Annotated in this window: 36 protein-coding genes (2 of these 36 cut by a window edge); 9 read left to right on the top strand and 27 right to left on the bottom strand. The window is 40.9% G+C overall.

The window, feature by feature from the left end; genetic code table 11:
* The 6 genes in view from INE92_RS05705 to INE92_RS05680 are tightly spaced (at most 55 nt apart) and all read right to left on the bottom strand, a layout consistent with a single transcriptional unit that may run on beyond the window.
* Positions 1 to 882 carry the start of a DUF4906 domain-containing protein gene (locus INE92_RS05705; RefSeq protein ID WP_195436442.1) on the bottom strand. 1,416 nt of this gene lie to the left of the window's left edge, so only the first 882 of its 2,298 coding nucleotides appear in the window; the start codon lies at positions 880 to 882; its stop codon lies beyond the left edge, outside the window.
* A gap of 38 nt (positions 883 to 920) precedes the next feature.
* Positions 921 to 3,401, bottom strand: a complete 2,481-nt coding sequence (locus INE92_RS05700; protein ID WP_195436441.1) for a fimbrial protein — start codon at positions 3,399 to 3,401, stop codon at positions 921 to 923.
* Between the two features lie 21 nt (positions 3,402 to 3,422).
* Positions 3,423 to 4,394, bottom strand: a complete 972-nt coding sequence (locus INE92_RS05695; RefSeq protein ID WP_117808879.1) for a FimB/Mfa2 family fimbrial subunit — start codon at positions 4,392 to 4,394, stop codon at positions 3,423 to 3,425.
* 3 nt (positions 4,395 to 4,397) lie between these two features.
* A complete protein-coding gene (locus INE92_RS05690; protein WP_008640323.1) occupies positions 4,398 to 5,990 on the bottom strand; it encodes an Mfa1 family fimbria major subunit in 1,593 nt (530 codons plus the stop codon).
* Between the two features lie 55 nt (positions 5,991 to 6,045).
* Positions 6,046 to 7,587: a DUF3868 domain-containing protein gene (locus tag INE92_RS05685; RefSeq protein WP_117610549.1), complete on the bottom strand. Its 1,542-nt coding sequence runs from the start codon at positions 7,585 to 7,587 to the stop codon at positions 6,046 to 6,048.
* A 7-nt stretch (positions 7,588 to 7,594) separates the two neighbouring features.
* Entirely contained in the window at positions 7,595 to 8,182 is a 588-nt protein-coding gene (locus tag INE92_RS05680) for a DUF3575 domain-containing protein (protein ID WP_004314797.1), read from the bottom strand.
* Between the two features lie 619 nt (positions 8,183 to 8,801).
* Between INE92_RS05680 and INE92_RS05675 the strand changes: the two genes are divergently transcribed.
* The 5 genes from INE92_RS05675 to INE92_RS05655 all read left to right on the top strand — a co-directional run bounded on the left by INE92_RS05675 (position 8,802) and on the right by INE92_RS05655 (position 12,470).
* The gene (locus INE92_RS05675) at positions 8,802 to 9,320 is read left to right on the top strand and encodes a hypothetical protein (RefSeq protein ID WP_008775715.1); all 519 of its coding nucleotides are present in this window, start codon (positions 8,802 to 8,804) and stop codon (positions 9,318 to 9,320) included.
* 145 nt (positions 9,321 to 9,465) lie between these two features.
* Positions 9,466 to 9,747, top strand: a complete 282-nt coding sequence (locus INE92_RS05670; protein ID WP_008775716.1) for a DUF3791 domain-containing protein — start codon at positions 9,466 to 9,468, stop codon at positions 9,745 to 9,747.
* Positions 9,741 to 10,469, top strand: a complete 729-nt coding sequence (locus INE92_RS05665; protein WP_117808881.1) for a DUF3990 domain-containing protein — start codon at positions 9,741 to 9,743, stop codon at positions 10,467 to 10,469. The genes INE92_RS05670 and INE92_RS05665 overlap by 7 nt, the downstream gene beginning before the upstream one ends.
* 281 nt (positions 10,470 to 10,750) lie before the next feature.
* Complete coding sequence (locus INE92_RS05660) at positions 10,751 to 11,962, top strand: AAA family ATPase (protein ID WP_229096936.1); 1,212 nt, start codon at positions 10,751 to 10,753, stop codon at positions 11,960 to 11,962.
* The gene (locus tag INE92_RS05655; protein WP_049702863.1) at positions 11,952 to 12,470 is read left to right on the top strand and encodes a hypothetical protein; all 519 of its coding nucleotides are present in this window, start codon (positions 11,952 to 11,954) and stop codon (positions 12,468 to 12,470) included. Before INE92_RS05660 ends, INE92_RS05655 begins: the two co-directional genes overlap by 11 nt.
* Here the strand turns inward: INE92_RS05655 and INE92_RS05650 are convergent.
* The 6 genes from INE92_RS05650 to INE92_RS05625 form a co-directional block, all read right to left on the bottom strand.
* On the bottom strand, positions 12,463 to 13,977 hold the full coding sequence (locus INE92_RS05650) for a TlpA family protein disulfide reductase (protein ID WP_195436294.1): 1,515 nt from the start codon (positions 13,975 to 13,977) through the stop codon (positions 12,463 to 12,465). The two genes, INE92_RS05655 and INE92_RS05650, sit on opposite strands and share 8 nt — an antisense overlap.
* A 162-nt stretch (positions 13,978 to 14,139) precedes the next feature.
* Positions 14,140 to 16,791 carry a magnesium-translocating P-type ATPase gene (gene mgtA / locus INE92_RS05645; RefSeq protein ID WP_195436295.1) on the bottom strand — a complete coding sequence of 884 codons (2,652 nt, stop codon included), beginning with the start codon at positions 16,789 to 16,791 and terminating at the stop codon, positions 14,140 to 14,142.
* A 121-nt stretch (positions 16,792 to 16,912) separates the two neighbouring features.
* On the bottom strand, positions 16,913 to 18,280 hold the full coding sequence (locus tag INE92_RS05640; RefSeq protein WP_195436296.1) for a HAMP domain-containing sensor histidine kinase: 1,368 nt from the start codon (positions 18,278 to 18,280) through the stop codon (positions 16,913 to 16,915).
* The gene (locus INE92_RS05635; protein ID WP_195436297.1) at positions 18,277 to 18,963 is read right to left on the bottom strand and encodes a response regulator transcription factor; all 687 of its coding nucleotides are present in this window, start codon (positions 18,961 to 18,963) and stop codon (positions 18,277 to 18,279) included. The genes INE92_RS05640 and INE92_RS05635 overlap by 4 nt, the downstream gene beginning before the upstream one ends.
* Positions 18,964 to 19,108: 145 nt before the next feature.
* A complete protein-coding gene (locus INE92_RS05630) occupies positions 19,109 to 21,958 on the bottom strand; it encodes a glycoside hydrolase family 2 TIM barrel-domain containing protein (RefSeq protein ID WP_195436298.1) in 2,850 nt (949 codons plus the stop codon).
* 36 nt (positions 21,959 to 21,994) lie between these two features.
* Positions 21,995 to 25,231, bottom strand: coding sequence for a glycoside hydrolase family 2 TIM barrel-domain containing protein (locus INE92_RS05625; protein ID WP_212701981.1), 3,237 nt, complete (start codon positions 25,229 to 25,231; stop codon positions 21,995 to 21,997).
* A 144-nt stretch (positions 25,232 to 25,375) separates the two neighbouring features.
* Between INE92_RS05625 and INE92_RS05620 the strand changes: the two genes are divergently transcribed.
* Both INE92_RS05620 and INE92_RS05615 read left to right on the top strand, forming a co-directional pair.
* On the top strand, positions 25,376 to 26,902 hold the full coding sequence (locus INE92_RS05620; RefSeq protein WP_195436300.1) for a TlpA disulfide reductase family protein: 1,527 nt from the start codon (positions 25,376 to 25,378) through the stop codon (positions 26,900 to 26,902).
* 242 nt (positions 26,903 to 27,144) lie between these two features.
* A complete protein-coding gene (locus INE92_RS05615; RefSeq protein ID WP_004314671.1) occupies positions 27,145 to 28,644 on the top strand; it encodes a sensor histidine kinase in 1,500 nt (499 codons plus the stop codon).
* Here INE92_RS05615 and INE92_RS05610 read toward each other — a convergent pair.
* From INE92_RS05610 to INE92_RS05600, 3 genes are all read right to left on the bottom strand, one after another.
* On the bottom strand, positions 28,641 to 29,486 hold the full coding sequence (locus INE92_RS05610) for an AraC family transcriptional regulator (protein WP_004314666.1): 846 nt from the start codon (positions 29,484 to 29,486) through the stop codon (positions 28,641 to 28,643). The two genes, INE92_RS05615 and INE92_RS05610, sit on opposite strands and share 4 nt — an antisense overlap.
* Before the next feature lie 199 nt (positions 29,487 to 29,685).
* Positions 29,686 to 33,897 (bottom strand): beta-d-glucuronidase/beta-L-arabinofuranosidase, encoded by a 4,212-nt coding sequence (locus INE92_RS05605; RefSeq protein ID WP_195436301.1) that lies wholly within the window; start codon positions 33,895 to 33,897, stop codon positions 29,686 to 29,688.
* Positions 33,898 to 34,228: 331 nt separating this feature from the next.
* Positions 34,229 to 36,928 carry an alpha-d-galacturonidase gene (locus INE92_RS05600; protein ID WP_195436302.1) on the bottom strand — a complete coding sequence of 900 codons (2,700 nt, stop codon included), beginning with the start codon at positions 36,926 to 36,928 and terminating at the stop codon, positions 34,229 to 34,231.
* 219 nt (positions 36,929 to 37,147) lie between these two features.
* On the opposite strand from INE92_RS05600, the gene INE92_RS05595 reads away from it, so the two are divergent.
* Positions 37,148 to 39,580 carry a sensor histidine kinase gene (locus tag INE92_RS05595; RefSeq protein WP_195436303.1) on the top strand — a complete coding sequence of 811 codons (2,433 nt, stop codon included), beginning with the start codon at positions 37,148 to 37,150 and terminating at the stop codon, positions 39,578 to 39,580.
* Between the two features lie 114 nt (positions 39,581 to 39,694).
* Positions 39,695 to 40,225 (top strand): GNAT family N-acetyltransferase, encoded by a 531-nt coding sequence (locus tag INE92_RS05590; protein WP_004296057.1) that lies wholly within the window; start codon positions 39,695 to 39,697, stop codon positions 40,223 to 40,225.
* A 443-nt stretch (positions 40,226 to 40,668) separates the two neighbouring features.
* Here INE92_RS05590 and INE92_RS05585 read toward each other — a convergent pair whose 3' ends face one another.
* The 12 genes from INE92_RS05585 to INE92_RS05530 form a co-directional block, all read right to left on the bottom strand.
* Positions 40,669 to 41,904 (bottom strand): MFS transporter, encoded by a 1,236-nt coding sequence (locus INE92_RS05585; protein ID WP_134985609.1) that lies wholly within the window; start codon positions 41,902 to 41,904, stop codon positions 40,669 to 40,671.
* Positions 41,905 to 41,940: 36 nt separating this feature from the next.
* Positions 41,941 to 42,387, bottom strand: a complete 447-nt coding sequence (locus tag INE92_RS05580; RefSeq protein WP_004296059.1) for a YhcH/YjgK/YiaL family protein — start codon at positions 42,385 to 42,387, stop codon at positions 41,941 to 41,943.
* Positions 42,384 to 43,586, bottom strand: a complete 1,203-nt coding sequence (locus INE92_RS05575; RefSeq protein ID WP_008640339.1) for an AGE family epimerase/isomerase — start codon at positions 43,584 to 43,586, stop codon at positions 42,384 to 42,386. The genes INE92_RS05580 and INE92_RS05575 overlap by 4 nt, the downstream gene beginning before the upstream one ends.
* A gap of 11 nt (positions 43,587 to 43,597) precedes the next feature.
* Positions 43,598 to 44,515 carry a dihydrodipicolinate synthase family protein gene (locus tag INE92_RS05570; RefSeq protein WP_008640340.1) on the bottom strand — a complete coding sequence of 306 codons (918 nt, stop codon included), beginning with the start codon at positions 44,513 to 44,515 and terminating at the stop codon, positions 43,598 to 43,600.
* 31 nt (positions 44,516 to 44,546) lie between these two features.
* Positions 44,547 to 46,100 (bottom strand): hypothetical protein, encoded by a 1,554-nt coding sequence (locus INE92_RS05565; RefSeq protein ID WP_015531070.1) that lies wholly within the window; start codon positions 46,098 to 46,100, stop codon positions 44,547 to 44,549.
* A 22-nt stretch (positions 46,101 to 46,122) separates the two neighbouring features.
* Positions 46,123 to 47,694 (bottom strand): outer membrane protein assembly factor BamB family protein, encoded by a 1,572-nt coding sequence (locus INE92_RS05560; RefSeq protein WP_373259899.1) that lies wholly within the window; start codon positions 47,692 to 47,694, stop codon positions 46,123 to 46,125.
* A gap of 3 nt (positions 47,695 to 47,697) precedes the next feature.
* Positions 47,698 to 49,410, bottom strand: coding sequence for a glycoside hydrolase family protein (locus INE92_RS05555; protein WP_195436305.1), 1,713 nt, complete (start codon positions 49,408 to 49,410; stop codon positions 47,698 to 47,700).
* A gap of 13 nt (positions 49,411 to 49,423) precedes the next feature.
* A complete protein-coding gene (locus INE92_RS05550; protein ID WP_195436306.1) occupies positions 49,424 to 51,106 on the bottom strand; it encodes a hypothetical protein in 1,683 nt (560 codons plus the stop codon).
* A gap of 16 nt (positions 51,107 to 51,122) precedes the next feature.
* A complete protein-coding gene (locus tag INE92_RS05545; protein WP_008640433.1) occupies positions 51,123 to 52,871 on the bottom strand; it encodes a RagB/SusD family nutrient uptake outer membrane protein in 1,749 nt (582 codons plus the stop codon).
* A gap of 20 nt (positions 52,872 to 52,891) precedes the next feature.
* Positions 52,892 to 56,140, bottom strand: a complete 3,249-nt coding sequence (locus tag INE92_RS05540; protein ID WP_195436307.1) for a TonB-dependent receptor — start codon at positions 56,138 to 56,140, stop codon at positions 52,892 to 52,894.
* 373 nt (positions 56,141 to 56,513) lie between these two features.
* A complete protein-coding gene (locus INE92_RS05535) occupies positions 56,514 to 57,269 on the bottom strand; it encodes a creatininase family protein (RefSeq protein WP_195436308.1) in 756 nt (251 codons plus the stop codon).
* Between the two features lie 27 nt (positions 57,270 to 57,296).
* Positions 57,297 to 57,671: the final stretch of a FecR family protein gene (locus INE92_RS05530; protein ID WP_008640446.1), read on the bottom strand. 618 nt of this gene lie beyond the right edge of the window; only the last 375 of its 993 coding nucleotides appear in the window; the start codon falls outside the window, past its right edge; its stop codon occupies positions 57,297 to 57,299.

Raw genomic sequence — 57,671 nt, 5'->3', positions numbered from 1 at the left:
GAAACCATTGGGATCGGGGGTATCAAATTTATCTATCTCAAACGTGACATAAGTATCCGTACCGGTATTCTTCTCGGGATTGGTGAGCCGCACTTTGCTGTTGACATTCAGTAATTTAAGACCCTGCAATTTGTAATTTTCCACTTCGAGTTTATAACGGAACGTAATGCGTGCCATCAACTTCTTTATTGCAATACCTCCCACAAAGCCGGCCGGTTTGTTATATTCTACCAAACCATGGTCACCTCCGTCGATGTCCATAACAGTGATACCCGACACTTCTCCGGCAAGCGGCACTTCATCATCTGCGGTGATAAGTGATTGGGTATGCCCTTCTACATTAATTAGATAATCAAAGCTCCATTTTTTGAGTTCATCAAGAGTTCTCACTCCACTCATGTCATAGTCAAGTTTGGGGCCTAAGACTAATAGGTATAAGGTTTGATTCTCTGCTACTACAAGGGGGACATCTATTGTCAACATATCATTTATAGCAGTCGCCGTATCACTCAACTTATGGGGATTACCATTCATGGAACCATCCTCATTAAACTGGAAAAGCCAGAGATTGTGTAATTTTGTCGTGCCATCGGAAACTCTGGTAGTTGCCGCACGTTGTTCTCGCTCCAATACGACTGTGAAGGATGAATCAGAGCTGTTTTCATTTCTCAAGAATGGCTTAACAGTAGTATATTCACTTGTCGATGTTGGTTCTTCGATAGGCGGAAGACTGACATTCAAACTAACCATAACCACTTTTCCTGTAGCATTTCCCGGACCGAACTCATTCAGGCCGTCTTTTGTACACCCTGTAAATGCCAGTGAAAACAAAACAATGCAAACTGCCCGAAAATACGTCTTATCATTGTTTTTTATTCTCATATTATATCTGCTTATCATCATATTTTTCATCCTTTTTCTTATTTGGTACCTTTCTGATCAATAGACAGACTGCTAATGGCAATACCTACTCCGGTCTCTCTCTCTAAAACGATATAAACCGTAATGCCGATAAGACTCGGATTTTTGTTTGCCGGGATTGTTATTGAGACAGGATAGCTATATGTATTCGATGCAGTCTCTACTTTATCACTGACACTTATTTGTTCGCCACTGTAAACAACTTGTACATACAAATTTCCCGCAGGTATGGGGACATCTGTAGGAGTAAGCTTGATATTTAGATTATAAGTGCCTCCCTCTTGAGGTAAAACGCCCAAAGTGCTTAATTCGGAACTGGCACGTAACTGATACCCGGCTTGTGAAATTGTGAGTAGTGTACTCTTTGTCTGTCCGTCCAATCCGATACCTTCCACCCTTACCCTAAACGAACGGGATGAAGTACTTTCTTTGCGTTTGACATATATAGGGATATTTTGGGTATTGCTGCCGTGTGTCGTATGTACGGCATCATTTCCGGATTCAAACGAGAAATCATCGGTAGTTGCCGTTCCCACATCCGTTCCTGAAGTGACAAGTGTAGCCGTCCAGTAAGGAATATTCGAATCAATACCAAAATAAGCTGTTTTACCGCTTTCCGTTCCCTGATAATCAGGGCTGATGATAATGCCTACTCGCATATAGCTTTCCGGTATTTCGTTGCGGACGCAACGAACCATATATCCGTTTCGTCTGTCCTTATCGGCTCGGAGGTTTGCAGTCACCGTCGGAGTACCTGAAAAATCAAAGATAGAGGCGTTGTTGCTCCAGTAACATCCGGTAGTACCGTCTCCACGTGACGCACCGGATTCATCCCTGTATCGGTTGTGAGGGAATAACAGCCAATGGTACGAAAGGTATCCGTACGAACTTACTTCATTATTTGATGCCGCTATAATATGATTATATTCTTCAGGTGTAGCCATATGCCACTGCCCGTTGTCTACGATTCCCATATCCCTGATTTGGGTTTCGGAAAGACCGGCGAGTTTGCATGGATCTCCCAAGCCCTGTTTGACTTGTTCAGGGGTGTTGCCTGCGGAGATTTCACCGCCAGCCAGGTAAGGGACATTACTCCATCCTGTAATAGTTAAGGGATCGTATGAACTGGGATACCAAAGTACATCGTTCAATGCTTCGGCAGTGGTAGGTGGAACGAAATTTGTGCCATCTTCAGTATCAGGGTCACTGTGCACGGCTATCAGGCTGCCGTATTTGAACAAGACATCCTTATATCCCGTCTCTGAATGATATGCTTTCAGTATACCCGAATAAACACTAAAATCATTCCATATATTCACATTTCTGGATGTATCGGCAACCGCGTCATAATCTGCCGCCTTGTCACTCACAATGACCAGCCCGTCGATAGGTTTCCAGTTGATGGTAATATCATGTTCCTCCATTGCCACTATTTCCGCATATAATCCCATTGCACCCATACCGGTAATGGTGGCGTATATCTGATAATGGTTGTTTCGTGTCAGATTATGGTTCTTAGGGGGATTCTGACCGATATTCAGCAGATAGATACAGTTCAATACTTGCGCACTTCCGTTTTTAAGCACGCATTGCGCGTCGATTTTAAGATAGGTTGCGTGTGATGCATTTTGAGGGTCGGACAATATATGTTCGGGAATATAGGTAGCGGGAGTTGTTATAAAATCTATCCCGTCTTGTATGGTGTAGTTATCTCCATTTATTGTATATGTACCATTATTATTGAGTTCGCCTGTTCCCGGGATAGTAAGGCCATCCGACCAAATATCTTCCGTATATGCCTGCCCTTCTCCTATAGGAGTGGCGACCGGCATACGACATACTTTAACAGTGAGCTTGGTTACTTTGAAATCCTCATCCGGATTAGTTATATTTTTAATAGCTGTAAAGCTGATGCGGGATACCATGCGGGTTACGCTAACAGGCAATTCCGTCATTTTAATATTATTAATTGTTACTGTGGCATTTTTTCCGTCGCTACGGGATTCCACATAGGCACGTATCACATTTCCATACATGGGCGGAGGAGCAATGATACCTACGGCAGAGAATGTCACTTTTTCTATTTTATTTTCCAGTGTAATAGCAGAGAGCTTTTCGGTAAGCTCCGATGTTTCATTGCAGATGATATAAATGTTGTTATATCCCCGTGCCGCTCTTATAGAAGCGGTGTATGTGCCATCGACATTTATGGAAGCATCAGAAACGTCGTTGTATACCAGCTCGTTCTTGTCATTAAATACAATTGCACGTACGGAATTTATGACTTCATCTTTGTCGGTGGTATCATTGCGCGTCCCCATTTTAATACTCATCGGTATCTTTTCTCCTTCGTAAATACGTGCGCCTGTTATTTCGTTCTCTTTTGTACAAGAGTAAGTAAACAGGGCAAACATTGTCAAAAGCAGGACATTTGCCGAAAATTTTATGTTGATAGTTATATTCATCCTTAATCGTGCCATAATTCCGTTTCAAAAAACGATTTACATATCTGTTGGTTGGAACCAGTAGGTCCAATTATTGATGGTTATACTCAATGCAATGTAGCCATTCTCTTCCTTATCTCCGATTCGAATGTTGATATCCCATTCGTATCTGCGGTCGAGGTATTCTTGATCGCCCATCATTTCCGGTTTGCTCATCAACAGGTAGTCAATAAGGTTTATAGTTGTTTTTCCTCCGATATCTATTGTTTTTCCTGACGCTTTTTCGGTGATAGAAAAAGTCATGTCAGCATCCTTAATAAATCTAAGAGTATGGAGGTGGGGTTGTAGGGCGGTCTTACTGTCTTTCTCTTCAACTGAACAAGGATGGTAAATTATATTCTTGCTGCTCTCACCTACATTATTTTTATAGTCATAAGAATTGTTTGCAGTTATTAGTTGTATGTCATATTTTGAAGCATCCACCGGATTATTTCCTCGTATAATGCCTATCGTTATATCATTAGTATTGCGCACCAAGCTGACGTTTTCCGTATTACTGATATTTTCCGAAGAAAACATTAATAGAGGACCGCTATGCCATAATGCATCAAGATGGTTGTTACTTATGTTGTTTTCCGGCTCATATTTCAGCGTTAATTTATTTATTGGATCACCTGTATCCATTGTCGGAAGCTGATAGAATTTATCCGTTTTTCCAGCCCATACAACAGCTGTACAGCCTTTCAAATGATAGGGTATCAGCATACAATAGTCCGGACTTTTTAGCGAATGGCCATTATCAGTAAGTGTCTGTATATATTTTCCTTGCGTATCGAACACGAAAACCTTTACTTCTTCCACCTGTTCGGCGAACCAGTCTTTATTTGCCATGTTATAGTCATATCGGAATTTTAGAAAGAGGTCACATTGATCAAGGTCGTCATGAAGGACATCGCAACCGGTAATCCCTGCCACTATAAAAGCGGCAAGGATTATTTTGTATTTCTTTATGTGTCTTTTAATTCCCATTTATCAATGCAAATCAACACCTTGTGTCCAGTAAGTCCATGGATTGATAGTGATTTTTACAGAAAGGTAAGCATCTGATTCGTCATCATCAGTTCCCGGAGGTGTAGGATTAGTGGGATCAGGGTCAGACGGATCGGGAATCCACGGTGTTCCGGGACCGCTCACGCTCTGAAGGTCAAGGTGATACCAGTTATTGCGCACTACTCCGTATCGGCCTAAAGCCATCTTTTCGGTTACATTCTGATCGTGACGGATCAGGACATCGTAATAGCAAACAGATTCATGATAGTAACGCACGGCACAAAAACGTCCGATGATACCAGTTTTCGCAGTAAGTCCGTTCGCTTGAAGGTTTGTAATAAAATTGTCTATAGTGCTTTGATCGGCATCTCCAGCCACGAGCTTTGCTTTCTTTAAGAATATAGGTAAGTCTGTTTTTAGTCCGCCACTAGGAGTGTTTTTATATTCAGTTTTAAGCTGTTCTAATGTATAATAGTTTCCTTTCCAAGAAAAATAGCTACTATTTTCAGTCAAACTATTAGGAGTGTACTGTGCCTTTACTACCACCTTGGTAGTGAATCCTAATTGTTGTGCCTTAGCTTCCATTGTATTTTCAAGACAATACAGACTTGTTCCCTTACTCTGTGCAACAGCAGGCATCTCCTCACTTTCGCTATCTATATTTTTTAGATAATTGAAAGCTGCATCCATATTAGTTTCCATAGTACTATTATCACTAATATCAGGTTGTTCGCTCTTTAAATAGTTCTTATCCCGACGATAAACCGCTCCAGGCGTGGCATTATCGTAAGTGATAAGTTCGCTATACAGTTTCACACTTTTATTGGTAACGCTTAATTCCCAACCGCCAAAAGTAAATTTGGCACCGTCAGGTTTTGTAGAAAAAGGATCCTTAACCGCAAGTTCTACTTTTGCACTCAATCGATCCACAGAGATTTCTGCAGGATGGTCTTTTGCTTCTTTTTTTGCTGCATCTATTTTGTCTTGGGTATATCCATCCGGCTTATGCACCGTTACTCCCATCAATGCTCCTTCTATGCCAGCTCCTTCGCCTGCACTCGCCATCATGAAATTATCATTGGTAGCGATGTTGGCAATAACTGCTTCAATAGCAGTGTTAATTGCAGACCAAGGTTTACCTTTTACAGCATCCGTAGTTAAATTCCACCCTTTGCTCCCGTCGGTGTAAGGATTGATAACCACAAATACTTTTTTTGTTTTCTCTGGTACTAATTTTGCATCGCTAGCTACAGCTTCCGGGGTCCCTGTTCCACCGGATTCTCCTCCGCTATTCCCAACGGTCAAACCATCAAAATCAGCCACATCAAGGCACACATCATCCTCGTCAAATAATAAAACTTTGACGGCCCCTGCTTTACTTTCCCCAGAACTTCCCGGTTTTTCTTCTACATTCACTGCTCTTGAAGTAGCTGTGTGACTTTGCAGCGAAAGCGACAGATACGCTTTGCCATCCAGTTCACCACCCGGAATATTCCCTTCCCGGGCATCTTCACTACTACAGCCGGCAAATATAAAAACTGCCAATGTAGATAATAGAAAACTTCTTGTTTTCATCATTGTTAAATGTTTAAATGTTGTAAATAAAAAGATAATTATAATATATAAAAAATCAATAATCTAGTTTACTCATCAATTCGATATTCTCTTCTTTTTTGGCTAATTCCTCCAGATTGAGATTTGCTTGTTTCAATCCGGATTCAGCAGCCTTATTTAGATGTAACTTTGCTTGTTCATAGTCACCTCTTAGCAGATGTAATACTCCCACGGCATTTTCGTATTCCGGTGTGGAAGTCTCTGCTCTCTTTAAGTATTTTTCTGCCAAAAGAGTGTCTTTACGTGAAAGTGCAGCCGAAGCGGCATTCAGATTGGCAATCTTATCATCAGGAAAGACGCTAACGGCTGTTTCAAATAATTCGATAAACTCTGGTGAACCATTTTTGTAAGTTAGAGCAACCAAATAAATTTCATTCAGACTCAAATTTTGTGGCCGACTATGAATCAGCACTTTTGCTTGTTCTATATTAAAATTCTGAACATCGTACTCTATTTTACAGATTGCTTTACGCAGATGTGGGTAATACTCACGCAACATAAACCGATAAGGATTGCCATGTTTATATAACATCAACGATTTCTTGCGACTGGTATTCGTTCGGTAGTTTATTTCAACTGGTATGTGATCTATAATATGGAGAATTCCATCCTTTTCTGCCATGTCAGACCTTGCAACCATTTTACGTAGTCCTTCCCAGTTTTCGCCACCATATTCCACCTTGTATAATTCTTTAGAGAAAGGGAAACGAGGGAGAAGGTAATTAACAAGTGCCTTTGCACGTCCTTCGGAAAGCTGTTTGTTAAAAAGGACAGAACCCTCCGGTGAAGCATAACCAATGACTGATATTCCACGAATGGTAATGGCTGTATCATTTTTCACTTCGGCAAGCATGGAGGATATCTTTTTTAGTTCAATCGGATTATTCATATAGTCCGGTTTAATGTCGGTTTTTGATACGACAAAGTCCAGAAATGCTTCACATGACATCTCACGACTTTTGACTGGTTCAACTTTTGGCTGTACGTAACTAATATGTGGAGTGATTTGATAAGGGACGGGAAGTTTCTCCAAAGTAACAGCACCAAAAAGAGGAATAGCTGATAGTAACCTGCCTGGCCTGCAACAGCCCATCACTTCTTTCCTTACATTCAAATATGCATCCTTCATCCATGGCTCGAATGGAATTATCAACGAGTACCGAATCTGTTCTTTTCCAGTCATTCCATACCCTTTTAATATGGAGTATGGAGCTTCTGACTGGTAAAAAGCACGTTCCTGCGTATTCATCAAAGCAAGTTTACGTTTCAGATTCTGATAGTTCTTACGACCTTTAATGGATATTTCCGGCAATTCCATCTGATGGTTTGCAGCAATCAATACTGGTATCAGTTCTATAGAATGATTGGAGCTGACTTGTATATTATCAAAGTTGTAAAGTATTTGAATATGTAATGAATCTCCCGCTTGCTGTAGTTCAAGAGCTGTTGGCTGTATAATTCCTGTATACCATTTCTTGGGATTTTCTTCTCCGTATGATAAAGAAGAAATGGTCAGGAATATGATTAACAGGTATAGGAATGATCTTAATTTTGTCATGGTTGTATTATTTTATAAGAAATATAAGTGAGATTGCAGCTTTAGTTGGTCCAAAATAATTGCGGTTTTCTGTTCCGACCTTTTCACCACAAGTCTTACACCGGAACTTGTCATAATGTAGCCGCACATATCCTGCACCTATATTTGCTTCAAGGCTCCAACGATTACTAAGAAGGAAGTGATAACCATACGAGATGCCTCCTCCTGCTCCCCATCCTTCATATCGGTAATGGCTGGAATTATCCCCGAATAAAAGTGGCAAGTGATGACCGGCTATGTTATATTGTGTTCCTATTATGTGTATCCCCCAAAAATGTCCGCTAAATCTTTCACATGTCCAATAACGATATTCCATTGTACCGAGCCAGTGCACCAGTTTTTTATTTGAAGATGCTTTATTGGGTGTAAACCAGTTAAGTCCGGCGCCAAGTTCTATTGTAGTGCGTGGAGAAAGTCCCCACTCTACTCCCAAGTTAGGAGTACCTGAATATGCACCGTAGAACAGGTTTGTTTTTACTGCTACCTTTTGGGCCGAACATTTTAAAATGCTTCCCCAACATATCAAAAGTAGAATTGCTATATATTGTATTTTCATCAGATGCGTATATTGAATATTTTGCTTTTGCTTGCGTTAATAAATAATTATCGGATGCGAAATTACAAAATAAATATATATTAAAGTAAAACGTTCTGAAATTGCACATTGATTCCGAAGTTTCGTCCAAAATAGTTCTATAAATCACTAAAATGAGGGTTAGATAACTATAAAAAGGACTTATCGGATAAACATTGTTAAATTATTATCCAACTTATTCAATTATCTTTTGTGACATACTAAACGTTTATACACGCGCAAAACAAACGATGTGTAAGGGTGGTTATTTATATTTACATATTACTTGTGGTATTTCAACTATGCGTTTTGAAAGATCAGAATATTACAGCTAGTTTTGTTCCCGGATTTTAAGGAACCATCCGTTTCTTTAAAAGGAACAAGGCGTTCCTCGGTGAGAAACAGGTCGTTCCTTTAAAAGGAACGGCTCCTTGGTTTTAAACCAAAAAACAGTATCTATAATACACTGTATATCAATTTATTATAAAAAGAAGAATTCCGTCCCGATAACCATGGGAATATTCTCAATAAACCAAACGGAATTCACAGTCTAAGGGGCTGTATATACATACTTTTTTATTACAAACTTAAAAAAAATCCCATGGTTACAGTTACAATTAATATCAAGCCATATTTGGCTGGATATATGTATGTCCGATATCGACAAAGTTTAGAACCCGATCCAGAGAACCAGTCTCATTCCTCCTCTCCTTCTTCTTCCAAACGACTTATCCCTATCCATCTCTCCCACATTACTCCAGTTTATCACTTCCTTCATCAACTATCTGTCCCTCATCCGCAAAATACTTCATGGAAAGAAATTGGAAATATTTGCTTTGTACTGCCCAAACCGCGTAATGGGAAGAATCCGGAAGTCTATAACTATATCGGAAACGATAGTGCATTGATTATAGAAAAGGAAATAGAAACGGAGATGAAAGCGGAATTATACTCCTTTCTATTGGAAAATAAGTTCAATAAAGGAGTGATGTTTAAAAAGTCAATAGAACAATTCGTAGAGCACTACGAAATGGTAGGACTGGTACAGGAAGAAACGCTGATGAGGGCATTTCAAAGATGGAGGAAATTGGTGAAAGAAGAAAAAGCTATAAAACTATAATGAAAGTATATTGATTTTGATTTAATATTCCATAAGGAAACGTGATATACTATACTAATTAATTGGAAGAAAGAAGGAACTTTTCTATCTTTGCTAATATTAATCTTTTTCGCTAATGGATTAAGATAAGAAAGGAGAAAATAATATGACCCTCAAAGAAAAACAATTAGAGTTTATTATCTATTGTATAGAGAATACAGCTGAACGGTTAGGACGCTATAGTGCGGATGTATATAATAAACTAAAAGAATTAGGTGCTATAGACGGCTATATAAATGCTTTTTATGATACTTTGCATACCCAAGGCAAAGCCTACATAGTAGATTCTTTATTAGAATATATCTATCATCGTGATCCACAATGGTTACCGAAAGATTATCGTCCTTTTCAAGTTTCGACACAGCAAAAAGGAGATAAGTCATGTTAACTGTTTATCATGGTTCTACTTACCGTGTAGAACAACCATTAGCTGGAGTATGCCGACCAAATCTTGATTTCGGAGTGGGCTTTTATCTTACTGATTTAAAGGATCAGGCTATTCGTTGGGCTCTTCGCACAGCTGATATTCGCCATGAAAAAAGTGTATGGCTCAATATTTATTCATTGGATATAGATGCCTGCCGTAACTCTTCTTTTCATTATTTGCACTTTACCACTTACGATGCACATTGGCTGGATTTTGTTGTAGCATGTCGACAAGGGAATGTTATATGGCAGGATTATGACATAATAGAAGGCGGTATAGCAGATGACCGTGTGATACGTACTATTGACCTTTATATGCGTGGTGATTACACTCGTGAAGAAGCGTTGTCACGTTTGATTCATCAAGAGCCTAACAATCAAATTTGTATTACGAACCAAAAAGTAATTGATGAACACTTACATTTTGTGGATGCTATACTTTTGCCTTTCCCATCTCTCTCAAAAGAAATCCCCAATGCTGATATTGTAATGCAAGGCAAATATTACAGCATTGTAGAACTTCTTGCTACCCGTCTGCATATTTCCAGTCTACAGGCACTTGATATATTTTATAATAGCGAAAGCTACCAGCGCATTGTCCACCGACTTGGAGATCTATATCTCATGAGCGATGCATATATTGTAGATGAATTGATGAGAGAGCTACAAAAAAGACAAGGTTGATATTAGCCTTGTCTTTTATCCCTATTGTTAAGCTGTTCGAGAAGTCTTCTTCCGATGAAGTAGTTAGGCCATCCGGATCGGTGACAGTACTCATATTGTGAATGGCAAAGAAGACATTAAGAAGTTAGCGAAAATTTATAATATGAGTGAACATCTACTAACTTTTTCTTGTTTTTTTCTATAAAAAAGAACTACTTTAGGTATTATACCAGTATTAATGACTACATTTGCCAATAGTTATTCTTTTATATGAGGGATATAACTTAAATTTTTTAATGAGCATGGCACATTTAATTGTAACAGATTTTGGGGCTATAAAATCCGCAAATATAGAAATAAAGAAATATAATTTCTTTATTGGACATACTTCTAGTGGAAAAAGTACTATTGCAAAACTTCTTGCAATATTTAACAATTCGATTTTTTGGACTATTAAAGAAGGAGATTTCAATAGTTTCTTAAGGTTATTGGATAAATATAATATTAATTTTGAATTTACGTCTACAACCATTATTTGTTATAGCAATGAAAAATACTATTGGGAAATAGGCTTAAATAAATTTCACAGTAACTACGAGGATGCTGATTTGATGGAAATGGCTAATACTTCAAAGTCATATGATTTTATTTTAAAATTTATAGAACGAAAAGAAAATAACTTTGCATACAAAGAATTTATCAAAAGTCTTAAAAACCTCTTAGATTTAAAAGATAGCGCAATGGTAGAGTTAATAAAACCTGCCTTAGTTGGACTCCTTTATGAAGAATGTATACCAGTATATATTCCAGCTGAAAGATTGTTGATTTCAACATTTTCTAATAGCATATTTTCTTTACTTCAAGCAGGAGCTAGTATTCCCGATTGCATAAAGGATTTTGGTAGCTTATACGAAAAAGCAAGAATTCAGTATAAGAATATTGATATAAACATTCTTGACATTAAAGTGTCATTCAATAACAATGGTGACACAGTATATCTAATGAATGAAAACAAAGAAGTAAAACTATCTCAAACTTCTAGTGGAATTCAATCAATTATTCCGTTGTGGATTGTATTTAACCAATATGTTGAAAGCAAGAAAAAACAGATATTAGTAATAGAAGAACCTGAATTAAATTTATTTCCTTCTACTCAACACTTCCTTATTGATTGGATCATGAGAAAGATGAGAAGATCAAATGGAAGTATTGTAATTACGACACATAGTCCATATGTGTTATCAGTAGTAGATAATTTAATTTTAGCACAAGAAATATTAAAGAAAAGCAATAAAAAGAAGTTGGTGCTATCTAAAATTAAAGAACTCATTCCATCAATGGCGCTAATTGATTTTGATGATGTATCATCCTACTTTTTTCATTCAGATGGAACTGTTAAAGATATAAGAGATACTGACATAAAATCTTTGGGAGCTGAATACATAGATACGGCTTCTGACAAATTAGGATATATTTTTGACGAACTATGCAATATTGAAAGAAATGAGTTGTAAATGTTTTAATAGAAGATTCGTATTCAAGAATACAGATTCTTTTGATCATAAATATGTTAATTCAAAGTGTAAATGCACTTCTCGTTTTACGATTTGTGAAAATAAAAGTAAGTTCACTATTGCATCTAAAGATATTTCCGAAGTTGATAAAATAAAAATTGATGGTTATTTTGATAGTTCATCAGAGCATAGAAAGTGTGATTACTTATTTGTATACACATCACCCCTTAATTGTGTTTATATTTTTGTAGAACTAAAAGGAACGGATATTGCACACGCTATAACACAAATCGGCAATACAGTGAACTTATTCTACAATCAAGGATATCTAAAAGATAAAAAAGTTATAGGAGCTATTGTTAGTTCACGACATCCATCCAATGACGGTACGTATCGTAAAGCAAAACAAACCCTAGAAAAATCACTTTCATCAAAAATAAAAAGCTTTCGTATAGAAAAGAAGAATAAAGAAATGACATACGATCCTATTAATGATAAAGTTATTTAAGGGCATCGTCAATTCGAGATACAAATTGCGGATTGCTGGGACGTGCCGTAGTTCCGAAATCTACAATTTGCCCTTTTCTATTAATCAACAGATAATAGGGCATTCTATCTATTTTCCATTGTTTGCGAATTTTCTGTAAGTTCTCTTTTCCAAAATAATCAGATGCATAAATACATTCAATTCCCCGGTTTTTCAATGAATACTCATTCAGGCACTCTTCCCATTCCTCCTTGGGTTCACTTACACATATGGAGTATATGACCAGGTCTTTGGTGGAATACTTACTCCGCAATTGTTTCAAAGGTTCCATTTCTGCCAGGCATGGTGGACACCACCTAGCCCAAAAATCGAAATAGATCACTTTCCCGTGATTCTTCTCAAGTATATTATAGACGGGTTCCATGTAAGGCATAGATGTTTTTAGCTTTGAGTTTTCGTGAAACTCACCATATAATAAATTATTGGAAACTGGTTGCGGATTTTCCAGGTAAGATTTAGTCTGATTATATATCTGCATCACTTGTGCACGCAAATGCGGCATTTTTACGATCGAATCAAACTGTGTATGCCTCGTTGTTAAAGCAAGTGTATCATTTGCATTCAAAGAGCCAACTGCCATTTTAGTATATATATACTGGTTCAGTTCATTCTCTCCTACTGCCGACATAATCTCTTCTACAGATGGATTTTTTTTATCTTTGTATGTTATCCCATAAGCTATATAACGTTCTACCTCATCGGCAATATCATATAAACGTGCCGAAAGAATCCCTTTATTATAAAGTTTATTGATCGCAGGCAGAAGTTTATGATACCGATCCATTTCTTTTCTCGTTTTAAACTGGCATTGGCTGCCATAGAATAACAAAGCGTAATAATAGTCCTGTTTCAGTAACTCTTCAGTAAATAACGTAACATCTTCCATTGGTTTATACTTTGTCAGATACTCGTTTCTTCGCTCCAAACGAAAGTCATATTCCTTCTTTAATTCAGCCTCAAAATCCTTAATATTCAAATTCGGGTTTATACTATAATTCTGTATGTAATAGTAGGCGCTTTCTGTAAATGCCAGTATTTCTTGATTCAACTTTTCTGCATCACCTGTTACTTTGGGATGAAAAAGATCTTTGAAGTCTATTTCCACGTGTATGCTATCTCCCGGGTGGATATACAAATGTTCCGCATAATTGCGAATGGAAACTTCTCTTAATTTTGCATAAACCGGAAAGCGGAATGAAAATGAGCCATCTTCTTGTATGGGGGTGCGATATTGATTTTCCATTTTCCAAAAAAATGGAATGATGAGAGTTAATTCCTTTTCTTGAGGATAAAAATCCCGGTTCAACACTTTTCCTGTGATAACAGCCTCTTTTATATATTCTTTCGCTAACGAATAACTTTCTTCTGTCTGTACAGATGATTCGAATTGAGATTTTGCCCGGTCTTTTTGCCCGCATCCGGCTAATAACAAAGAGGTTATTATCAGAAAGGAATAATAGTGTTTCATCGTGCCTGAATATTAGAAAGTTTGCAAATCTAAATAAATAAGAGTTCTTGCTCCTAAATATATGAAATTAATTTTAGGGGCAAAAACTCTTGATAGACAATTCGTCTCAATTTTAAATCTTTTACAATATATACATTTAATTTGCGAGATAAACAGACAAAGCTATAACCAGCGCACAAACTTCCTGATATACCAGTTCTTCACGATCTGCGTCAAAATGCAATAAGAGAGCAAAATTCCAACCAACCAGGGGAAATAGCTCAAAGGAAGAGCTGTCAATCCGATGGAACGCCCGAAAGCGGTGAAAGGAATAAGAATACCTATTGCCATGATTAAGAAGGTCAGTCCCATTACAGGCCATGTGGCACGGCTTTGTATGAACGGTATCTTGCGGGTACGTATCATGTGGACAATCAATGTCTGTGATAACAAACCTTCCACAAACCATCCGGTTTGAAACAGTGTCTGGTGTTCGGGGCTATTGCAGCTAAATACGTACCACATGACCAGATACGTGATAATATCAAAGATAGAACTGATGGGACCTACATAAATCATAAAACGACTTAGATCGGACGCATCCCATTTACGGGGTTTCTTCAGGAACTCCGGGTCCATATGGTCAAAAGGAATGGTGGTCTGCGATATGTCATACAACAGGTTCTGGATCAATAGATGTATCGGCATCATGGGCAGAAACGGCAGGAATGCACTGGCAAACATCACACTGAACATATTACCAAAATTGGAACTGGCAGTCATCTTTATGTACTTATTGATATTGCCGAATGTCTTTCTTCCTTCGAGCACTCCGTCTTCCAATACCATCAAATCTTTTTCCAACAAGATAATATCTGCGCTTTCTTTGGCTATATCCACAGCAGAATCGACTGATATACCAATGTCCGACTGACGCAATGCACCTGCATCATTGATTCCATCTCCCAAGAATCCTACCGTATTGCCTTGTTCCTGCAACAGAGAGATGATTTGCGTCTTTTGTAATGGAGTCAGTTTTGAGAATAAAGTGGTATCCTTTACCGCTTCTTTCAATGTTGTTTCGTCCATATTTTCTATTTCTATCCCCGTAAGAAAATGACTGGTGTCAATTCCTACCTGTCGTGCAATCGCTTTCACTACAATATCATTGTCTCCCGATAGAATTTTAACTGCTACTCCATGCGCATATAATTGTTCGATGGCTTCGGCAGCAGAAGGTTTCGGAGGATCAAGAAAAGCAAGATACCCGATCAATACCATTTCTTTTTCATCTTCGATGGCGAAATTACAATCTTTCTCGATAAAACTTTTTTGGGAGACTGCCAATACCCTCATCCCCTGCTGATTCATATCTTCACTAATCATCTTTGCTTTGATTTTCAATGCATCAGTCAAGGGATGAATCTGCCCGTTGAACTCGGCATAGGAACAGACATCGAGAACCTCTTCTACCGCTCCTTTGGTGATGATTTGCCGCTTTCCCTGCCTGTCTTCTATTACAACAGACATTCTTCTGCGCGTAAAGTCGAAAGGTATTTCATCCACTTTGGTATAGTCATCCTTCAGATGTTCCAGACTCAAATCTCTTACATGAGAAAGAATCGCTTTATCCATCAGGTTCCTTAAACCGGTTTGGAAATAACTGTTGAAGTAAGCATGACGAAGAATACGTTTACTGTTGTCGTCACTGCCATCTGCATTGATATATTTCTCCAATACGATTTTATCGCAAGTCAATGTACCGGTTTTGTCAGTGCAGAGTATGTCCATCGCTCCAAAATTCTGAATGGCATTGAGATTCTTTACGATTGTTTTCTTTTTGGACATGGCTATCGCTCCTTTGGAAAGGTTGGCAGTCACAATCATTGGTAACATTTCCGGAGTAAGACCAACCGCAACGGATATGGCGAAAATGAAAGCTTCAAACCAATCCCCTTTCGTAAAGCCATTTACGAAAAACACAAATGGAACCATAACCAGCATGAAACGAATCAATAAGAAGCTAACCTTACTAATGCCTTTGTCAAAAGCTGTAGTGGCACGATGCCCGACCAGGCTCTTTGCAATAGTACCCAGATAGGTTTTGTTCCCCGTTTCAAAAACGATTCCTTTTGCCGCACCACTTATCACATTGGAACCCATATAACAAATATTGTCCAACTTGATGACACTTCCTTTCCGAAACTGTTGTCCCCGTACCTCCGGAAACTTTTCTATCGGTTCGGACTCTCCTGTCAATGAAGCCTGACTGATGAACAGGTCTTTCGAATCGATGATCCGAATATCAGCAGGAACCATGTCCCCGGCTGCCAAATACACGATATCTCCCGGAACGAGTTCCGTAATTTCGATCTCTTCTTCATGCTCTCCCGCACGTTTGGCAAGACATGTGTTTTTTACCATTTTCATTAAAGAATCCGTAGCCTCACTTGCTCGCCATTCCTGCCAAAAACGCAGGATAGCACTGAACAGCACCATGGATGAGATGATGATGACTCCCGTCCATTCCTGCTCTCCGGGATCGGCCATCAATACATCCAAAAATGAGGATATAATGGCGAGCCCGGTCAGAACGCCAATGAAAGGATTGATAAACGTTTTGATAAACAGGATAAACGGATTCTTTTTCTGTTCATGCACCACTTCGTTTCTTCCATAAACGGATTGTCGCTCCTGCACTTCTCCCAACGTTAATCCAAGCTTTGTTGTCTGTAAGTATGAATAGATTGACTTACCGGGTTGTGTGGCAACCAAAAATACTTTCTCTGAATTGAATATGTACTGTGATGAACGCAGTTTTTTCTTCCATACCATACTCTCTAATTTTTTTTAAGTTACTAACTGCATTTGTTAATTCGATGCAAAAGTAAGGAAGACTTCACCGGGAAGCTGTTAGAGAATGATTAGAGTGGTATTAGAAAGCTATTAGAATTTCTTAAATATGCGGAAGTTTCACCACAAAAGTAGTGCCCTCATCCTTATGGGAAGATACGGTCAGTTCGCCTTTGTGAAGGTGGATAATCTTCTGTGTCAAGGCCATGCCTATACCATTTCCAGGAGCAATATGTTTGTTCTCTCCACGATAAAACAGTTTAAACAGGTTTTCTTTATCCGTATCAGACATACCTACACCGTTATCAGACAAACGAATGATTGCCCATTGCTCCCAATAGGCGATCAGGACTGATGAAGCCCGGTTGGAAGAGTACTTGCAGTTATTTTCTATCAGATTCACAAAAGCGGTGGTCAGCAAATAGCTGTTTCCGATTATTGTCAGCACATTATCTTCTTCGGCTTCCTGCTCAAATACTAATTCGATGTGATAATCCGGATGAGCTTTTAGTACCAGCTCTCTGGCGTCCAGCAACAGTTCGTCCAGACGGACTTCTTCCATTGTTATCTGTTCCGACTGATAGTCAGCTTTTGCCAGATTCAATAATCCGTCGATCAGATTAACAATCCGACGCGAATCTTGCAGTGCATTGCCGATAGCCATCTGATATTGTTCGGAGCTCCGTTCTTTCAATAAAGCTAAATCCAATTCGGCTGTAAGAGCTGCCATGGGGGTACGCAATTCATGAGATACATTACTGACGAACATCTTTTGTGAATTGAAAGACTTTTCCAGGCGTTCCAACAATGCATTGAATGTCGTACTCAATTCTCCCAGTTCATCCTGTTCATTTTTTACGGGTAATCTTTTATCAATATGCGATGCTGTGATTTTCTCCGCTTCTTTCACTATATTACGTATCGGTTTTAAAGTGCTTCGAGAAAGGATATACCCCACAACCACTAATACGCTCAATCCACCGATAAATAGGAGAATAAGCATATTTCTTAGCGCATCCCGGTTGGCGTATCCGTAACCGTCGTAGGCTGCGGCGGTAACCACATAGTCTTTGCCCTCAAACGGATATACCAGTCCTATAGCCTGATATTCGTCCACATAGAAATTGATGTTCTTCCGCTGCAAAATACGCTTTATCATTTCCGGCGTTTCTTTGACAATATCGTTTTGCAGAGCATCGTGATATAATATTTTAAAATCTGTTGTATAGACGGCAACCTCTACTTCATTAATAAACTTCTGATTATTCAGGTAAATAGACTGCATGGTTTTGGCATCTACTTGATCCTTAAGGAATAAATGTGCTTTGGTTATAGCTTCACTTTGAAGATTACGAAAGAAAGCATTGCTACGCGAATGTTCACTTACATAGTAGACAGCCATCACAAATACGAAGAATACCGCAGCTGTAAGCCCTGCATATTGTAGAGTCAACGTTGTCCTGATCTTCATATTTTATCAGTCAGTATGAAACCCATTCCGGCTTTGGTATGAATAAGTTTCGGTTCAAAATCCCGGTCTATCTTTTTGCGAAGATAGTTGATATATACATCTATGAAATTCGTTCCTGTATCAAAATGGGTGTTCCATACTTTTTCTGCTATTTCAACCCTGCTCAATACTCTTTCGGCATTTTCTACCATATATAACAGTAAGTTGTATTCCTTAGGAGAAAGTTTTATGGATATGCTGTTTCGTTCTACGTCTTTACGTTGAAGGTCAATACGCAAATCTGCATAGACAAGTTCCTGCGGCAATTCCTGTGCATTACCCGCCACACGTTTCAACAGCACTTTGATTCTGGCATTTAACTCTCTGAAATCAAAAGGTTTCACCATGTAATCGTCTGCACCGGCATCGAAACCGTCCAGTTTATCGTTCGTCGATCCTAATGCCGTCAACATCAATATAGGGATATGGGGATTGGTTTTGCGAATTTCTTTCGCTAGTTCAAATCCGTCCATCTTAGGCAGAACGATGTCGGATATAACCAGATCGAATGTATGCGTCTGAAAAAGCCGTAAGCCCATCAGTCCGTCATAAGCCACCATTGTCTGATAGCCATTTTCCTCCAGTCCGTTCATCAGCAAACTTGCAACCCGGGGTTCATCTTCTATAATTAGTATTGTGTACATAGGAAAGAATTCATTAATCTGAATGTATAAAACGAAACAAAAATAATGATTATTCCCCACTTATAGCCTTTTTCCTTGAAAAATCGATGAGAAGGCCAAATAAAAAAGGTATCCAACGCAATGTGGATACCTTTATATGATTCATTTACATAAACCGGAAAATGACTCGTCCGGTTTGTGGACCATTTACCCATTTCGGTTGTGAAGAGGGACCACACAAATCGGTGGAGTTTACTTTATTACGTACCGGAGGAATCACGTTCAGGACAGAGATTCCGCTTTCGGGAAGAGTATAAAGTAAACGGTCGCGGCCATCACGAGGCTGATATACTCCGATATATGCGTCGGGAGTTTCGTTTGTCAGGCTGATAGTGCCTTCTTTCGTTTGGATATTCATCCAGGAAACATCACCAAAGTATCCTTTAAATTCAGGATATGTGAAAGTCTCACCCGGGATAGGATCGTTATAGTCGTTTTCCCATACATCGTATTGTGTTCCGTGAATACGGTTTTGCCATACACGGTAAGGTCCGGCACCCAGCCAGCGTTTGCTGATTACCTGATCTTCAGGATAGTCGAAACGAATACCCATCAAGTCTACGACACCGGAGAAATTGTAGGTATAATCCAAAGCCAGTTCTCCACTCGGGTTAATTGTCCATTGGGCTTTATCCAGATTGCCTAGTTTATAATTGGCGGTAACAACCAGATTACCTCCGTCTTCTTTCACATCCAGTTTCGTAAATACGGCAGCATCAGGGAATTCGCTGTATGTGCGGTCTTTTTCTTTTGCTTTCTCATCATCATGGTTATAGAACTGATCCAATGAGCGGTCTGCACGACGGGCTCCAATGAAACGGGGACCATTGGCGAAGTTAATCTTACGGTTATCTACAGATACCCCTTTCAGTTGTCCGTCTTTCTTTGAGAAGATGAACGTACGCTTATTCGCTTTCACAGTAAGCTCATTTTCTGTCTCTGTATAAGCAGGACGACTGGACAAGGGAGAAAGCTGTTCTGTCTGCTGATTCAGTTTGTTGACCGGGAAAGTCCAGCGCCAAAGTTCATGGCCGTATGGGTCGATTGCTGTCAGAAAGAGGGCGTCTGCATTGGGGAGGATATTTGTTTTTATATCCAAAATGCCTGCCGAGTGAGCAACCACGTCACTGCCTTGCACTTCACCCTCTTTCAACACTTGAATAGCAGCATTGGACGCATCTGTTGCCAGCGGGAATTTTACTTGCTTCCAAAGGAAACGGCAAGTATTCAGATTCAGATAATCGTAACGGTTTTCTATGGAGAATTTGCCATCAAATTGCTTGTCGATAGAAGTATTCAAGATTTGTACCGGACTCCATAACTGCTTGATAGTGTAGTAGCTACCCTCCTTTTCGTGATGTGGTCCTACAATACCGTCTGCTCCAAAGTTTCCTTGGTTATCAATGAATCCGTCCATATCTACACGCTTCACACCTTCGTCTGCCAATACCCAAAGGAATCCACCGATACAACGGGGATGCTTGCGCATCATTTCCCAATAATCATATAATCCGGCACCATGGCCGCCATCGTACAAACCATGCAAGAATTCCGTAGGCATAAAGATTTCCGGTAAGCGCATGTAGTTCTGGCTTTCTCCGTAAGAGCGGTAATGCATGGTTTCAAAACCGGAGAAGTTACCTTGCGGGTGAATAACCGGACGTTTCTGCGGATCGTATTTATGAAACTCTCCATCCAGTTCGGTATTCCATCCTTTTTCATTACCATTACTCCACCAAATAATAGACGGATGATTCACGTCACGTTCTATCATGCCTTCAATCAGACGTACTCCGGTGGGGGTATCATACTTGCCATGCCAGCCTCCCAATTCATCCATCACATAAAGTCCGAGAGAATCACAGGCTTCCAAAAATTCCGGGTCAGCCGGATAGTGGCTCAAACGGACAGAATTCATATTCATGCCTTTCATCAAAAGAACATCTTCGATATTCTTCTCTTTACTCAACGTACGGCCACTTTCAGGACGGAAACTATGGCGATTGACACCACGTACATTGATACGTACTCCGTTTATATAAAGTCCGTCGCTTTCGCGTACTTCAATTGTGCGGAAACCAAAATTTTCTGTTTCACTATGCAAAACCTTACCGGTCTTATCCAATAGAGAGAATTGCGCTTTATAAAGATTCGGAGTTTCCGCTGTCCATAATGCGGGGTTAGATACATTCAGTTGCAGGGAAGTCCAGTCGCCTCCTGCTTTTACGGGTACGGTGGTTTCCGTTATCTTTTTCCCTTTTTTATCTAAAATCTGTGTACGGATGCTCATTCCGTCATTAGAGATATTTGTGTAACAGTTGGCTCGGAAAGTTCCATCCATCTTTGCGTCAATGGCAATGTGCCGCAGGTTTACGGCTGGTTTCACCTCCAGGAATACCGGACGGAAGATACCGCCGAAATTCCAATAATCAGCACGACGTTCGGCAAGGTTCACACTGGCATTTTCACTCTCTTTGGCAACAGTGACTTCCAATAAATTCTTTTTGCCATATTTCAGGAAATCCGTGACGTTGTATGAAAAACGATAGAAGGCTCCCTGATGTTTGGAACCCACTTTGCGTCCGTTCACTTTTACTTCCGTATCTGTCATTGAAGCTTCGAATACAAGATTGACCTGTTTACCGCGAAACTTTTCCGGAACTTCAAACTCGTACTTATACATACCTTTTTCATCGGCAACGCCTTCAGGAAATGGTTTTCCATAGAAAGTGATCCCATACTGATAAGTGCCGAAGCCTTGCAATTCCCAACAGGAAGGTACGCCGATTTTCGTCCATTTGCCGGAATTGCGTCCGTTGGTACAAAAGAAGTCCCATTCAACCATATCGTCGCATCCGTGACCGGAGAGATATTGCCTTTCCGTTTGTGGAAGGTTTTGAGCAGCCAGGGTAGTTGCCAACGCCAAGGTTGATAATAAAGTGGTTACTTTTTTCATTGTTACTTTTATTATTGTGTTAGTTATTTATTGCTATCATTGTTTACTACTGATGCGGAGATGCAGCGTATGTTCTTTTTTCTCTATGGCATATTTCTTCAATACACCCGGTCCGCAACTACTGTTTCCTAATCCAAGTACGGCAGCATCCATACTAAGAATGACTTCCGCACGTGGTTTTAAATCGCAATCGTGAGTTTCTTCATAGATGTCTTGTACGGTGTAATGCAGGGCAGATGCAGAAAATGCGTTTTCTACCGCGTCAACACGAATGCCTTTATTCTGTTTGTCGGTCAAGGTAAGATAATGCACTTCCTCTTTGTTTCCACTGTCCTGCGGACGTGGATAATGTACGTATTGGTCTGCAACACTTCCTTTCCAAAGCCCTATCATAGCAGATGTTTTGCGGTCAGGATAGTTATCCTGTGGTCCTCTGCCATACCAGGTAAATGTATCATAAGCAGGCGCCAGACAGAATGCGATTCCTAAACGGGGAATTTCAGGAAGAACTCCTTGTGGCAAGAAAGTTGTTTTCAGATCAATCGTTCCATCTGAAAAGACCGTATAGACAGAAGTCGTCACCACTTTTCCTTCTTTATATAAATTACTTGTTTGAATCCGGACAATGACCGCCCCGTCTGCACGTTTTTCATGGTGGAAAGATTCCAGATTTATCTGCGGATGATCCATCCCATGCAATTTCCAGTCTTTAGCCAACCAGTTTCCGAAGCTCTTGTCATTATCTGTCGGAGCACGGAAAACTTGAGTGACAGGCTGAACCGGAAAATCATCGGAGTGAGCCAGCATTTCTTTGTCCTTATATATAAGGGAAGTCATACTTCCGTTCACTTTCTTTTCCCACTGGACAGAAAAACCGTGCCCACTAATCAATAAAGATTTATCATCCTCTTTCACCTGAAGCGCTCCTTTATTAATTAAATCGGCAGAAGCTAAATCTCCTTTCTGCAAGCAGAATTGTTCCCAGGCCACTTCATGTCCTGCCTTTGCCCAAAGAGCATCCGATTTCAAAACAATGCTTACTTTCAGTTGGCAATCGGAAAGAGGTTTCAATGAACGGAAAGCCGGCAAACCGATTGTGCCACTTTCCCCTGGAGCTATTTCCGGCAATGTTATTTCTCCCCGTTCTTTCTCCTTACCATCCACTGATAATGTCCACAGACAACGATAAAGTGATAAATCAGTATGATGATTCCGGTTGGTTACTCTCAACTCTCCATTCTCAACTCTCAACTCAACCGGTGCATATACTTTTTTTACCTCCCAATATTTAGGCGTAGTTTCACGGTCACTCATCAGTAATCCATTAAAGCAGAAAGCTTTTAAATTCGGCTTATCGCCAAAGTCACCGCCGTAAGCCACCATGGTACGGCCATCGGGTAATGTCTTGTAGATTCCCTGATCTACCCAATCCCATATAAAACCACCCAGCATACGGGGATTGCTATATATCTCATCCCAATATTCCTTGAAATTTCCTAATGCATTCCCCATGGAATGTGCATATTCACTCGTCATTACCGGACGGTCGTCATTGGTACGCTCCGCAATCTCCAGCAACCGCTCCCAACGTGCATTTTCAGCGCGTTCCTTGTCCTCTCCCTCTGCAATGCCGGGATTTAAGTATTCCTGTTTCACCCGGGTATAAAAGCGGCTGATAACATCGACCGTCTTCGGGTCAGGATTTCCGTCCACTCCCTGCGCCCCCTCATAGTGTACAGGACGAGTGGGATCGAAATCATGCAGCCATGCCGAAATAGCAGCGAAGTTCGGTCCATAACCGCTTTCGTTTCCCATGCTCCACATTACAATACATGGATAATTCTTATCACGTTCCGCCATACGGACCGCACGGTCCATAAATGCTGCATGCCAGTCGGGGGTACTTGCGAGTGTTCCACGCAATCCGTGTTCTTCTATATCCGCTTCGTCCATCACGTACAATCCCAAGCTGTCGCATAGCTCGTACCAACGGCTTACATTCGGGTAATGACTGGTGCGCACAGCATTTATATTTGCCTGCTTCATTAAAAGAATATCCTGAAGCATTCGTTCTTCGCTCATGACACGTGCTGTCCGTGGATCATGTTCGTGGCGGTTCACTCCACGAAAACGAACCGGATTACCGTTCACTAACAGTTGTCCTTTTTTAATTTCTACAGAGCGGAAGCCCACGGCCTGTTCTATCTGTTCTACGACTTTTCCTTCTCCATTTTGGAGAGTTAAGTGTAATTTATAAAGATAGGGTGTTTCTGCCGTCCATCTTTCCGGCGATTTTATAATGGCTGACAAACGTCCCATCTTACGCGGGCCACGCTGCGGATACCATTCATTCATCCGGCTTGCTTTATGCTCCAAATCAAGAATATCTTCCACATTGCCTTTCAATGTGGCAACTTCTTTGCCTGAAGCATCCTTCAATACTCCCTGTAAGACATACCCTTTTCCGGTCATCCCTCGATATACACTGAATTGCGGATCAATCTGCAAAATAAAGTCTTCATAATCACCAGCAGATGCAGGAAGAGTGCGTACCGCATAATCACGGACATGAATATCCGGCGTATGTATCAGATGAATACTACGATGAATACCACCAAAACGCCAGAAATCCTGATCTTCCAGATAAGAACCGTCACTATATCGGTAGACTTCCAGTGAAATTTGATTTTCTCCGGATTTCAGATACTTCGTGACATTAAATTCACTCGGTTCCATACTGCCTTGGCTATACCCTACCCGTTCGCCATTGATCCAAACATAAAAGGCGCTCATTACGCCCTCAAATCGTAGAAAAGTCTGTCCATTCGCTTCCCATCCGGCCGGCAAGACAAAGGTACGCCGATATTGCCCTACCGGGTTTCGTTCTTTATACGTGGTATAGTCAGTTTTCGGTTCTCCCATCACCCGTGGAGGATCTATTTTAAACGGATAGCCTGCTGAAACATAGATAGGCGTGCCATATCCGTTCACTTCCCAATTGGCGGGAACAGGAAAATCCGTCCAATCTTTATCATTAAAATTTGTTTGATAGAAATTCACGACTCTTTCATTGGGAACGGGAGTCCAACGGAATTTCCAGGTTCCGTCTAAAGAGATTGAGCCGTCTCCTTTCTGTACAGAGAAAGGGGTAAAAGCGGCTCTTGCCGGTTCACGATTGATCTGGAGAACATGATAATTCTCCCAATCATGCATTGTTTGTGCCTGTGTAGGACTTACAAACAATGCGCCAAGCAGTAAAGTATATATTTTCATTCGTTCTTTTTTCTTCATATCAAGTAGACGGACGAAAGGGTATTTTGTACCCCTTTCTTTTATAGAAATATTAAAGAACAATAAAAGGAGTAACACTCTATGAAGAAAATCTTTACCTTGTGGCGTATAATTAATTCTAATATTATGATGATGAAAAAACTACTATTTAGCAGCTTTTTTTTATTAGGCAGTCTCGTTTCACAAGCACAACACGAGTACACAATTAAAGGTGAGGTAAAAGGAGTGAAAGACGGAACTCATGTTTCCTTATTTTTGACGGATGGACGCGTAGGAAGCATAGTTGGTACGGATACGATACGTAATGGAACTTTCTTTTTCAAGCGAAATGCAGGAGAAAGCGGTATGGATCAACTGTCTCTCATGTGTCGCGATACAGATTTCCCTCCAATGTCGTTAGATATTTATGCAACTCCGGGCGCAAAAATAAAAGTAACGGGCACAAACCCTCTGATTTATACATGGAGGGTAGATAGTCCAGTAAAAGAACAACAAGAACATAATAGATTCATTGAGGATTCCCGTGACTTATGGGACGAATTTCAACGCTTGGCTATCAAAGAAAGAAGTATGCGTTCAGCTTCAGAAACCGAACGAAAAGCACTTCGAACAAAGAGTGATAGTATATCTTCCATTATTAATCAACGGGAATTAAAGTTGATGAAAGAACTCCCTATTTCCAATGTCTGGATGGAAAAATTACTCCGTTTGAGTATGTCTTTGAAATACAATCCAAAGTTTACCAATAAGGAAGAAATACTGGCTTTGTATGACAGATTGAACGAAGAGCAGAAAGCTTCCATTGAAGGACAAGAAATTAGGGTTAATCTCTTCCCTCCTAAAACGGTGAAAGAAGGAGATGACGTGGCAGATGCCGATCTTTTTGATTTAGATGGAAAAGTTCATCATTTGGCTGACTTCAAAGGAAAATATATGTTACTTGATTTCTGGAGCAGCGGTTGTGGTCCCTGCATCATGGCTTTGCCCGAAATGAAAGAGATTCAAGAGCAATATAAAGACCGACTCACCATCATCAGTTTGAGTTCGGATACGCAAACTAGATGGAAAGCTGCTTCTGCGCAACATGAAATGACTTGGCAAAACTTAAGCGACTTAAAACAGACTGCAGGACTATATGCTGTATATGACGTCAACGGTATTCCGAATTATGTCCTTATCTCTCCCGAAGGCAAAATCGTGAAAATGTGGTCGGGCTATGGTAAAGGCAGCCTGAAATTAAAGATGCGTAGATATTTGGATGCGCCAAAGCGTGAGATGAGTATCACCGGGGACACCAATAGAAAAGTAGTTAACTATCCAAGTTTTGAATCAACCAATACTGATATTCTTGAAGTGAAGCAGGTAGAATTGACTGATACAGCCACTATCGTTCATTTTTATGCATATTACATACCCAAATACTGGATACAAGTAAGTGTAAATGCCAAACTAGTAGACGAGCAAGGTGCATCATACACATTACAAAAGGCTGACGGCATTACCCCCGGTAAGCATTTCTTTCTGCCTGAAAGCGGAGAAGCCGAATTTTCCCTAACTTTCAAACCATTACCTCTCAAAACTAAATCATTCAATTTCACAGAAGGAACAGCCAAAAACGATTGGCAAATAAATGGGATAAAGCTTACTAGATAAAGAAAAAGAAATGTGCCAAAATAAAATCATAAAGGAGTTTTGGCACATTCTCTCTATTAATATTTGAATATCGAATATTAAAATAAGAATATTGTATTAACATTAAATATCTTGCAATTTAAAATAACCGTATAAGTCGCTCAAAAAGAGCTGTAAATATGTTATAATCTTCACAGAAATGGTTTTCTTTGTTATAAGATATGTCTCATATATCTTATATTCAGTACAAAACAATAAAAGAAATGGAAGATTACAAACAGACACTCTATAACGATGAATTATTAAACATTTTACCCGACGGAGTGATTATATTTGATACAAATGGAGAAGTTATACAACTCAATCAGCAGGCTTTTGCAGAACTGCATGTTCATCCGTCGGTCAATGATATGCTTCCCTTTCCTACCAATCGTTTATTTAAACTGCTAAATAAAAAGGAAGATATACTTTCGACTATTCTGGAAAAGATTCGTCAGGGAGAAAATACGTATTCATTACCTGAACATACCTTCATGCAAGAACAGGTTGATTACACACAATTTCCCATAAGAGGAGAATTTGCAACGATCAGGGATAGAACTAATTTAAACAAGATCTTATTCTTTTTCCGCAATATTACAGTAGAGCTTACACAGGAATATATTCTGAATACTGCTTTGCAAAGAACCAGAATCTATCCATGGTATTATGATATAAGTCGGAGTGAATTTACTCTTGACGATCGTTATTTTGAACATTTAGGTATTCCGGCAGGAGAAAATAATACTTTGACAATGGAGGAGTATGTGAATATGATTCATCCGGACGATCGACAACCTATGGCTGATGCCTTTGTTGTACAACTTAGTGGTAATACAACTTTTGACAAAACAGTTCCATTCCGTTTGCGCCGGGGAGATGGTACTTGGGAATGGTTTGAAGGGCAGTCAACTTATATTGCAAACATATCCGGCCATCCCTATCGGTTAGTGGGAATCTGCTTGAGTATTCAGGAATATAAAGACATAGAAAACACCTTAATCGAGGCACGTAAAAAAGCAGAAGAAAGCGATCGTCTTAAAATGGCGTTTCTGGCTAATATGAGTCATGAGATCCGTACGCCGCTGAATGCAATCGTCGGCTTTTCTGATGTTATAGGTTCCACTTATGATGAGTTAAGTGAAGAGGAACGTGCCGATTTCGTGCGACTAATCAGCATCAATAGCGAACATTTAGTACGATTGATTGACGACATACTTGATTTGTCCAAGATTGAATCAAATACGATTAAATTTACTTTCTCCAACTGTTCCCTTAACTCTTTAATGATGGACATAGAGAAAGAACAGGCAATGAAACCTATTTCCGAAATTGAAATAAAGTCATTATTACCGGATGAAGATGTTTATATCAACACAGATATTACACGCCTGAAACAAGTAATATGCAATTTCATTAATAATGCCCGGAAATTCACCCAAAAAGGATATATTCATTTTGGGTATACGCTTGATAACAGAAATGCGGATTCAGTACAAATATTTGTAGAAGATACCGGTTCGGGAATTCCGCAAGAATGTTTGAATGAAATCTTTGATCGTTTCTACAAAGTAGATACTTTTAAACAGGGAACCGGTTTAGGACTTTCTATCTGTAAAACGATTGTAGAACATCTGCAAGGAGATATCTCCGTTAAATCAGAGATTGGGAAAGGTAGTTGTTTTACCGTTACATTACCATTTGATAGAAAAACAGAAGATTAGCGTCCTCTATATTCTTGAGGGGTAATACCAGTATGCTGCTTAAAAAACTTATTAAAGAAGGAGATATTATTAAACCCTAAAGATAGAGCTATATTTTTTACAGGTTCATCGGTCGACTTTAAACGGGATTTAGCTTCCATCAAAATGACAGAAGCAATCACCTCTAATGGAGTATTTCCTGCCGCCTTTTTAATTGTAGAACAGAAATGGGGCAGGCTAAGTCCTAACTCATCAGCATAGAAAGATGTTCCGTGATGGATTGTATAATGTTTCATGACTAATTTTAAAAACTCCTGATAAATCTCATACTTTCTTGATTGAGAAGACAAATACCAATTATTCTGTAACTTATATATTTCTGTAGCCCCTTGGATAAACATGGTAAGAACAGCTTTTACTATCTCCTTATTTTCGCGCGTCCTAAGTGAAGCGTATGAAAGAATAGATGATTCATAAAACATTTTATAACTACAGGCCTGAAGTGGAGATAAAGCAACTATTGGATTCTCCATAATTACCGGAAGAAGGTGCTGGGTAGCTTTCATCAAATTTATACTTTCTATAAAATGAGATGAAAAGCCTGCATAATAAATCTGGATATCGGATGAGAATGTGTGCACCTCTAATATGCAATTAGGCGGCAAAGTTATTAAATCATTTTCACTAATATGATGGGTATTGGTATTGATCGTCACCTCCATAGTGCCTTTTATACAAAGAATAAATAAGCCGGATTCAATCTTACATGGAAAATTCTTATAGCTCTTCAGTAAATCTTTTGCGAATCCCTCTCCTACAATATAATCAACCGGCAAATCATACTTTGGTATATTACTTTCCATTATTGCTCTTTTTGTTTGTCCTCAAAGATAGAGATTATTTAATTCCTATCTTTTAAATAATTAAAATCGGAACATTGAATCATAAAAAAATAACATCTATATTCTATTTCTAAGAAAATGATCCGAATATAAAGAAACGGGATGCGGAAAGTTTACCTTATCCGTATCCCGTTTTATTGAAATCAATTGATAGAAAGATTTATTGAATATCCAATGCATCAAAAGCAATTCCGTCCATATTTTCTGCCGAAAGTAATACTTTGTAATGTCCGGCATTGATAAAGGTTCCGGTGGTGGTGCTCATCATCTTCCATTTATCCGGTGTTTCCGGGAAGCTCAATACGTCCTCTTTCAATACAACTCCTTTTGAGTCAATGAATTCCATTAAGACAGGTATTGGCTTTCCAGTAGTGTTCATATATTTAAAGCGAAGCGCGTACACTTGCGCCAACCCGGTAGAAACATTCCATTCAATACTGTTGCCTTTTCCTTTACCAAAAAACACTCCCATCTGTTTGCGATGTTCTTTCTTTTGGAATTTGCCTTTCAGCACTGCCGTTTCCGCTTCGTATGATATACTGACACGAGCATTTTTGTCTTCCGGAAGTAACTCTTTCGGAGTCTTTTCCATTACTTCTTTATCCGCCTTTTCCCAACTCCAGCCGGACGCAGGGAATACCGTCGGTTTCAGTTCCCGATCTGTGCTGGCAATAGCAATGCCTGAAATCAAGGCTTGTCCTGCTTTCACTTCCGGGAAATGAATTTTCAACATTCCACCCTTCACTGTGGCATATACCACCTTCTTACAAACTCCGTCGTGACCGCTTTCAGCCCAAATATCCAAGTCGTCTAATACAACAGAATCATTCACGGCAACATCAAATATGCGCAGCCCTTCACAGTCGGTAGAAGCGCTTCCGCCCGTACCATGCCAAGGCTCTGTGAAATACAGTTCAATACGATATGTTCCGTCTGCCACAGGGAAACGATATTCCAGCTGATGACGTCCGAAGCGGAAATGTTGGAATAACGTCCAGTCACGAGTGCCGCGAATCGGATCATTGGTGGTACGTTGACTGGCAAGATAAGGATTCAGGTCCTTGAAATTCTCCGCCCATGAACGGGAATAATTCGTATTGTCCTGCAACCATAACTGTCCGAAACTATCTGTATAATCATCCCCTCCACAGTTGAGACGATACAGATAATTATATCCTGCCTCTCCTTTCAATATCTTTTTATCATCCTGATAAAGAAGTTCGAAGTTAGGGGCTTGTTCCAGGCCATTCAATAGGATCAGGTCTTCTGCCACCGGTTTACCTTTATAATAGCCTACTGCACGAAGCACGTTATAACGAATATCCCGGTTTTCCCACATAAAATGAGTGCCTGTTCCGTTGTTCTTTTTACGTCCGAGGAAGGTTTCCTTTTCATTTGTCAGATCGTTGTATAGCAATACAGAATCACAATTGCTGTAAGCCTCGATAGTGGCACGGCGACGTCCTTTTTCAAAGCGGTTGGCCCATGTATGTGATACCAGGTAAACCATCGGGTCTTTTGCAGCCGGAACATAGTTGGCGCGATACATATAATATACGTCCAACGGTTCTTCCCACGGAGTAACCAATCCTTTATAATTGAACGGACCTACTTTATCTATCTTGCGATACGCTTCATCCGGTTGGCGGCGTCCGGGATTGTCATGACTGCTGTATATCCATTGGAATTGTCCGCAAACACTATCTTTAGCCTGTTCTGCCAAACGGATTTTAGTTTCCATCAGCTGACACATACGGTCTTCACTCCACACTCCGTTCACCTGGAAATCTCCCGGCTCCGTATGTAGGTCGATGCTTCTCCACGCTCCATATTCTCCGTTCAACAATTGGTTTGCTTGAGAGAGCTCACGACCGTATTTCGTCACATCTCCTCCATACGTACCACTCCAATTTTGAATCACATTCCAGTCTGTACCCTCACCGCCATTACAGGTTGTTATGACACGCATTGTCTTTGCAGTCGGATCCATCTCCCGAATAATATCACTGCACTCCTGTGCAAACTCACGAGGCAAAGTGCTTTCATTCTGCAATCCCCACATCACCACTGACGGAGAATTACGACGTTCTTTCACCCATTGACGAAGCAACTTTTTAAAGTTCTCACGAAACTCCGGAGTGTCATACCACACGTGGGCGGAAAATTGTGTCCAAAACAAGATTCCCTCTTCATCCCAGTATTTTTGATAATCGAGATGATGGGGCTGATGAGCATCCCGGAACGCATTGAAACCGGCTGCACGTATCTGTTTTACCCTTGCGGCAACCTGTTCATTACTGAACGCATGGCTTTGTCCGAACTGATGCTCATACTCACATACTCCATTGATAAACAACGGCTTTCCATTCAGGTAAAAACGTCCGTCTCCATCGTTTCGTTTTACCGGCCAGCTAATGGTACGAATACCGAAGGGTGTCGAAATTTCATCCGTTGTCTTCGTATCGCGCTTAATCATGCTAGCCAATTTATAGAGATATGGATTTTCCGTATTCCACAAGACAGGATTCTCAACAGGAGCCTGCTGGCGAATCACTTTCATTTCTCCCGGAGCTAAAGTTACTTTTTCAACCAAACGGAAAACTTGTTTTCCATCGGCATTGCTTAGTTTATTGACTAACTCTACCGTTTCTGTTGTTTTACTATAATTCTTAACCTCTGTTTCTACAAATACGTTAGCAGCCTTTTCGTCATTCCAAATATGTACACCGAAAGGTTCTATGCGAATCTCATCCGTTACTTCCAATACCACAGGACGGAAGATACCTAACGGTTGGGAACCCTCACTGAATCCCCATTCCGATGAACATCCTCCACATACCCAAGGCATATCGGCAATCATTTCAGGATGCTCGGCTTTCACTTCCAGGCGATTTACTCCCTGTTTCAATTCATCTGTGACATCCAAAGTCAACGTAGTGCGCCCTATGGGATGACGACCGAAGTCCTTTCCGTTCACTGTAATGGTGGCGTATGTACCCACTCCTTCAAAGCGAAGGAAATATTTTTTAAGTTGAGAGTTGAGAGTTGAGAATTGAGAGTTGTTGAGGGTGAAGTCCTTTTTGTAAAGAACGGTTCCGTGAAGATTGCCATGAGTCAATTGACGATACCCATAATAATCATCCCAGTTATGAGGTATATTCACAGTCTTTTCACTCTCAACTCTCAACTTTCCATTCTCAACTCTCCAAGTTTTCCAGCCTTCATTTAATTCAATAATTTGCCGGCGGTTCTTGATTTCCGGTTTCGGGAAACGGACAGCCGAACGTCCCATCGGCTTACTGGTAGCAATGGCAATGCCACGTTGCTCTGCGTTGTTTACCGCACAATAGAAATGATAAACCACTCCGTCATGTTTCACCACATAGCTCTTATGAGCAAACAGTTCATCGTAGTTCTTGGAGGGGATAATCAGGTCGGCCCCTTTCCAGTCGGTCCAGTTCACTAAATCATAGCTGGCGGCAAATGTATTGAATGCTTTATATTTACGCGAAGGTTCAAAAGCAGAGAAATAAAACATCACATACACATCTCCCATCTTTTGGATATGCGCATCTCCTGTAATGGTTCCATCAGCTTCATGCGCAAAGACCGGATTTCCGGAGTAGCGTTTCCATGTTTTCATATCTTTGGAAAGCGCAATGCCGACACGTTCGCCCTTTAAATTCGTTTCCGGATGATGCCCGCCCGCGTTGTAATACATCACAAACGGAGCTCCCAATGTTTTATCTTTATCCCAATAAACGGTACTCTTATATTGAGTCAGCTTTTCCCACCATTGGGCATCTTTATCATGGATGCTCAAAATCGGTTTGTCCAGAGATTCCCATTCATGTGCCGTAGAAATATCTCCTTTCGTCCATGCCAGTCCGACATAAAGCGGAGCTTTTACAGCTTCGTAGCCTGTTCCTTCACCGCCGATATAAGTCATCCAATGGCGACCTTTATAAGTCTGAAGCTCATAGCTTCCACCCCATTCCATATCCGGCAATGCAGGAAATCCGCCACGCTGATTGCAGTCCCATTTTCCATCCCGATAAGAAAGAACCCGTCCCAAAGTGCGCCATTCGAGCAAATTATCACTTTCTGCTATCCACGTTTCGTAACCACGACCATCAGTTCCACCTTTGCCGTTGTAAACCACATAAGTCATCAGCCACTTGTCTCCCTGACGAAAAACGGTAGGACAATCAATCTTATGATAATTGTCTGCCGGGGCAACTGCGAGCCCGTACTTGTATGGTGTCTTTACTTCCTCGTAAATCTGCTCCATTCGTTCCTGCGGAACTTCCCTTTGCGCATACAGAGAGAAAGTGGTGGCTATACTAAAAACTGCCAGCAATAACTTCTTCATGATACTTTTTCTAATCGTTTAATACTTAAATAGTGCATAACCACTAAATGATAATTTTGCGGAGTGCCCTGAAAGGGTTTAATTATATAGCGTAGGGCAACGCCCTACGAAAAAACGGTAATCTGAATTTGCGCCCTGAAAGGGCATAATTGTATACAGTTCCGCCCTTTCAGGGCTTGTGGCTGGTGTGTTTTTTTCGTAGGGCGTTGCCCTACGCTATATAATTAAGCCCTTTCAGGGCACCCCAATAAATATATAATTGTAAGGCTTTCAGCCTAACCGATAAAATCTCATTTAACCGATAAATTCCCATTTAACTGCTAAATTCCCATTAATAAAACAACCAATCCATTGTCTCTTCATCCCCGGCAAGCCCGGCATTACGAACTTTCGTTTCCGCAGCCGTGAATCCTAACACTTGCAGATAACCTTTGGGTAACATCAATGTATGCTTTCCAGCCGGAAAACTATATGCATGCACATTTGCCAAAGGCATTCCGTTGATACGGACAGCATTCGTCAACACGGGTTCCGCCTGACCGTAATCATTGGCTGATGCATCAATTTCCAGTTTCGGAGCTTTTGCATACTTTTTCTGGTCGTCTTTGAAATAAGCGACTAACAATTTCACCGGAGCATCCGTTTCGAAAGTGATGCTTGTGCCTTTCTCTCTCTGCTCATTTCCATTGAAGCGGAGCGCCTTCATTCCTTTCAATTCCGGAGCTACTGCTTCTATCTTACCTGGGACATCCACAAATAAAGAAATACCCTCATCCACTTTCACTGTCGGATAATTAGAGATCAGTTTCACGTTTGCAGGAGTCCAGGCAGCAATCTCGATAGTTTCAGTCACCGCATTTCCATTCTGTTTTTCTTTCAACAAAGCGAGGTTGGCTTTGAAATTTTCCAATTCCTTCTCATAGTGTACCAGCAATTCTTTCCAAGTCTTATTCTTTCCATCATCTCCACCAATAGGAATACGACGTTGGGCAGTCTGCATACTGTTGGCATACAAGTAATGTTCGTTCGTCAGTTCCACCAATTTGCGATAGTGCTCCAGGCTTTGTTCCATCAAAGGAATAGCTTCTTCAAGATTCTTAATCTCTTTTCCCCATTGATAATCCAATACCAGTTTGGCAGCTTTCACTTTCAGGTTGAACGCATACGCAAATTCACGATAACAATGCATATCATTCTGCAAACGTGCGAATTCATCCTTATTTGAAGAGACGGAACCTGCTGCTTTATTAATAGCCGCTACTGCTTTATCTCCATGTTCTATTACTTGAGCAACAATATCCAAAGGCATTTCACCTATATGAGGTTGCTTTTTCCATTCTTTTTCTACATACTCTATCAGCTTCTCTCCTTCCGGTCCGCAGCTTTCATAGAATCCCGGATAGATCGTATATTTGTACGGATTGACAAGCTGACTCATAAACATACCCAGTAATAACGTTTGGCGATTTCCCTCTGTGATACCGAAGCGACGTAACAACTTCGGAGCGATCTCTCCGCTTTCTTCGTATGCTACACGGATATTACTTGCATTTTCGTCAGAGGTTCCGTAGAATTTGCCCAACTGATGATCCCAGTAACCCATTTCATCTGTACGGTCGCGATGGCAGTTCCACGCATAGCGTCCCCAGGTCTGGTACCAGATCCAATCACGATCCAACTGGAATTCACGTTCATTGTTCGGTAGTTTGTCAGCCGTATAAGGCCAGTCCCAATATGAAGCCTGCGGATAAAGGTGCAACGCATTGGCACCGTGTACATTGTGCATGGCAGTGACCGCCTTTTGTACGAAATCCGGAGAACCCCAGCGGAACGGTTCCAAATTTGCCAGGATATGTACGTTACTGATATGAATGGAACCCAACGAACTCAAATCCGTATGAATTTTCGACCAGGGACCACGAGGTTCGTAGGTAGTCAACGATTCACCATTATACTTATGCATCGTATAAAGATTCTTATAGAGCGGCAAGGCAGCGTCCATCACCAGTTTGCAGTCCGTGTCGTGCGCACGCAACAAAAGAGGCGGTTCATCCGTACGTCCCAATGCCTGTAATCCGTCTTTCACTCCCGGAATAATTGTTTTAGTAAACCATTCCACATCGTCCTCCACTGTACACATCGCTTCACCCAGACAAACAAGTAATCCTACATTGGGATACTTTTCAATGAAAGCGGCAATACTCTTGCGTGTATAATCGGCAATCAGAGGAGTAATGGGGCGGTTACGGTCCTGTGTTTTCAGTCCGTAATGTTCAGCAAAAGGTTTGGAAAGAATGATATTATAAAACATCTGTATGACAAAGATACCGCGCTTGTCCGCTTCTTCCGTGAGGAAAGAGAACATTTCTTCATTCATTTTGAAGGTTTCTTCATCTACTTCCAGTGCAAACGGATAATCTTCCAGTTTCACCAATGACGCAAACGGATGGCCATTCCAAAGGTACAGTGAATTCATGCGGTTGGCAACCAGCATATCCAAGTATTTAATCCACTGTTCTTTATCATAAAACCAGGGGAAACTTTCCGGCGTATACGGATATTCGTACACACCATGCCCCGGAAGGTAGGTCATCTTCTGTAATCCTACACATGCACCACGCAATACCATTTCAGGACCGTCTTTCAGTTCCTCCGGGAAGTTCAACTTACCATCCGAATCATTCACACGGTCGATCAGTTCACGGCATCCGTAAATGACACCACTCCCATCCCTGCCGGACACTCTGGTCAGATTGCCCGTCGTCGAAATATAAAAACCTTCTTTCTTGAGCGTCGTGTCATTTACTTCCGTCAAGAGAATCGTTTTGATTTCGGGATCGGAGAATGTCGTGTCTCCCTGTTGCATCATTACCTGATAACCGGCTTTATCCAAGGTAGTCTGTAACTGCTCCGCACCAAACAAAACACGATTTGACGCATCCGGCGGAGTCATAATCTTCACGGTTTGCCTGCCACACGCTGCCAAAAAAAGTGTGCATGCCGCAAACATGAATAATCTGGTATTTTTCATTCTTCTGATATATATTATAGATTATATAATTCACTTCTTCACTAAGAGAAAGACGAAATAATCCCCTGTTTGTACTCATTCGTCTCTTTTTCCACTTTTCAGCACCAAACTTCCACTTTCATCTTGCTGTAATATGCAAACGCCTCATTATTTAAAAGTTATGCTTATCTTTGCCGGCTAGTGTCTTATAATATAAAACAGAAAACAAGAGCAAACAATATGAAAGAACAAACAAATTATGACTATGAAAAATACGTTCAGATAGCACAGATGGCCAAAATGGGATGGTGGGAGTCAGATTTGAAGAATAAAGAATATATTTGCTCTGACTTTATTGTTGACTTACTCGGCCTTGAAAGTAACCGCATCAGTTTCACCGAATTCCACCAAAGAATACGTGAAGACCACCGGCTGCGTCTTAAAAATGAATATATGTCTCTTTCTTATCTGGAGACATACGAACAAATGTTCCCAATCCGGGCAAAAGACGGGGAAATATGGGTGTACTCTAAGATTAATTTCCAAAAGCCCGATAGAGAGGGATATAGGAACATGACAGGCTTTCTGCAATATATTGACAGACCGATCGATACTACGAATGGAAACATTGATTTCTTTCAAGTGAGCAATTTGCTTTACCAACAAACTAATATTTCATATTCATTGCTTGCTTTTCTGCAATGTGATGATGTCACTCAAGTGGTTAACAAGACGTTAGGAGATCTTCTTCACCAATTTTTGGGCGATCGTATCTATATCTTCGAAATAAACAGAAAAGAACAACGCCAGGATTGCACTTATGAGGTTACCGCCGAAGGAATATCCAAGGAACAGGAGTTCTTGAGCAATATTCCCTGGAACCCTTCTACCTGGTGGAATCATCAGATAGCTGAAAGAAGGGCTATCATACTGAACACGCTGGACGATATGCCCGAAGAAGCTGCGGAATATCGTCAGACGTTGGAGATGCAGGATATCAAGTCGCTGATGGTAGTTCCGCTAATCTCTAAAGAAGAGGTATGGGGCTATATGGGAATTGATATGGTAAGAACGCAGCGTAGCTGGAGCAATGTGGATTATCAATGCTTCTCCTCCCTTGCTAATATTATCAGTATTTGTATCGAATTGCGAAAGTCGGAGTTACAAGCCAAAGAAGATCGTCTAGCTTTGGACAACAGCGAGAAGATATTGAGAAACATCTATAAGAATCTTCCGGCAGGCGTCGAACTTTACGACAAAGACGGTTATCTGGTAGATATTAATGATAAAGAGCTTGAAATATTCGGTTTGTCTGACAAGAATGAGGCATTGGGAGTTAATCTGTTCGATAATCCCAATATTCCTTCAGAGGTTAAAGAGAGATTGAGAGCGAAAGAAGATGTAAATTTCTCCATCAATTATGACTTCTCCAAAATAAATCAATATGTAGATAGCCGGAGAAATGGGATTATTAATCTTAACACTAAAGTTACTGCTCTCTATGATTCTCAAAATCGATTTATCAACTATCTGTTTATCAATATAGATACGACGGAAACGACCAATGCATACACCAAGATACAGGAATTTGAGAATCTGTTTCTTCTCATCGGTGATTACGCCAAGGTAGGATTTGCTCATTTCAATGTATTGACAAGAGACGGATATGCCCAAGATACATGGTACAGGAATTTGGGAGAGAAAGAAGGTATTCCCATGCCACAGGTTATCGGAGTATATGCACATGTGGTTCCTGAAGATCAGGCTGTTCTGAAAAACTTTGTAGGTGAAGTGAAAACGGGAAAGGCAACCAGTTTGCGTAAAGAAGTTCGTGTATGCAGGGAGAATGGCAAATATACATGGACCAGCATTAACGTAATGGTCAGAGATTATCGTCCGCAAGACGGCATTATTGAGATGTTGTGTATCAATTATGACATCACGCCTTTGAAAGAAACTGAACAGAAATTGATTATTGCCCGCGATAAAGCGGAAGAACTGGATCGTCTGAAATCGGCTTTCCTGGCTAACATGAGCCATGAGATCCGTACTCCTCTCAATGCTATTGTCGGCTTTTCCAGTCTTCTGGCAGAAACGGATAGCAGAAGCGAACGGCAGGAATATATCAAGATTGTGCAAGAGAATAATGAACTTCTCTTACAACTGATATCGGACATTCTCGATCTTTCGAAAATCGAAGCGGGAACATTCAATTTTGTATATACCAACGTGGATGTAAACGAGACTTGTTCTGAAATTATCAAATCAATGGGAATGAAAGTAGGTAAAGGTGTTGAACTGATTCTGGAGGAACCATTTCCGGAATGTTATATCTATACGGATAAGAATAGATTCACCCAAGTAATCAGTAACTTTATAAATAACGCCTTAAAGTTCACCCAGCAAGGCAGTATCACTTTAGGATATGAACAAGTATCCCATCAGAAAATAAAATTCTATGTGCGCGACACCGGAATGGGAATACCGGAAGAAAAGCAAAAGAGCGTATTTGAACGTTTTGTGAAGCTGAATACTTTTGTTCAGGGTACAGGGCTGGGACTTTCTATCTGTAAGAGCATTGTTTCCCAAATGGGAGGAGAAATTGGCGTGGAATCAACTGAAGGAGTCGGCTCCTGTTTTTGGTTTACACATCCGTACCACGCTGCTGATTAGACTGACTATATATGAAAGGGGGTATTCAATGAATGATGGTTAATACTTATAATAACGAATAACTTCCAATAAGGAAAAAGAATTGTACCTTTGCATTTTATTATTATCATAGTTATGCAAAAGTATATAGAAACACCTCGTCTGATTCTCCGCGACTGGAAAGAAGAAGACATCCCGTTTTTTGCCCGTATGAATGCCGATCCGAATGTGATGGAGTTTTTTCTTAATTCATTGTCATCGGAAGAATCATTTGCCTTTTATCAGCGTATTCAAAATGAGTTCCAAACCTGTGGCTTCGGTTTGTATGCCGTAGAACGAAAAGAAGATCATGCTTTTATGGGCTATACCGGACTACATCAGATTACATTTGATGTTGACTTTGCTCCGGGCATAGAAATAGGCTGGCGGTTAGCACACGAATATTGGGGACAGGGTTATGCTCCTGAAGCTGCAAATGCATGCTTGGAGTATACGCGCAATAAAACGGATATAAAAGAACTCTTTTCTTTTACTTCCCTTCTCAACCAACGGTCAGAACGTGTAATGCAAAAAATAGGAATGGAACGAGTGAGGGAATTCGATCATCCGCTTGTCCCTGGTGAACATCCGTTGTGCAGACATGTGTTGTATCACATCAAATTTTAAAGAGCTATTGACTTTCCTCTTTTTATTTTGTATATTTGCAATAACCAATTAGCTGACAACAGATATGATATATACAAAAATAAAGACATAAAGAGAATTTTCAGAAACATAAATATGTGTCTGAAAGAATAGAAATGGGGTGGAATCTTTGCAGATTCCACCCCATTTTGTTTAATATATTCGTGTCTACTTAGTGAATTATCCCGAATATCGTTATTATAAATGTAAGACCCGTTTATAATAAACTGTTTCATTATTTATTAAAAATGCAAAATGAATTCATTAGCATCCTGTATAATAAAAAGAAAACAGTTTAAGAGTAAGAATAGTACGAATACAATATTCACAAATATATCTATACATTTGAGGTGATAAATGAGCTTTACACTAATATTCTTTTCTTCTCATTACTCATAACAGCCCAAACTATAACCATCATTGTATTACTCCATATTATCCGTTTTAGGTCTTAAAAAGTATAATTGTAGTCCTAATGCAAGCGCAACGACGATACTGAGCATAGCAAATCCTTCGCCCAGACTTCCACCGTCCGTCCATTTTCCCAATAATTGAGTTACTGCAGCTCCTGCAAAAACTCCTGTCATGTTCATAATACCATATGCCGTCCCTCTATATTTAGCAGAAACGAACTGGCATAGAATAGGCATATTGTTGGCATCGAAAATACCAAAACCGATGCCGAATAACAATCCTGCACCTATTACACTAATGAAACCATGTCCGAAACCTAGCAATAACAGTGCGGGGATGGTCATCCCCAGTCCGATTGCCCCTGTATAGACACGTCCGCGGATATTCTTCAGCACCCATCTATCCGACAAGAATCCTCCCAATATTACTCCGACAAATGAAGATAGGGCAATGGTAATCGTAGATATTGGCCCTGCCTGTGACATTGGAATATCCAGATTCTCCGCAAATAGCGTTGGTAACCAGTTTTTTGTAGCCCACCCCGGTAAACTTGGAGCCGCAAAATAAAATAATATCACCCAAAAAGAAATATTTGAAAATAACAGTAATAGCCCTTTTCCTATTGAATTCCCCTTGCTAATGCCATTAGCAACAACCTTTTCTATTTTCATTCGGACAGGATTCTCATGCAGGAAAAAGATAAGAACCACAGAATAAGCAATACCTACAATGCCAAACCAGTGAAAAGTGCTCTGCCAGGAAAATGCAGCGGCTGCCGTAGCTCCAAACCCACCGATTGCCTGACCGACATACAGTCCGGTCATGTGAACTCCAATTGCCAATGAGCGTGATTTGTCCTGATGCCAATCCGCTATCAAGGACAGAGCGGAAGGAATATACAATGCTTCACTAATCCCCATCACTGCACGCAAACCATATAATTGCTCAAACGTCGTGGCATATCCCATCAGGAATGTTACAGCCGACCAAACAAACAAGCTTCCGACGATTAACCATTTACGACTAAGCCTGTCTGCAATAATTCCGGCAACCGGGCTCATAAAGCCGTAAATCCAAAGAAAGACTGCCATTAATGCACCGAAAGCTTCTGCCTTCGTCAGCTCTACAATATCTATTTTCATTGCTTCCTGCATTGTAGAAAGCATTTGTCTATCCATGTAGTTGAGCAACGCTACTACCCAAAGCAACGCAACCACTACCCATGGATAAATATTTTTATTTTTCATGGTAGTTGTATTTAAAAGATTTTTGAGACTGTTTACTTAGACTTTTACTTTAGCTATCAGTTTGCGTATCCAGCCTTTACCGATAGCCGGAGCATGGGGGTCCTCCGGATATACAATGACGAATTGTCCGGGCAAGAGATTGATGAAAGTAGTAGGAACGTCACCATATAGGGCACAATCACTCTTTTTATCATAAGCTTGCCTTTCCACTTTTAATTCTTCCAAGGCTTTCCAACCAATGGTTTCTTTGCCTTCAAGCAATATGTGCACATCAATATAATCGTGATGCAGTTCTAATAAACGCTTTCCTTCAGGAATACATTCAGGATAGATATTATTGACAATCAGATTATCACCATCCAGTCTGATAGTTCCCAGTTCCTCGTGCAACAGATCGTGCGACTTCACATAATCGAAAAGCTGTTTGAACAACGGGTGAAGTTTCTCCACCCGTTGGCTATTTTGTAAATTGGATACAATCATCTTATTTCTTTTTTTATTTCAGACATTATTTCCTCACAAAGCATATATCCTTTTGTCATCATGCGAGGGATATGAAAAGGTCCTTTAAACAAATTTCCTTTTGCCGGCTGGGCGACCGTTCCATCCCGATGCAGATAGCCATACCACTCTCCGTATTCTTTGTCCGGGAAATGTGTATATGTCCACTCGCTGATTTGTTGATGCATCTTCAGGTATTTCTCTTCTTTCGTCATCAGATAGGCATACAGGGTAGCGATAATTGCTTCTGTTTGCGGCCACCAGAATTTCATATCCTGCGCATAGTCCTGCGAAGGAAGATTCCTGCAATCTTTGAAATTGATAATACCGCCGGATTCTTTGTCCCAGCCCCACTCCCATGACCAGTCTAAAATTTTCAGCCCCAGTTCTTTTATGTTTTGATCCCTTCCCCGGAGCTTGGATTCTTCCAGTAAAAACCAAGCTGTTTCGATACAATGCCCCGGATTGATGGTACGTCCCATATTGGAGTCTATAAATTCTCCGTTCGGTCCTACGGTTTCCAATAATGCCTTGAACTCCGGATGTAGGAAATCTTTTTCCAGACAGCTAATGGACTCGTCAATCTGCCGTGTCAGACATTCGTCTTGAATAGCTTCCCTGATTCGGGAAGCTACATTTATCAATATCATGGTGATGGAATGTCCTTTCATGGGGAGCGTATCTCTATATTTGGGAGCAAGCAGCCCAGGAGTTTGCAGGAAATATTGCATACGTTTGAACAGTTCGAGTGCCTTCACCGCATACGTCTTATCCCCCGACGCTATCGAATATTCGGACATCGCTATGGCTGCAAATGACTCGGAGAAAATGTAACGGCGCTTACGTAAAGGGCGACCGTCCGCTGTCACTTCAAAGTACATACGCCCATCCGAATCAAAGCAATACTTCTCTATAAAGTCTAGTGTGCTTTTTGCGGCTTGCAGCCATGCCGGGTTCTTTTCTATATGATTATAGGCATAGGAACAAGTAAATGCAAAACGCCCCTGAAACCAAACGGATTTTGTACTATCCATTAATGCACCGTCGCGATCTACACAAGTATATATACCACCATTCACTCTATCCAGTCCATACTTTATCCAAAAGGGCATGATATTATTCTGCATATCATCCTTATAGGTATTAGCCCATTGTTGTATATAGTCAGTAATATTCTTCATACGTCCTCCTGTTAGAATTTATTGCAACGTTCGAAGAACCGGATTTCTTCCAGTTCCGCTTTCATCTGTTTTTCTTCGTCATCGGTCATGTTTTGGAAAGGAGTACGGTTGCCACCCAAATCCAGCCCGATAAGCTTCATGATACGTTTGCCGCCAACAATATTTCCACGGAAATGACAGATTACGTTAATCACTTCCTGGGAGAAGTTTTGCAATTCACGGGCTTTCTCCAAGTTACCGGCTTTCCAGGCATCAATGATACCGACCAAATTTATACCGTTATAATTGGTCGTTCCGCCGATTCCGCCTTGCGCCCCTCCCATTGCGAGGCATGGAAGAATGGTTTCATCCTGCCCATGAAGCATATCGAACTTGCCGTCTTTATACAAACGACATTGATTGTATTCATACAGGCTTTCGAAGGTATATTTGATTCCCGCAAAATTGGGAATACGGTTTTCAACAGCTTTCAGGAAAGCAAGCATCGATAAGAATGCTCCATTGAATGCAGGAATGTGATAATAATAGAAGGGCAGCTTCGGTGCTCCGGCAGCAATCTCTTCGCAGTACTTTACCAATTCTTCTATTCGTCCTATTTTCGGGAAAGGAGGTGCCATTGCACCAATTCCCCAAGCTCCGATTTTCTGAGCATGTTCCGCCAGCATCCGGCTTGACTTTACGCAGCAACTCCCCACGTGTACAATTACCTTAAAGCCATCCGGTGCAACTTCCATCCAACGTTCTGCCAACTTCATTCGTTCTTCATCAGTCAACATATACCCTTCTCCAGAAGAACCGTTGATGAAAACACCTTTCAAGCCATTTTTTACAAGTAGCTTCGCATAGGCTTCGATTGGTTCATAATTTACTTCTCCATTTTCATAAAACGGAGTAAAAGGAGCATTGATTAATCCTATAATCTTTTCCATAATACAGTTTATTTTTTTAAGTTTAATATATTTAGTTATTTTTCAATTTATCCATGGGGGTATCTATACCCTCGTCTGATAGTCCCGGTCCTCCACCGCCGGTATATCCACCACTTTCGCCTGTTTGCCATGCCGAAATCCAAAATGCATAGATATCCGCCTGATTCAGATAAAACTTCAACCGGACTGTTTTCCCCACCAGTGATGTTACGCCTGGATGTTTTTCCCATGAAATCATCTGTTTCGTTTTATCCGATTTTTTCATTGATATGCAGTCTTTCTTTGTAAATCCTTCCATTGGCTGACCGTTATCATCCAACACTTCTACCGCTAAAGTTCCCTTCACATCTGCATTTACAAACAAATAGTTTCCATTTGCCGGAATCTGAGTTTTTATTTCTATATATCCTTCTTTTCTTCCTGCCCGCATCGAAACAAAACCATCACGACGAAGCATCGCAAGTCCTGTGGCAAAATTGGAATCATGTTTCGGCTTGCTGTTATAGCGTCCACTGACATAAAAATAAAGAGAGTCTCCGACTATCAGAGGGCTACCCGCAGTAGACTGTACATTGCCTGCATTCCATGCATGAAAGTCCTCACTGACAGGAAGAAATGGTTTCTTGTTTTCCCGGTTCCAATGAAAACCGTCTTTGCTCCAACCTATCAGGACTTCATTCCTTTTTTGAATGTTCAGACTGTCACAAACATTGTTCTCCGGTCCCTGCCAAACGGTGAAGTAGCCTAATATACAGCCCTCATACGGCATTGCTTCATGATTGTATATCTGTGGACGCAGTTCGGGAAATTGAGGATGACGCGGGTCATCGGCATCGGCATTAAACCAATAACGGATAAACTTATCACTCTTGTTGTCATATATCCTATGTGCCAGGCTAACCAGCATTTCCGGATCTTCATGTTCCAAATAATTGCGTGAACGCCTATACACTCCATTTATGGTTTTCAATGACAGGACATATTTCTTGCGAAACGGGTCGTAATAAGCCGCACAACGGTCGTACAATTCTCCCGAAAGAGCTTTCGGCTCACTCCAATGGATTCCGTCAGAAGAATATTTGAGTTTCATGCTGACTGTGAAGCGATTATTAAATTCTACAACAAACATTTTATAACGCTTCGTCCGGTCTTTCTCAAATTTATCAAGCAACACGGAAACGCAATCATGCTCTAATGTATCTACGATATTGGTTCCCGGAACAACGTCCAGCTCCGGTTTTATCCAGACTTTCCCGTCGGACGACTCTGCATAGCAAGTGACGAGTCCTAATAACTTTCCGCCACCGGCAGAATACCACATCTTGAATTTATGTTCTTCTTCATCATACCATACGCCACCGCTGAATGGAGCGGCATAAGGGTCGCCATTTATATTCAATTCCCATTTTTTATCAGCTTTCAAAACAGGATTGCCAGAATAATAGATGGGCGAATGATGTATTCGTTGCAGATTTGTTTTCTCAATGAATGTTGTATCCACAAAAAGGATACGTCCTGTTTGCCCGCATACCGAAACATTGCACATTAATAATAAGAAAACTGCCAATAAAGAATATTTCTTCATAATCGTCGACATTTTAAACTACTTACTTTTGCAAACCTGTCCGTTGCGGATTCTGGCCTTTCATCGGCCATCCAGAGTTCGCATAGGAAGTAGCTCCAGATGAGATACATACCATATCAGATGCACCTGCAACAGCTTCAATGCCGACATATAAATATCCTCTTGAATCCATTACCGGACTGGAAGTACATTTAACGCCTAACTCTGCGGATGCAAGTAAACTACCGTCTTGTTTCACTATATAATAGACGGCTTTGTTCGAGATGATATGGATATATCCTCTGTTATCGATGATTGGTACGCAGTTGTTAACGTCCTCCGTTGTAGCATAATGCCATTTTAAAGAACCGTCCGAATTCAAAGCGAAAACACCTGCCGAAGCTTCACCGGCAACAGCATTTCCACCGTTGGCATAAAGCGTTCCATCCGTACCAATCACAACACCACCGTTGACAATGGCTCCCGGAGTCTTGTACACCCATTTTTCCGTTCCGTCAGGATTCAGAGCTATGATAGCGCCACCTGATGTCAGTTCGGCTATGGTATAAATGGTTCCATCCGCTCCTATCGTATAAGAATTTCCTTTCAATGCTGTACCACCCAAATCTTTCTGATAGACAAACTTTTGAGTACCGGTAGCAAAATCATAACCGAAATATCCCGTATTCTTGGAAGAGCCGAAATAGACAGTTCCGTCTTTGGACAGAGACATACCGGACAACACTTCTACATCTAAAGCTATTTCTTTGACTACATCACCGGCAGGACTTAATACGATTATTTTCTTTCCTCTATGTCCGAAGTAAATATTACCGGATGCGTCAATAGCCGGAGTGACAGCATATAAATTAGAATCGGCAGCTTTGTATGCCCATTTTCTGCTACCATTATTTCCTACAGCAAATAAAAACAAAGCACGGGGGTGTTCAGCAGTAGCTGGCTTCAAATCACGAACCACAATATACACATCTCCATTCGTTCCTACTGCCGGACTTGCATATACCATGCTTGCCCCACCGCCCGGATTCAGTTCATTCATATTGGCGGTTACGTCAAATGCCCATTTTTGTGTCCCATTTTCCGTATCATAAGCATAAAGTTTCACGTCAAATGCTCCTGTGGAAGTCTGGTCGGTAATCATATAAACCGTTTTACCATCAGCCGACAATGCAGGTGAGACTGTACTTTCAATAGGTCCGCCCATTTCTTTCTGCCACATTACATTGATTGCTTTAGCCGGGTCTAAGATGGTAAGGTCCTTCTTAGCTGTGGCGTTCAAACCGTTATCATCAGTCACCGTCAGTTTAATGGTAAATGTACCGTCCGACGGATAAACGAAAGTTGGATTCTGTTCCGTCGAGACGGATTTTTTTGCATCGCCAAACTCCCATAACCATGCTACTATCCGGCTTCCTTCATCGGGTATGGAAGCATCTTTAAAAACAGCGGTCTGTCCCAGTTCGTACATATTCTCACTAATGGTGAAGTCTGCCTTTGCCGCAGTGTGATAATATACCTTATCCTCTTCGCAAGAAGAAAATGCAAGAATACAAATCAATGATAATAAATAAGCTAATCTGTTCATAGTATTCATTTTTTAATTGGTTTTATCTATTCCGGAAATATTCAACCCGGGACCTCCGCCAGCGGTATATCCCATACTCTCCCCATTCGCAGAAGGAGAAATCCAAAAAGCAAATATTTCACCGTTATCAATATAGAATTTCACTTTCAGTTGTTTGTTCTTCAAAGAGGCTAATGAAGCGTTGCCTGTCCATTCTATCTTCGCTTTTACATTATCCCCTTTAAAGGCTTTGCACTCATCTTTTGAGAATCCTTCGATTACTTTATTATTGGAATCTAAAAGTTCCACTTTCATTTCTCCCGTGACATTGGCATTGACAAAGAAGTACGAACCGTCAAATTTCAATAAGGGCGTTTGCAGTTCGCCCGTTCCTTTCATGGAAGCAAACCCGTCGCGACGAAGTGTAGCCAGTCCGGTAGTGGTAATCTCCTGCGTACCTCTCAAACGACGACCGCTCAGATAGAAATAGAGTTTGTCACCGACAATTAACGGTGCTCCGGCTACGGATTGCAGGTTACCTTGATTCCATGCGTCCGAGGTGGTCGTATTTACGGCATGGAAAGGATTCATATCTTCACGGAACCAACTGTAACCGTCACGGCTATATCCTACCATGACTTGATTTCTCTTGATTACATTGTCCGAAGCACAAACATCATTTTCCGGCCCTTGCCAAACGGAGAAGAATCCCAGCATAATGCTTTCATAAGGCGTGGCATCCTGATTATATATCGCAGGTGCTATATTCGGATAGTCTGTATGGCGTTGTTCATTAGCCCACGGACCGAACCAGAATGCACTCAATAATGCTTCCGCTTTCTTTGTTCCGGCTTCCGGGTCGGCGTTTTCATTATAATCCCTCGCACGTACCAGCTTATTCGCATCTACCCGGACATTATGCCGCATGCTATATACCCAAACGTTTCTGAAAGGATTTTTATATACCGTTGAACGGTCGGCAATCGGTTCCGATTGAACTGCGGCACGCCAGACTTTGCCGTCCGGGGAAGTCTTGTAATGGTATCTCCATTTCCCGGATTCACGGGCAACTAAAAACATCTTGTATCTTTTCGAAGCATTACTTTCCTGTTTATCCAGCCAAACAACAGACGCGTCACGTTCTGAGTTATAGTCAACGATATTTGTTCCGGCTACAACGGAAAGAATGGGTTTTGTCCAGTGAATACCGTCCGTTGATTCCGCATAACAAGTCACTCCTGCTCCGCTAGTTGCATAGGAGCCACCACCTGCCATGTACCACATTTTGTATTTTCCTTCCTTTTCGTCATACCATACCCCGTCGCTGAAAGGAGCGGCAAATGCCGCACCTTTTGTCCCGGTTTTCTCCCAATCCTGTTCTGGTGTCAGTATCGGATTGCCTGAATAATATTCAGGATAATAGAACGTACGTTTTAGATTAGTGGATTCTATCAGGAAATTGTCTACAAATAACTGGCGTCCTACCGAAATATTAATAACAGAAGGTTTATCCGACAGATAAAAAGGTGACATTCCTTTTTCCAATTCAGACGAAGATGAACGTACTGGCGGCCACTGTTCGGGCAGACGAATGCCATTGTACAATAGCCGTGAATCTACCGGCTCTTCGTCAGGCGGAACCACTACCGGGGGATTATTATCTCCATCTGGAGTATCATCACTGCCACCGCAAGCTATCAGCATACAAGGAAGGAAAAATAGTAATGTATAAAATAAACGTTTCATAGTCATTTATCTTTTATTTGTTTGCAGGAACATCTATGCCACAGGTTGACAGTCCCGGTCCACCTCCGCTTGTATATCCACGGCTTTCGCCCGTTTGCCACGGAGAAATCCAAAATGCATATATATCAGCGTTATTCAGGTAGAACTTCAGTCGGACAGTCTTCCCGATGAGCGATGCTATATCCTGGTGTTTCTTCCATGTAACCAACAATTTTGTTTTATTCATTTTCTTCATCGGTACACAGTCTTTCCGCGTGAATCCTTCTAATGGCTTTCCATTTTCATCCAGAATTTCTACGGTCAAGCTACCTTTTACATCTGCATTGATAAAAAGATGTTTGCCGTCAAAACGAATCTTCTCCGTCAGCAGATAGCCGTCCTTATCTCCATGCATGGAGACAAAACCATCTCTGCGTAAAGTAGCCAGTCCGGTAGATGTATAGCTATCCCACATAATCTTGTTTCTTTGACGTCCGCTGGAATAGAAATAAAGTGAATCTCCTACTACCAAAGGCACTCCGTTGATGGACTGCATATTTCCCCAGTTCCATGCTCCTTCCGTCTCATTCACAGCCATGAAAGGCTTGAAAGAAGGACGATAGAAATGGAAGCCGTCACGGCTATACCCTAGAAAGATTTCATTCTTTTTCTGAATACCCAGTTTGGCACAAACTCCATTTTCCGGTCCCTGCCAGACACTGTACAATCCTAACATAATGCTTTCATAAGCAATGGCATCAAAATTGTAAATACCCGGTTCTACTTCCGGAAACTCCGGATGACGCGGCTCTTTATCGCTCGGAGTAAACCAGTAGACCATATTCTTATCAGGTACTCCTTTTCGGATACGATGTGCGAAACTTACTGCCATTTCCGGGTCTTTATTTTCCAAATAACTGCGTGAGCGGGAAGAAACTGTTGTCCCGTAACGCATACTCAATGCCCACACATCACGAAACGGATTGTAGAATGCTGATGAACGATCGTATAAATCACCAGACTGGGCGACTCCCTCTCCCCAATGAATCCCGTCTGACGAGTATTTTAAAATAAATTGCCACCTGCGATCCGTGGGACGGCGTTCGACATTGAACATCTTGTACCGTTTGGACGGATCTTTCTCCTGTTTGTCCAACCAAATAGTAGCTGCGTCACGATTGCAGGTATCTACAATATTGGTTTGGTTCCAAATATCCAGTACAGGTTTTGTCCAGTGCTTGCCGTCTTCCGATTCGGCATATCCGGTATAAAAGGTCTGATTGTCTCCTTTGTGAAGAACGCCGGCACCTGCCAAGTACCACATTTTGAACTTCCGGTCTTTTTCGTCATACCAGATCCCATCACTGAAGGGTGCAGCGTAGAGTCCGCCTTCGGTTGTCTTTTCCCATTCCTTGTCAGGTCCGAGTACCGGATTCCCTTCGTAAAACCGGGGAGTATGAATCACTCTATTCAAATTAGTTTCTGCAATCAGAAAAGAATCAACAAATAGTTGCCGTCCTACATTTACAGGAATTACTCCCGGCTTTTGTTCAAGATAGGGTATCGGCATATCTTGTGCTTTTTGTGGCTCCGTATAGCGGGGTGGCCATTGTTCAGGCAAGTGTATGCCATTGTAAAGTACTTCTGTTTGGGCAATAGCGAGCCCCGGTACTACCAAACTGAACAGTAGTACCGCAATATTTTTCAAATTTATCATGCTAATTCTTTCTTAGTTAATATCCCGGATTATTTTCTGTGATATAAGGGTTAGAATTCACTTCATTGATAGGAATCGGCAACCATTCGTGCTTATTGGTGACGAATCCTTTAAAGTCATCTGCCGATATGAACTTCTTGAAGTTAGGATCGGATTCCTGCAACTCTGTAAAACGGCTGGCTAGCTTGCCCCAACGGAGCAAATCATAGAAACGATGCCCTTCCAAAGCAAATTCCAGGATTCTTTCATTCTGAATATCAGCCATGGTTACGGAAGGGAGTTCGCTCATGTTGGCACGTCCGCGTACTTTATTTACCGCCTGCAAGGGAGTCATATTTGATGCTGGTGTGCCACCGCTGACAACGGATTCTGCATACATCATCAACACATCGGCATAGCGGATATACCGCCAGTTCACCCCATGGGCACGGGGTTGATTATATACATACTCCTTGACGCCCGCACCTACACCGACCAGTTTAGGAGTCCCGTCTGCTTCCGTTTGTGTAGGCATGGAACAATCAATCCCTTTTCTGATACCTGCTTTGAATGAATGTGCCAAAGGATTGGACACGGTAGCAAATCCTTCTTTTCCATTCTTTGCAGGATAAAGTTCTTCCCATTTATAACCACCGGGACCTTCCAGACGTACCGGATTGCCGCCTGCATCATTTCTCAAATGAATGCTCGCATCCAAATCATTGAATATCATTGTGGAGAACATTCGGATATCCGTATAACCGTCCTTGTCTACCGAATTCACAAATGCGTTATAAAGCCAGTTATGTACTACGCCTTCATAACCTACTCCCGCTCCCGGCAACATCAGTCCACGTGAATCGAACGCCAAACCGGAAGTGGCAAGCCCCGGATTGAATCCTGCATTATCGACATCGCCTAAGAATTGAAATTCAAGAATTGATTCTTCGTTATTTTCATGAGCGACATCAAAATTATCGGCATAATTTTTAGTCAGGTCATAAGTTCCGTACTTTCCGTCTATAACATCACCAAATTCTTTGGCAGCTTCACTGTAAAATGTAGTCTTGTCTTCACCATAATATTGCTCGATTCCACTACGGTATAGGTAAGCTTTTCCCAATAAGGCGGCTGCAGAAGCTTTTGTCACACGACCGGCATTCTTGCTGTCCCAATATCCCTTCACGGGCAACAATTCTTTCGCGTGTGCCAGGTCTTCTTGAATAAAATCCCATACGGCAGCAGGTTTTTCCAAAGGACGGACATAGTCATCGCCATTGCGTGGCATCTGTCTGATGGGAGATATATTCCGGAAATTAATCAATAGGTAATAATGCGCAAATGCCCTCCAGAAATAGGCTTCACCCATGTATGCGTTCCGCAGTTCCTCATTGCCGCTGAAATCGACAGACGGGGCGGTTTCGATGATGTAGGATGCTTGAGAAGCAGTGGTGTACATCAATGTATAAGGTTGCTCGATAGTGTAATAACTGGCATTCAAGTCGGCACCAAACATGCCCGGTTTGCCATAATCCGAATTGGACGATGCCTCGTCAGAGCGGATTATCGTTGTCTTAGAGCCGGAAGCTCCCAGGCAGCGTTGCGTAGACATATATCCGTACATGGTCATCACTGCGTCATTTACAGCGGACGGACTGGTGAAATAAGCTCCCATACTCGGCTGGTTCGGATTAATTGCCAGATCATCAAAGATACCGTTGCATCCGTGTAATATTAAGCCGCCCGCCAAGATAAATGCGGCATATACTTTCTTATAGTTTTTCATATTAATCATATTTTTAGTTATCAGAATGAAGCGTTAAAACCAAAAGTGAATGTCCGGGCATTAGGATATGAACTGATGTCAATGCCACGTGAGAACAATACATTTGAACTGACTTCCGGGTCATAACCGGAGTATTTGGTCAACGTAAACAGATTTTGTACGCCTGCATAAACACGCAGTTTATTAAACCGGATTGCTTCCAACCACTTTTTAGGTAACGAATAACCAAGCTGAAGATTCTTCAGACGTAAATAGGAACCATCTTCAATATAAAATTCACTCGGCAGGGAGTTTCCGCCACTAGTGTTTTGGGTTTTCATAATAGGGATTCCTGTATTTCTATTTGTTTTCGTCCATCCATTCATAGCCTCTTTGACCACATTATTGGAATAATCAAAATAATAGGTGTACTTTTTCTGATTGAATATATCATTTCCCTGCACTCCCTGGAAGAAGAGAGTCAAATCAAAGTCTTTGTATTCCATGTTGATGTTCAAACCGTATGTGAAGTCAGGGATAGGGCTGCCCAGAATAACTTTATCATTTGCATTGACTACTCCATTCTTGTCCATATCCGCAAATATGAAATTTCCTTCTGCATCAAAACCGTCAATCTTATAGCCATAGAATGAACCGATAGCTTCTCCCGGCATGGTAATAGAGGGAGCATCGTTAAAGTAGCTGGACATTGCTCCGGAAGTAATCGGCTGCACGTTTTCTCCCAATGATAATACTTTATTCTTCAACGTTGCGATATTGAATGTTGCATCTATATGGAAGTCTTTCGTCAATTGTTTCCTGTAATTCATCATAAACTCCCATCCTGTGTTTTTTACGGAAGCTGTATTGACGTATGGTTTTTCACGTGAACTGTTGATTTCAAAGATTTGTCCGGAAGACAGGTTCAAGTCAATCTGTGCCAACAAATCTACGTTCTTCTTCACGAAATAGTCTAGTGACAAAGTCAAATCGTTATTGAAGAAACCCAGTTCGATACCAATATCTGTGGTTTTGGCAGTTTCCCATTTCAAATCTTTCGATTTCAGATAGGCTGCGCGTCCTGTCACATAACGTTCACCGCCTACAGTGTAAGGAATAGGCCCATAAGCTATCGCATCAAAATTATAAGGATTGAGGAAGTTGGCACCCAACTCACCGTAGCTAGCTCTGATCTTCAATTTGCTCATTACAGGATTTTGGAACCATTTTTCCTGGTGCACATTCCATCCGGCGGAGACAGAGGGGAAGTAACCTACTCTATTGTCTTTATGGAATTTGGAAGATTCATCCCGGCGGATACTCAAGGATAGCAGATATTTATTATCATAATCGTAGTTCACACGGGCGAAGAAAGAGAGCAATGCTGCATTACTGTCGCCTGCCGAAATCTTACCATCTTCATTTTGGAATCCGGTAATATCCGTTCCTCCCAAATCGTTAATGGTAGAGTTGGTCATGTAACGATAGTATTCTCTCATCCAGCTTGTTCCTAATAAAGCGTCTATTGAGTGACGGTTGAATGTCTTATTGTAAGTCAGCAAGTTATCAATCGTATAAGTGAACTCTTCACCTCTTGTTTCCGATACACTGTTGCGTGTGTTGCCGTAATCTTTATCGGGAGTTCCATCCGAGTTCCACTTTGTATAGTACTCGGGGGTATGGGTGTAATTATGCTTATTGCTATAATTTCCACTTAACGATAATTTGTATTTTAAGCCGCCCCAAATATCCAGTTGGGCGTTCAAAGAGCCGATTAAATCCGTCACTTTATTAAACTGATCTGTATAATGTAACGGGGCTATCTTATTCTGCGCTTTGCCATCTTCGGGGGTGATGTAATAATCAGGGCCACCAGAGGTAAACCGTCCTTGTTCATCATAAATAGGTAACGTTGGTAAAGCTATGTTGAAAGCTGTTGTAGGAGTTTTATCCTTATGCGTCAGTCCGAGGGTTTCAGAAAATGAGAAACGTCCTTTTTTATAAGAGGTATTCAGGCGGAAATTATAACGTTTATAATCCGAATAAATCGTCATACCGGTTTGGTCAAGATAACCAAGGCTTGTGCTGAAAGTAGAGTTATCCCCACCCCCTGCGATACTGGCATTCAGATTCCATACCGGAGCAAACTGTATCCATTCTTTTGACCAATCGGTATTCAGGTTCGGATTGGTGGGATTGTCATTCTCCGGTGCATGAGGCAAGCCACTGTTATCTGCCACCATATTGGCAAATTCTCTCCATTCCGACGCATTGAGGAACTCCGGAATATTAGTCGTTTTCTGGAATGCGAACGAACCGTCTATCTGGATAACGGGCTTGCCGGACTTTCCTTTCTTGGTAGTAATCAAAACGACACCATTGGCGGCACGTGAACCATAGATAGCGGCTGCCGCACCGTCTTTCAGTACTTCGATAGATTCAATATCATTGGGATTCAATGAGCTTAATCCGGCATTACTGAATGCTCCATCAATGACATACAGAGGTTCGGTAGCACCAAAAGAAGCGGCACCACGAATCACGATATTTACATCTGCACCTGCAACACCAGCTTGCTGCACGATGTCTACCCCCGGCGTACGTCCTTGTAAGGTTGAAGCAACATTAGATGATACCTGTTTGCTGATTTCTTGGGAAGAGATGGAAGCAACGGCACCTGTCAGACTTGATTTCTTCTGCACGCCGTAACCAACTACTACGACTTCATCCAGTACTTCGGTGTCGTCCTGCAATTGGATAGAATATGAGTTCTTATTCCCAACCTTTACTTCCTGTGTTTTATAACCGATATAACTGACAGCCAGAAGAGCGTCTGCCGGAGCATCCAATGTAAAGTTACCATCTACATCTGTCACAGTACCCGTCCCCGCTCCTTTCACCAATACACTGGCACCAATTATCGGTTCGCCTTTGATATCCGTCACGGTTCCCGTTATTTTCTTTGTTTTTTGGCTCCCTTGTGATGCTGCGGGAGCTTCTTTTGCTTTCAAATATATTTTCTTCTCTCCAATTTCATAAGCTACATTTGTACCCGCGAATAAATCATCCAATACTTTAGAAAGGTCTTTGTCTTTTGCCTGGACAGAAACAATCCGTTCGGGATTGACAATTGTACGGCTATACGCTACCGTAAGTCCTGTCTGTTTAGTAATGAGCGAAAAGACTTTCTCCAACTTGACTTGTTGAAGATTCATTGTTATTTTCTGAGCCGACGCCGCAAGACTTACAGCAAAGCTCAATAACAATACAAGCAATACTCTGTTCTTCATACTTAGTTTGTTTAAAGTTATAAATAGGTTCTTAATCTCTTTGTATTTAGTGGACACACGAGATTAAGAAGCGGGTGAGGGAAAAAACGTTTTTTTCTGAAGTTTTTTTATTTCCAATAATTTTTCGTATGATAATATATTAGTTTTCAGCAAGATATGGTTTAGTTTTTATTTGTAGGAAAATGGGATATAAAAAGAAAAGTCCTTCCGGATTTTATTTTCAGAAGGACTTATAACAATAGATTCGTGTTCTTGGCAATTCGCTAGAAACAGTCTTTTGGGATACCGTCACTATCCGGTCCACATAGTGACACCATACTTACCGGATACCGTCACTATCACGCAAGGATAGCGTCACTATATTTTTTGTAATTTAGTAAAGTTCCTGATTCACCAATTCGTCAAAGAGCTTTACATATTTCTCTGCGACTGCTTCCGCAAACTTCTTTCCTTTTTCCGCAGAAGCTCCACGCGGGTCGCCAACACCGGTATCTTTAGATACTTTCCCCCAGTTCCTGGGAATCCATGCTACTTTTTCATTCAAAGATTGTACGGCAAAAGTTTTATATTCTCCATTCCCTGCTTCTTCAAGATTGACCAGTTCGGGGTGATAGTGCATCATTACGGACGTCTCGACTTCATCTGCATGGTCACCCGGATTTTCAAAATAGTCCTTTACCTTTAACACGGTGTACCATTCACTCGATGCTATCAGGAAGTCAGGATAGTCTACCGACAAATCACGAATCATACTTTTAAAAGTATTGCCGCCATGCCCGTTGATAATAATCAATTTTCGGATACCTTGAACATAAAGGGAAGAAACAATATCGGTCAGTATTGCTTTCTGTGTTTCATAACGCGTATGGATACAGAAGGGAAGTTCCCGTTGTCCCGGATTTTGTGAACCCATGCCGATAGGCGGCATAACCATACAGTTTACGCCATATTTCTGTTTAGCCATCAATGCAGCATCAACTGCTACATCATGGGAAAGAATACAATCTGTCATATATGGCAAATGCAGATTATGAGGTTCGGTAGCTCCCCACGGCAATATCACAATATCATATTTCCTGTCTTTTACTTTTCCATAACAAGATACGGATAAATCTACTTCTTTATTCATATACCCCATTTATTTCTAATGATTATATTATTTCATTTTTACTATCACTTCTTTCTTATCTTCATTATATTCAAACTTCACCGGAGCGATTTTCTCTAAATCCATTAATACTTTCTCTAATAATGTATTGTCCGAAGTCAATGTATAGACATACTTCAAAACGTTTTCATCTTCAACTTTAAACTCTACATTATACCAGCGGTTCAATATTTTAATGACTTCCGGCAACGGGGTATCTTTAAATACTATCACATTCTGTTTCCACATCGACAGGCGTTGCATATCGTTCATTTTGGAAATAGTACACTGCTGGTTATCTTTGTTGTACACTAATCTTTCGCCGGGTTGCACCGGGTATTTCTTTTCCGTAGGAAGGGTAAGATTAATATTTCCTTCATCCAG

The organism is Bacteroides xylanisolvens, assembly GCF_018289135.1.
Classification (GTDB): domain Bacteria; phylum Bacteroidota; class Bacteroidia; order Bacteroidales; family Bacteroidaceae; genus Bacteroides; species Bacteroides xylanisolvens.
The sequence above is the reverse complement of the archived record's forward strand: the minus strand, read 5'-3'. Positions and strand labels throughout refer to the sequence as shown.

Excerpts from the sequence above, each read along its gene's own strand:
- INE92_RS05700 (WP_195436441.1), bottom strand. The coding sequence starts at position 3,401 with ATGGCACGATTAAGGATGAATATAACTATCAACATAAAATTTTCGGCA.
- INE92_RS05695 (WP_117808879.1), bottom strand. The coding sequence starts at position 4,394 with ATGGGAATTAAAAGACACATAAAGAAATACAAAATAATCCTTGCCGCT.
- INE92_RS05690 (WP_008640323.1), bottom strand. The coding sequence starts at position 5,990 with ATGAAAACAAGAAGTTTTCTATTATCTACATTGGCAGTTTTTATATTT.
- INE92_RS05685 (WP_117610549.1), bottom strand. The coding sequence starts at position 7,587 with ATGACAAAATTAAGATCATTCCTATACCTGTTAATCATATTCCTGACC.
- INE92_RS05680 (WP_004314797.1), bottom strand. The coding sequence starts at position 8,182 with ATGAAAATACAATATATAGCAATTCTACTTTTGATATGTTGGGGAAGC.
- INE92_RS05675 (WP_008775715.1), top strand. The coding sequence starts at position 8,802 with ATGGTTACAGTTACAATTAATATCAAGCCATATTTGGCTGGATATATG.
- INE92_RS05670 (WP_008775716.1), top strand. The coding sequence starts at position 9,466 with ATGACCCTCAAAGAAAAACAATTAGAGTTTATTATCTATTGTATAGAG.
- INE92_RS05665 (WP_117808881.1), top strand. The coding sequence starts at position 9,741 with ATGTTAACTGTTTATCATGGTTCTACTTACCGTGTAGAACAACCATTA.
- INE92_RS05660 (WP_229096936.1), top strand. The coding sequence starts at position 10,751 with ATGGCACATTTAATTGTAACAGATTTTGGGGCTATAAAATCCGCAAAT.
- INE92_RS05655 (WP_049702863.1), top strand. The coding sequence starts at position 11,952 with ATGAGTTGTAAATGTTTTAATAGAAGATTCGTATTCAAGAATACAGAT.
- INE92_RS05650 (WP_195436294.1), bottom strand. The coding sequence starts at position 13,977 with ATGAAACACTATTATTCCTTTCTGATAATAACCTCTTTGTTATTAGCC.
- mgtA (WP_195436295.1), bottom strand. The coding sequence starts at position 16,791 with ATGGTATGGAAGAAAAAACTGCGTTCATCACAGTACATATTCAATTCA.
- INE92_RS05640 (WP_195436296.1), bottom strand. The coding sequence starts at position 18,280 with ATGAAGATCAGGACAACGTTGACTCTACAATATGCAGGGCTTACAGCT.
- INE92_RS05635 (WP_195436297.1), bottom strand. The coding sequence starts at position 18,963 with ATGTACACAATACTAATTATAGAAGATGAACCCCGGGTTGCAAGTTTG.
- INE92_RS05630 (WP_195436298.1), bottom strand. The coding sequence starts at position 21,958 with ATGAAAAAAGTAACCACTTTATTATCAACCTTGGCGTTGGCAACTACC.
- INE92_RS05625 (WP_212701981.1), bottom strand. The coding sequence starts at position 25,231 with ATGAAAATATATACTTTACTGCTTGGCGCATTGTTTGTAAGTCCTACA.
- INE92_RS05620 (WP_195436300.1), top strand. The coding sequence starts at position 25,376 with ATGATGATGAAAAAACTACTATTTAGCAGCTTTTTTTTATTAGGCAGT.
- INE92_RS05615 (WP_004314671.1), top strand. The coding sequence starts at position 27,145 with ATGGAAGATTACAAACAGACACTCTATAACGATGAATTATTAAACATT.
- INE92_RS05610 (WP_004314666.1), bottom strand. The coding sequence starts at position 29,486 with ATGGAAAGTAATATACCAAAGTATGATTTGCCGGTTGATTATATTGTA.
- INE92_RS05605 (WP_195436301.1), bottom strand. The coding sequence starts at position 33,897 with ATGAAGAAGTTATTGCTGGCAGTTTTTAGTATAGCCACCACTTTCTCT.
- INE92_RS05600 (WP_195436302.1), bottom strand. The coding sequence starts at position 36,928 with ATGAAAAATACCAGATTATTCATGTTTGCGGCATGCACACTTTTTTTG.
- INE92_RS05595 (WP_195436303.1), top strand. The coding sequence starts at position 37,148 with ATGAAAGAACAAACAAATTATGACTATGAAAAATACGTTCAGATAGCA.
- INE92_RS05590 (WP_004296057.1), top strand. The coding sequence starts at position 39,695 with ATGCAAAAGTATATAGAAACACCTCGTCTGATTCTCCGCGACTGGAAA.
- INE92_RS05585 (WP_134985609.1), bottom strand. The coding sequence starts at position 41,904 with ATGAAAAATAAAAATATTTATCCATGGGTAGTGGTTGCGTTGCTTTGG.
- INE92_RS05580 (WP_004296059.1), bottom strand. The coding sequence starts at position 42,387 with ATGATTGTATCCAATTTACAAAATAGCCAACGGGTGGAGAAACTTCAC.
- INE92_RS05575 (WP_008640339.1), bottom strand. The coding sequence starts at position 43,586 with ATGAAGAATATTACTGACTATATACAACAATGGGCTAATACCTATAAG.
- INE92_RS05570 (WP_008640340.1), bottom strand. The coding sequence starts at position 44,515 with ATGGAAAAGATTATAGGATTAATCAATGCTCCTTTTACTCCGTTTTAT.
- INE92_RS05565 (WP_015531070.1), bottom strand. The coding sequence starts at position 46,100 with ATGAAGAAATATTCTTTATTGGCAGTTTTCTTATTATTAATGTGCAAT.
- INE92_RS05560 (WP_373259899.1), bottom strand. The coding sequence starts at position 47,694 with ATGAATACTATGAACAGATTAGCTTATTTATTATCATTGATTTGTATT.
- INE92_RS05555 (WP_195436305.1), bottom strand. The coding sequence starts at position 49,410 with ATGAAACGTTTATTTTATACATTACTATTTTTCCTTCCTTGTATGCTG.
- INE92_RS05550 (WP_195436306.1), bottom strand. The coding sequence starts at position 51,106 with ATGATAAATTTGAAAAATATTGCGGTACTACTGTTCAGTTTGGTAGTA.
- INE92_RS05545 (WP_008640433.1), bottom strand. The coding sequence starts at position 52,871 with ATGAAAAACTATAAGAAAGTATATGCCGCATTTATCTTGGCGGGCGGC.
- INE92_RS05540 (WP_195436307.1), bottom strand. The coding sequence starts at position 56,140 with ATGAAGAACAGAGTATTGCTTGTATTGTTATTGAGCTTTGCTGTAAGT.
- INE92_RS05535 (WP_195436308.1), bottom strand. The coding sequence starts at position 57,269 with ATGAATAAAGAAGTAGATTTATCCGTATCTTGTTATGGAAAAGTAAAA.